Genomic DNA, 57,671 nt, shown 5'->3' with positions numbered 1-57,671 from the left:
ATGATTTTGCAGTGACAAGTGAGGACGTGATTTCGTTATGCAAGCACAATCAACAGCTCGAGCAGACAACTACTCCCGTAAACGTCTAATTTTCTCCAGTATCATCATTTTTGTAGTTATTCCAATCGTCATGCTTATTGGAGTGACTATCTTAAATGATCGTAAATACAATCTTATATCTATGATTATCGTATTATTAGCATGTGTGCCATTCTTTGTTTCATTTGAAAGAAGAAAACCACAAGCACGAGAAATTTTAACGATAGCTGTTATGTCGGCTATTTCCGTTGCAGGTCGTGCAGCATTCATTTGGATTCCAGCTTTCAAGCCAGTGACGGCCATTACAGCCATTACCGGATTTGCTTTCGGAGCGGAAGCAGGTTTTCTTACAGGAGCGACATCTGCCATAGCATCGAACATCTTTTTCGGACAAGGTCCTTGGACGCCATTTCAAATGTTTACATGGGGAATCCTTGGTTTTATCGCTGGTCTATTAGGACAAAAAGGTTGGATGAAAAGTAAAATAGCACTTATTATTTATGGGGTTTTTGCTGGAATAATGTATTCCTTCTGTATGGACATTTGGACGGTCATTTCTTATGATGGATTGTTTTCTTGGAAAAGGTATTTAATTGCAATGTCAACAGCTATTCCGTTTACGATTGTCTATGTAGTATCAAATGTCGTTTTTTTACTCGTTTTAGCCAAACCGATTGGTGAAAAATTAGAACGAATAAAAGTGAAATACGGGATGTTGAACAACTAGAAAAGAACAAGAACTGTTTCGAAAGTCGTAAATCTAGACTTTTAAAACAGTTCTTTTTTTGATACAGCTTGCTTTCAATTTCAATCAGCATTCTTCGTTTTCTATGTCTGTTTCGATATCAATGACAGACTTAATGAACAATCGAACATCCGGACTCGAAGATCTTTTTTGCTTATAAAAAGGATAAGATAAACATTGCCGGAATTATGTTGAAATTGCAATTCTTCCAGTAAGGAGGGTTACACGTATTCTTTACTTATGAAACACGTAATCTTCATAGAGCTAAAAATATATTAAATTTGTGAAAGTCTATTAAGTAGAATAAAATATACATAATATTAGACTTTATGCTAAAAAAATGAAGAAAGGGGGTCTCATAACAGTGAAGAAGAAATTATGGAAAAATATTAGTATTTCATGTCTTGCTTTAACAGCTTTATGGACCTTATCCGATAACCATCAATCCGCTTACGCTGAAGAAGATACAATCAATGCGTTGATCTCATATAAGAATGAAGAAGGTAAGCAGAAGGTGTTAGGTGACGTGGAAGATGTCAATGAAGTACTGCATAACGTGGAAATGGTTGAGGTAACTTTAACTGAACAGCAATTATCTGAACTAAAAAAAGATCCGAACATTGAATTTGTTGATACAAAAGAAGCACCTATGACTTTAGCTGATTTGGATACACCGGTTCAACCTTTGTTAGTACCTACTTGGAATCTAAGTTTAATTAATACACCTGTAGCATGGGATAGCGGTATTTTTGGCAATAAAGTAAAAGTAGCAATTATTGATACAGGGATTAACCTCATTGATGATTTGCCAAATGTTGCGAGAAGAGTATCCTTTGTAAGGGATCTGCCAGAAACAACCATTAAAGAATCAGACAATGTGGATCGTGGAGGTATAAGAAATAATGGTCACGGTACATCAGTAGCTGCAGTCATTGGAGCGAGAGTTGGTGGCTATTTAAAAGACCAAAAAACAAGTGATGTTATTGGGGTTGCACCAAATGTTCAATTGTATTCCTTGAAATATGCGGATGGCACAACGAGTGGGACTACAACAGAAATCGTCAAATCAATTGACTGGGCAATTGCAAACAAAATGGACATTATTAATATTTCATCTGGATTATATATTGATGTACCTGCACTACGAAATGCTATTCAAAAAGCTTATAACGCCGGTATTTTAATTGTTGCATCAGCTGGAAATGATGGCAATGACAGAAATGTTACGTATCCTGCAAGATATAGTCAAGTTATTGCCGTTTCATCTGTTAGTGCTAAACAAAAGATTAGTTCGTTCTCAAATACAGGGTCATCAATGAATCTTACTGCTCCAGGTGAAGCTGTACCAACGATAAATAAGGATGGCAAATTGATTTATGCTAGCGGTACTTCCTATGCAGCTCCTCATGTTACAGGGATTCTCGCACTATTAAAACAACAATATCCATTTTTATCAGCGAAAGAATTACGTGCAAAATTAGATGAACAGGCAATTGACCTTGGTATAACAGGTATTGACAATTTATATGGGCATGGTCTAGTTCAATACCCACAAGCCGAAGACTCAGTCATTGAAGATTTGGTTGATCCTCAAATTGAAAAAGTAACCGATCATACAGCGACTGTTAGTTTTTCATTACCAAATGATACGAACGTTAAAAAAGTAGCCATTTTTTTAGATGATAAACTAGTAACAACCACTACTTCAAATAAATATACAATGAAAAAATTACAGGCTTCAAAAGACTATAAGATTACTTTGAAAGTTGTAAGTCGAGACGGAAGATCATCCAATGGTACAGACCTGCAATTGCATACGTTAAAGGACATCAGCCCCCCTGCTGAGGTGACAAAATTAATAGCTTCATCAATTAAAATTAATGCTGCAACGATTAATTGGAGAAAGCCGTCAAGCGAAGACTTTAAACAGTCTAAAATATACGTAAATAATAAAAAAGTGGCTACGACGAAAGAATCTACATATACAATACGTAATCTGAACCCTAGTCAAACGTATAAAATCGAAGTGAAAACAGAAGACGAATCTAAAAATATATCGAAAGGTGTAGCAATCATCATTCAAACACCTCTGAAGAAAGTTTTACATTCACCTTCAGTAAAAAAGGTATCTGATCGGAGTATAAATGTAAGCGGTACTGCCGAAGCAAATACGACTTTTTTAATTTATAAAGGCAATAAAAAAATAGCTCAAGCTACTGTCCAATCAAATGGTAGCTATATTGCTGCTATTAAAAAACAAGAGGCTAATAGTCAATTAACCGTCTATATTACAGATAAACAAGGCAATTCGAGCCCAGTAAAAAGATTGACAGTTATAGATAAAACGGCACCAGCTAAGCCAAAAGTAAATAAGGTAACAAGTCACTCAACAATCATAACGGGTACTGCTGAACCGTTTTCAATAATTGAAATGAAAAAAGGGAAAACGATATTGGCTAAAACCGAAGTGAAATCTTCAGGTAAATTCACTTTGAAAATTAAAAAGTTAAAGAGAAATTCAACTGTTTCTTTTTATGCTATTGATCAAGCACATAATCGTAGTAAAAGTACTTTAGTTAATGTGCAATCATAGAAAAAGTCGCCTCCATATAGGTCTCTTATCCTCTTAAACCGCTTAATCTAAGTGGTTGATAATAAAAGGGGAGGGGAGTATGTATGGGGGTATATTTTTTGTTGAACATATGGACTAACGAGGTTTATAATAAATGTAAATAAAACTATTAAATGGAAGGTGTTGTATATGAAAGAAAAAACGTTTCAACAAACTGTTGGCTTTAGCATTAGGGACACTGTAGCACTATATTGGCTATTCAAAACACAACAAACGGAATGTTATTCTGTTGAAATACATAAAACCTTTCAAAATAACTTCCCCGGACGCCCAGTTGGCTATGAATATGTTGCACGCATTGCTAAACAACTAGAAGCAGATGGGGCTTTAAAAGTGAGACAAGAACAAAAACGTCTATTTTATCATGCTACTGATCTAGGTATTGAACGACTCCGCAGATATGAAAAACTTTATTTCCAGCAATTCCATGAAATCGTACTCGTATTGGATCGTTTTTATTACGCCTTAACAAAAAATGGGGAAAAACCAGAAGCACCTAACCATCCGCTTCCTGAAGAATTTCGTGCTTATTTCTCAAAACTTATATCAGTAAAGGATATCGTACGCTATTTGGCACTTAAACTAAGTCAAACAAGATCATCCTTTTATATGGCAGAAGTAGGTCAACAACTAGAAGATGTGTTTGGGTGGACTCCTTCAAACGGTTATTTATATCAAATCGCACGTGAAATGGAAGAAACGAATTTACTCGTAGGTTACTGGCCTGATGAAAGACGTACTATACGGAAATTAAAAGGAACAGACGCTGGGACGGCATTTTATGATGTCATTGCTAAATCATTAGAAGATAGAATAACAACGACTCGACATTACTTACGATATATGCTTGCATTTTTTCAAAACAAATCGGAATAGATAATGTTTATATATCTCCTTATAGGGAAATATACACTAGAACGTATAATATATAAGGAGTTGTTTTCTTTATGAATGATTTAAACGATAATATTCTGTCTATTTTAAAAGATAGTAAAGTTGGGACAATGGCTACAGTGCATAATAACAAACCGTATTCATGCTACATGACCTTTTTTAATGATGATTTGACTCTCTACACAGCAACAAGTAAAGAGACAACTAAATATGATACTCTGCACGAAAATCCTTTTACACACATATTACTTGGCTATGACGGTAACGGTTTTGGCGATGCCTATGTAGAGTATGAAGGAAAAGTCACTCAATTTGATGATGAAAGTAAGAAAACGAAGATTCTAAGTAAGCTATCAGGATTAATATTTGATAAACCTGAAGAAATGGTCATTTTGAAAATTGATCCTGAACGAATTACACTTCTAAATAAAAAAGGTGAGCCTCCGCAAGAGTTAGAAATTAAATAAAAAGATATAACCGCGCTTTTTGGCTATAACCATATTTCCTTAATATGGTAATTTCCATATGATGTGCGATTTTATGAGTTTATGCTTATACAATCAAGTTACTCATTTTATAATAAATTCAACAATTTAAAAAGATCTGGGAGCACCTACTCCCAGATCAATGTTTCTCTATATTAATCAATATATTTATTCACAAATCCCCAGACTGTATTCCAATACTTCTCAGGATCTACTTTTTCAGCTTCTCCATGACCTGCCCCTGGAATAATTAATTTTCCTTTTTCAACATTAGCTGCGTTATATACTTCATCTAGCATTTCGTAAGGGACAAATGTATCTTTATCGCCATGGATAAATAGCATAGGTGTTTTACTCTTCGCCACTTGTTTGACTGCAGAGGCTTCAGTTAAATCATACCCTGCACGAATTTTCGTTATAGTGTTAGCCGCGTTCATAACAGGGAACTTAGGTAAATTAAACAAGTCATCAAGCTGGTATGTAAATACATCTATAACAGATGAATAACCACAATCTTCAACAATTACTTTGACATTTGAAGGTAATTTTTCGCCAGAGGTCATCATGACAGTGGCCCCTCCCATGGAAATTCCGAATAAGACAATTTCAGCTTTTGGATCTTTATCAGTAATTGTCTTGATCCATAAAAGCATGTCTTTTCGATCATCCCATCCCATGCCGATGTAATCTCCATCGCTTTCTCCGTGTCCACGAAGATCTGGTGCTATCACATTGTATCCTTTTTCATAAAAATTACGTATCCATCGAACCATCAGCGTGTTATTCGAAGTATATCCATGATCGATAATGACCCATTTATGATCTGTATTGTTGTTTTCATATAAATGACCTTTTAATGTTAATTTATCTGAAGAAACAATACTTGTTGTAATAGGTGGATGTTCTTTGGAAAAGGCAACATCCGCTAATTCACTTGTTTTTGCTACTTCTGCTGAAACAGCTTTTGATTTAGCTAAATGTGGATTACCTGTTAAAAATTCTTTTTCCGTATTAGCATTTAAAGCAAAATTGTAAAAATAATTTCCTACTAAGCCATAAGCAATGACTAATATAACGATAATTACTGAAGAAATAATACTGAATTTTTTCATAAGACACTTCCTTTATACTGAACTATTAATATTTTAATAGTTCAAAGTATAGCATATGTAGTAATTTGAAATAGTTTTGTTACCATAGCATTTTATAAGTTGCCTAAGTGTTGTTTTACTTCAATAAGAAGTCTCCATAAATTAATGATTGAATTTTAAGACACTTCTCTTTATAATAAATGCAAGTAACATTTTACCACAATTGTATAACAGAACTCGTAGATAAGGATTAGTACTTAAGGAATGCGCGGATAGAGAGTCGGGTTAGGTGGAAACCGATACGTAGCAACTGATGGAATGGACCTTTGAGTGACTGCTTGAAAGTTGAGTATGGCAGTTCGATTGGCGAATCGTTATATCGCTTATAGTGGTAGCGTTTTTTGCTGCAATTGAGGTGGTACCGCGGAATTTCCGCCCTCCATAGAGAATAGTCTCTATGGGGGGCTTTTTGTGTTACTTGAGATGAGCTGAGAAAAGGAGTTTGAGCAAATGACAGTTAAGACGAGAGAGTATGAGATGGTAACACTTCAAGGGGATATGATGACACCGATATCCATTTATCAAGCAGTAAGAGGTCGAAAGAAAATGCTTTTTGAATCGTCTGCTAAGCACCAAGAAAGTGGTCGATATTCATTTATCGCCTTGAATCCAATTGCAGAGTTAAAAAGTACGGAAAATGGTACGATAATTTTGAAAAAAGGGCAGCAGAGTGAATTACAACGTTCTCCAATTGATGTTTTAAAAGAAATGCTACCATTAAATCAGGAAGACTATCCGTTTGCCTTCTTTGGTGGAGCAATAGGCTATATCGGTTATGAAACTGCCTTTTATTTTGAAAAAATCGGTAATTCTTTGCCAGATGAGCTAGACATGCCGAATATGCATATGCTTTTTTACGATTCATTTATTATTTATGATCATTTACAACAAACTGTATCAATTGTTGCGATTGATTTGTTTAATAGTGGTCGTAGTCCTGAAGAAATGAAGGCAAGTATTCAAGAGATTGTGACAAGCCTACAAATGACAACTGTGTCACAACCTGAAGTGGAAGGAGATACTTTAGAATTTAAATCATCAATGGATGAAGTGTCGTTTTGTGATATGGTCAAAACCGCTCAGGAACATATAAAGCAAGGTGATATATTCCAAGTCGTACTTTCACAACGTTTTTCATCGCCATTTTCAGGAAATCCATTTTCTTTATATAGAAAATTACGTACATCTAACCCTTCACCTTATATGTTTTATATGGATTTTGAAGACTATATCATTTTAGGTACTTCACCTGAAAGTCTAGTAAAGGTTAAAAATAGACTTGTTACCACAAATCCGATTGCCGGAACGCGTCCTCGTGGTAAAACGGCTATAGAAGACACTGAACTTGCCAAAAGTTTACTTGAAGATGAAAAGGAAATTGCTGAACATCGTATGTTAGTCGATCTCGGACGCAATGATATCGGTAAACTATCCAAAATTGGCTCAGTGAAGCTACCAAAATATATGGATATTGAATACTACAAATATGTCATGCACATTGTTTCTGAAGTGACTGGCGAGTTAAAAGACGATATTCATGTGTTAGATGTACTAGCAACCTGCTTGCCCGCAGGCACTGTGTCAGGTGCACCTAAAATTCGTGCAATGCAAATTATCAATGAGTTAGAAACGACAAAACGTGGTGTATATGCCGGGGCAGTAGGCTATATCTCAATTTCCGGTGATATGGATATGGCCCTAGCTATTCGTACAATGGTTGTTCGAAACGGTCAAGCACATGTGCAAGCAGGTGCTGGTATTGTCTATAACTCAATTGCAGATAGCGAATACGAGGAGACACTTAATAAAGCAAAAGCGCTTTTGGAGGTGCGAAAATGATCCTATTAATCGATAATTATGACTCATTCACATACAATCTTTATCAACAAGTGAGTGCATTAGGGAAAGATGTTCAAGTCGTGCGAAATGATGCGCTGACTATAGACGATATCCGTCATATGCGACCAGAGGCTATTATCATTTCACCTGGACCTGGTACGCCATCTGAAGCGGGTATTTCTGTACAGATTGTACAAGAGCTTTATAAAGAGTTTCCCATTCTCGGTATTTGCCTAGGTCACCAATCGATTGCAGAAGCCTTTGGTGCAAAGATCGTGCAGGCACAAAATATCATGCATGGTAAATTATCTTTAGTTGATTACGAGCAAGCTGGCCTATTCTCAGCGCTTAATGGTCCGCTCTCTGTTATGAGGTATCATTCACTAGTGATCGAGCCTAAAACGTTATCACAAGCCTTTAAAGTAACTGCGACAGCTACTGATGATAACGAGATAATGGCTATTCAACACAAAATATATCCAGTCTTTGGCCTGCAATTTCATCCCGAATCCATCGGTACGCCTGAAGGGGATAGTATGATCCATTCGTTTATTGAATCCTATTGTACCGTTTATTATGATTAACTAATCATAAAATAAGCCCAATTCTCTTATTAATAATACTGAGAGGATTGGGCTTTCATTTCTTTCTTTTTGTATTCTTTGAATCGAAACCTTCAATTTTTATTTCACCAAATGACATAAAAAATTTATAAATACCTAAAAGTTGGAATAAAGTGATGAGATGGGGGGATTTGATGAAAGGAAATAAGAGCGTTTTTGTTATATCTCTAGTTATTATTATTGGATTCGTTTTTTGTTATATCTTCTTTAGTGGAGTAGGTAAAGCTTCTTTCAAAAATGAATTTTGGGAAGAAGCAGATGTTGGAGTTATAAGTCAAATAGAACTTATTAGAGGATCGGATAGTAAGCAAATACTCTATACTAAAGAACAAGACATAAATGTATTTGTATCTACCATTTCCGAAGCAGAAATAAAAAAAGTAAAAGAAAGTTCTATCAAAATAGATGAATCTTACTGGATTACTATATGGATAGCTGGGGATAGAAAATTTGGATTACGAATTGAAAATAATCAGGTTTTTTCTGTTTTTAATTATGAGGGTAGTGAAAATAATGCTAACCTTTACGAATTTAAAGATAAATCTATTTATAAATACATTGAAAATCTATTTTAAACAGACAAAAATCCCTAGAAAGTTGGTAATAAAAAAATATTATATTTGTTATTATTCAACCTTCAGCAGTGCGATATCGATTAAGCTATCCTTTTTACTGGATAATTCTTTTTTTAAAATAATGCTATATCCAATAAAAAGTAATTAGTTGTTTGTATTTTCAATATTATTGCGTATAATAATTGGAAAAGGAGGGCTGGAGTTGGAAATCTCAGAATATATTGAAAATGTTGATGAAAACAGGCGTGAGGCGTTTCGAAAACTCTTCGAAACGGTGCAAGAAAATTTACCACCAGGTTTTGAATTGGTCATGCAGTATTCGATGCCGAACTTCGTAGTACCGAAGTCAATATATCCGAATGGCTATCACTGCAGTCCTGATGAACCGCTACCATTCATAGGTGTAGCAGCTCAAAAGCAACACCTTTCTCTGTATCATATGGGGATCTATTCTAAACCGGAGTTACTTGACTGGTTTGTTACTGAATACCCGAAACATATGACTACTAAGCTCAATATGGGTAAGAGTTGCATACGGTTTTCGAATGCCAAGAATATACCATATGCGTTAATTGCTGAGCTCGTCAGTAAAATGACAGTAGATGAATGGATAGAATTGTACGAGAAGCAACTTAAAAAAGCATAGAAGGGGTGTTTTGAATGCAGACACGTATCGAAGAAATTGATGGGCTTGTTGTGAAAGGTTTGAGTATTCATCAAGGAAAAACGTCAGATATTCCCGAGAAGTGGGAGGAACTTGCGAATGTCCTTGAAGGCTATAGCGTATCGCAGGACGTATCATATGGTGTTTGTATTCAAATGAATGAAGACGGTTTAGATTACGTCGCTGGTATTGACGATCATCTTCTACCAGATGAAATTACAGCAGTGACTGTTAAGATTCCTGAAGGTCGATACTTAGTCGGTAAAGTTGCTGGTGGAATCGGCCAGATTCAAGATACATTCCGAAAATTATTCAGTAATCAGGAAGTTACACATCGTCCATCTATGAGTTTTGAGAAATATATCGGCCAAGATTTACACGATATAGAAGTTTGGGTGCCAATCGTTTAAAAGTCCGGCGTAGAGTATTATACTCTACGCTTTTTTAATTGATTTCGTATATATATCAAAAGCTTTATTTATAAAATTAATGTACAATAAGCTCGAGGTGAAGAGTTTGTATTATTTAAGGTTAGTTTTACTGTATTTGTTTTTAGCGGTAATTGGTTTCGTACTTGCATGGTTTAATGCTCCTACATGGGTCATAGTTGTCGTCTTTATAATTGCTGTGGCTGCCGTGATTTATAATAATGTACTTGTTATGTACTTATCTAAAGATGCGAAGAAAATTGAACGAGCGATGCGTAATCAACGTAGAAATCCACTTTTCGCACATGTTCTTGCAGTAAAAGAAGGCACGTTAGAGGATGAAATGAAAGAGATAGATCGTATCATTGCGAAATATAAGCAGCCAGATCTCCGTAATAGCTTTGAATTTTTACGTAGCTATCGACTAGGGCAATATGAAAATGCGATTAAGTTTGCTAAGGAAATTAAAAGAGAACCTAATAGAAGCTACCATTTAGCACTTGCTGACGTTTTACAAAAAAATTATAAGAAAGCACGCACTTATAGTTTTGACCAAGCATGGATGACACATGCTGTAGAAGCAGAAATTGCACTGCAATTGAAAAATCTAGAAAATTATAAAAAGCATATGCAATTAGCAATAGATGAATCAAAGGGAATGCAGCTTGTATTAAATCAAGCAACATTTGAAAAAGAGCTAAAAGCATTTAATGTCGGCGGAAAAAAATAATATTTGTACAATTGAATTTTAATGAAGCAGGGGTAGCCGCCCTGCTTTTTTATTTTTCTTAAATGGATTAATCTATTTATATTTTAATAGTTTTAATTTTCTGATAAAGTATAAGGGATAGTACATAAAGGAGAGAATATGATGGTGAAACTAGAACAATCGATAGATGTTTCAAAACATAATGATGTACAACTAGCGAATAGTACAATTGCACTTGGACCGGTGAAGATGAATGTGTTTAGTTTTGCAGTAGATGGCATATTGATTGATACAGGAGCACAATCTTTGCTTCCATCATTTCGTTCTTTTTTCGAGCAAGCTGATTTTGAACAAGTGATGCTTACGCATTTCCATGAGGATCATATTGGTTGTGCAGCTTGGATAAAAGAACAGAGAGATATCCCTTTCTATATTCATAAAGACTCTGTCGAGCGCTGTAGTAAAGAATATATCTATCCAAAGTATCGTCAGTACTTTTGGGGACAAAGCGAGCCATTTCAAGCCCAAGCAATCGGAGAGACGTTCCAATCAAAAAATGCGACTTGGGATGTAATTAATACACCTGGTCATACTCAAGATCATTTAGCGTTCCTAAACAAGGAAACTGGTGCATTGTTTACTGGTGATTTGTTTATTCAGGAAAAAACGAAAGTAATTTTAGCAGAAGAAAATATCGTCGATACTCTACAATCCTTACGGAAATTATTAACCTATGATTTTAAAGATATGTATTGCTGCCACGCAGGATATATAGAAGATGGCCATAAGGAAATAAAAAACAAGATTGACCATTTAGAAGTGTTACAGTCGCAAATTATTAATTTGCATAAGAAAGGTATGTCTGTAGAGGAAATAACTGCTCAACTATTCCCAAGAGTTTATCCAATAGTTGAAACATCTGAAGGTGAATGGTCTGCCATTCATATTGTTAAGGGTTTTGTGGAAGGAAGTAGGTAAAGTTAAGAAAATAAGAAGCACAGATTAATGTGCTTCTTATTTTTAATTATACTATTTTTCAGCATGAATAGGGGATACTCCTTCTTCTTCGGGTGTTAAACCAGTAGTAGAAATCTAGGATCCAGTTTGTTTTATTTGATTTTTAGTAATTTGATATTTATAAGTTACGAAGCGCTCATTATCAAATCTAACATGTAGATACGCATCTGGTTTTATGCGGTACGCATCGGTATCAGTAATTTCCCAAGACTCTCCTACATATTTTACTTTTAAATATATGTTTAAATTCTCAATAGCTTTTTCTGTTTGATGTTGAACAATAAAAGGTCGCGATACATAAAAACCAATTGTAATTATAAGAATCAAACAAGCTAAACCCCAAGTAAATCTCCTCCACCACTTAGGTAATAAAAGAGCTAATAATCCAATAACTGAAATAATTACAAAGATAAAAGTCAATTCAATAATTGTTACCGGCATCATATGAATCCACCACCTTTAGTGACTAATACTTTATTAATAATTCAATAGATATAGCTACATTCCCTTCAAGTACTTATAATACAAAAAACCACAATTTTCTATTTGCATTAGAAAATTGCGGTTTATATTTTCATAGGAATGTATTAAGAACTATTATTTTTACTTTTTTTCTAGTCAACTTATATAACAATTCTTTTACTCAAAAAATGCCTCACTAAATGAACTGATTGAGGGAATGATAATCCTAGTTGCCAGATGCCTATACCTTTAATTTTGTAATCTACAACCATTTGAAGTTTACGTGCACGAGATCTTGAATCCTCAAACCAAACAATATGTCGATTACCTAATGCGTCCCAATACTCAAAGTGAGCTTGCTGATATTGAGTGGAGTATTGAATCGGTACTTGATAAGACATTGCGGTATTTACAGCATCACCTACTGCAATGGCTCGAGCACTTATGACAGAACCATCTTCAGCCATTGTCCAATCATATCCGTAATTTGGAACACCTAAAATGATTCTATTGGCATTCATATGATTTTTAGCATATTGAATTGTTTGTCGTACCTCATTTACTGGTGCCACCGGTCCTGGTTCACCACCTCCATGATGAAAATCATAGGCCATCAGAAAGACGAAATCAGCTGCAGCACCAATCCCTTTATAGTCATAACCTTTTGTCCATGGCGTAGTATCATCTGTCTTAGCAGGTAATGCAACAGACGTAGTATAACCTTCTGGACTTAAACGATTTCTCACCATGCGGATAAAAATCACATAATCAGCTGCATCGTAATCTTTAAGCAATTCAAAATCAATATTGACCCCAGCAAAATTATTGTCTTTTACTACGTTATAAATATTATTTACTGCTTGCTGTCTTATAGTCGGATTACTAATAATACTTCTTGCTACTTCTGAACTAAAACCTGTTTCAGTTAAATTTGATATGACAGCAATTGGCGCTACTTGTTTTTGCCGACTTAATGTATTAATGCTGTGTAGATACAATGGACTTAGTGTACCGTCATTTGAAATATGATATTCAAAAACACCATAATAAGAATTGCTATCTGCAAATTGATTTATCAACTCTATATCTCTTGCTGGTGTAGTAGGAGTTAAATAGCTGAAATTGGCTGCTCTATATTTGGTTCTAGGTGGCAAATATAAACGCATTCCCAATGATAAATTATTCGTGTGTAAACCATTATATAGCTTAATCGTTTCAACTGGCACTAAAGCCATTTGACCAATTTTATATAAGGAATCTCCAGGCTGAACAATATACACATTTGTAGGAATTAGCAAATCTTGCCCCGGGACTATATTTGGTATTTGCAAACCATTTGTAATTCTTATACTATCCATATTTACTTGATATTTTGATGCAATGGAAAATAAAGAATCTCCCGCTTTCACAACATATATAAACAATGTGTCACCTCTGTTTAACTATATTTAACCCTTTATAATATGCGTGTACTCAATAATGTGTTATGTAAATAATCGGCTTGTTTAATTTTGGTAATAAATTGTGTAGAATAATTAATAATATAAAAATTAATGGGGAACTTTAAAAGACAGGGGAATGTGATATTAAAAAAATATTTAAAAATTACTGGAGCTCATTTGTACTGAGTATTTTCTGTGTAGTAGCGATAGGGGTATTACTGATTGTTGGTAATGAACGTCAGCAGCAAAAAACAATTGCTTTAGAAGAGTATCATGGGCAAAAGATTACCGAAGCATGGAACTTGAGGGAAAGTAGCTTAAAGCCAGAACGCTATTATAATATTTCATCAATGGTATTTGTTGAACGTACGAAAATTAAAGATACTGAAAAACTCCAAAAAGTTCTTAGCAAAATTTCAAAAACAAAACCTATTGACTATATAGAACCATTGGCAGGTATAAGGGTTATTGATATACAGCTATCGAATGGTGAAAATATATATTTAAACGTTAACTATGGTGGCTATATGACTGCACTTTATGATCCAAAGTCAGGAAATACATATGATATAGATTTAGATTCCTTTGAAAAATTAAATACTCTATTTATTGATATGAATAATGAATTTAATATTTGGCGTTTTATCATTTTTCCGACTATATTTTTGTCAGCTACTCTTGCTATTTATTATCTAGTACGTAAATTTACTAAAAGGGAGGAAACTAAGTCAAAAGACAAGAATACACTTGTAGACATATTGATGAATGTTGCTGCAGTTTCATCTATCGCTTTTGCACCAGCCGTATATGGTGCATATAATATTGGTTGGTTAACAGCTATATTACTCCTAATTCTTTGCATAGGTGATTTTATAAAGAAAGAAGCAAATATTATTCTGAATTTTTCTCTCGTTTTGATGATTATCATTTTTCTTTACGGAGATAAATGGATTCAGACGTTATAGGATGAGCAAATTTCATTTTAATAATCCTTTGTATTCACTAAAATAGAATAAAAAATTACCAATTAACGATACGTATTATTATTAGTAAGTAAGCTATACTATTTACGATTTCACTTATAAATCCACCATGACTAGGAGGCGGAACACGATGAGTAGGCCGGAACACTTAGATCCAAAATCTCAACAAATCCACCACAACTGGGCAAGGGATAAGCGTCAAAAATCTCAAGTGAATGGACAAACAGAGGTAACTCTGCATAACAAACTTTTGAGAACTTCAGCGAAATCACGACAGTCACAGTTATAACGATCATGAAGGTATAAGTGCAATCAAACCCGGAATTTAATTTCCGGGTTTTTTGTGTTTATATGTGATTTATTCTTTTCCAGCGGTTTAATCAAGCTAATAGCAACTAGGCGTTATTCCTTTTCTTATAGGCCAGTGACACACTTCGAGGGCAAAGTACATATCATTTGTATGAAGAGGTGGTGAAGAATGAGGGACGATAAAATGAATAAAAATCACAATCCTGTCGAAGTCGAACAACAGGAATGGAAGAAAAGACAATTGAAAGAACGTATGAAGCAGATGCTTACAATCGCTTCACCTATTTTTCTCTTGCTGTTATGGGAGTTCCTTTCCCAAACCAACTTGCTTGATGCACGTTTCTTTCCACCGCCATCTGAAATCGTAAGTACATTTTATTCCATGGCAATGAGTGGTGAGCTAGCTAACCATATTGGCATATCCCTTTACCGCATTATTGTGGGTTTCCTACTTGGGGTTATACCAGGCGTTGTCATTGGTCTATTGATGGGTCTGTATTCACCAATTAGGCACTTCATCTCACCTATTGTAATGGCGCTTATGCCAATTCCTACTCTCGCCTTGTTACCCATTATCATTATCCTATTTGGAATCGGAGACTTCTCTAAAGTTGTAACGATTGCTGGTAGTGTATTTTTCCCAGTTGTCATCAATACAACGGCAGGAGTCATTAATATTGACTCCATCTATTTAGATGTCGCCAAAAATTACGGAGCTAGCTCTAAGGACTTTTTCTTGAAAATTGCATTCCCTGGGGCGCTACCGGTCATGATGGAAGGGATTCAAATGGGTCAGGCAATTGCTCTCTTAACGATCGTGGCAGCTGAAATGATGGGCGCTACATCAGGTATAGGCTATTTAATTTGGACCTCTTATAAAGCCTTTATGCTAAAAGAGATGTTCGTTGGGCTTATACTCATTTCATTTTTCGGCTACTTATTTTCACTTTTGCTAAGGGCGATACAGAATAAGATTTTATCTTGGAGGTGAAGCAGTGGAAGACAACACTAAAATTTCAATTCAAGATATGACGAAAGTATTTTACAAGAAAAATAGTAGTGTCACTGCTTTGGATCATATTTCTCTCAATATTTCAGAAGGTGAATTTGTATGTCTCGTTGGTCCAAGTGGTTGCGGTAAAACAACGTTGCTACGTATTTTAGCCGGTCTCGAAACAACGAGTGTTGGTGAATTTAAGATTGTGGAGAGTGAAGAAAATCGACCTCTGCAATCGATGGTTTTCCAAGAAAGAGGCGTTATTCCTTGGCTCTCCGTGGAAGATAATGTTGCATTCGGTCTGAAAATGAGACATCTACCAGCTGAATTGATCAAAGAGCGTACATCTTACTATTTAGAAAAAGTTGGCCTAGAAAAGTTTTCAACACTTTATCCAAAGGAACTTTCTGGAGGTATGAAGCAACGTGTAAGTATTGCACGTGCATTTGCCAATGATCCTGAAATCTTACTGATGGATGAACCATTTGCAGCACTTGATGAGCAAAATAAATTTATATTACAAGAAGAACTCTTATCTATTTGGGAAGAAACAAAGAAAACAGTGCTATTTATAACGCATAGTATTGATGAAGCGTTGCTACTAAGCGATCGAATTCTTTTAATGAGTTCGCAACCTGGTAGAATTGTGAAAGAGATTAAAAATGATTTACCAAGGCCTAGAAATATAGAGCAAATAAGAGCGGACCAACGTACAGCAGGTCATTTTTTAGACATTTGGAAGCATCTGCAAGATGAAGTGCAAAAATCAAGAAAGTAGTTAGTAAAAGGGGGCATGACATGCGAAAATGGTTAAAGTTAGGTTTATTTATACCATTCCTAATCCTTGCAATGTTCGTTGCGGGGTGTTCGGATAAACAAACAGGAAATAAGGGAACTACAGGAACGAAAGACAATAACGAAATAAGTAAAGACAATCCGTCAGGCGATTTGGCTGCTTTAAGTAAAAAAACGAAAGTTGTTATTGCCGAGGACGGAGCGGCATCAGGGGCAGGTTTTTATATCGCTAAAGAGAAAGGTTACTTCGAGGATTATAATATTGAGGTAGAATTTGCTCAATTTGCAAATAGTGATGACATGTTACCTGCACTTGCAGCGGGTGAAGTAGATATTGCAGGAGGAATATCAACAGCCTCTTTCTTTAATGCAATTGCACAGGGAATTGACGTTAAAATTATTGCAGATAAAGGGCATAACGTACAAGGGAAATCCTATTTCTCATTTGTAATTGGTAACCATATGAAAGGTAAAATTAATGACTACTCAGATTTCAAAGGAAAAAAGATTGCCGTCTCTGCAAAGAACGCGATTGATGGCTATATCTATCAAAGAATGCTAGAACATGCAGGATTGACTGATAAGGATGTTAAATTCACACTAATGAATGACTTCGGTAGCATGCTTGGTGCCCTCGACAACGGCTCAATTGATGCTGCACTTAGTATTGAACCATTAATCGCTCAAGGCATCGAAAAAGGCATACTAACACGTTTTGGAGATACAACAGATTTTGCGCCAGATTCTCAAATCGCATTAGTATTAGCATCTCCTAAATTTATGACAGAAGAGCAAGACGTTTCGCTTCGCTTTATGTTGGCTTATTTAAAAGGGGTACGTGACTATAATGATGCGTTCATCAAAGGTGAGGGCAAAGAGCAAATCATCGACATCATGACAAAACATACAGCATTAAAAGATGCGAAGCTATGGGAAAAAGTATTTGTAACTGGCCTTGATCCAGATGGTAAAATGCGTATTGATGACATTCATGCGCAATATGATATGTATAAAGCAAATGGTGCAACACAAGGGGAGTTCGACTTCGACAAAGCAATTGACACTTCACTCACAGAAAAAGCCGTCAAAATCCTTGGCGAATACTGATTTACTCGTGCCTGATTTGTTTTAATTGCAACGATTCCCGCCTATAATACGAATTTAACGTTCTATGGGCGTCTATATAAATTAAAGTCGCTTTCACCGCAACAAGGGGAAAGCGACTTTTTATCTTAGACGGCCATTTATATCATTGTCTAACTGTTTTTCACCAATAAAGTCACTTAAACAGCTATTAACTTTTTAGCTAACTTTATGTTTTCCTTTAGATAAATTGGTATTTCTGAGTTATGTAAAATCTCCTCTGTCGACATCCAATAAACATCGTCTACCTCATCTATACACTTAGCATATGCTTCTCCAGACTCGTGATCGCATTGAAAAACAATGTCTATTACGTTTAATCCTGATTCCGTAACAAAAAAAGAACTATTCACATATCTAAGATTTGAAACCTCAATACCAACTTCTTCAAAGATTTCTCTTTTTAATGTTTTCTCTAATACATCAGTTGATGTATTATCTAGTTCAACTTTACCACCAACTAGAGAAAGTAAGCCGCCAGCATGTTCTTCCTTTTTGCTGCGTCTTATTAAAAGCCATTTTTCATTTTTGTAAATTGCACCTTCAACATTTACGATAAACATAAACTTCCCTCCAAATTAAGCGTTATTTTAATATTCTCTCTCACTAAAAGCTTTTCCTTTAAAGTTTATGAATACATAAGTTAAACCCTTGTTAATCTATGAATCTTGCGGTTAACTCAAAATAAATACTTTTTCTCTCCGCACATATGTAACGTCGTCATAAGTGTTAGAAAACAGAGGTAACGAATTAGTACCAATAATTTATAGATAAAAAGAAACCATCTAATCTCTTTGGTGTATATTTAGGGCAGGGACTCACTTGGTAATATATAATTTCTAGACGCTTTTTTGTAATGAATTTATCTTTCAGCATTTATTTCTTTCAGAAAAAATGCCCTTTTTGGCTACTAAGAACAAATGTTCTACACACGTAAAAAGGGCATTTTTCTCATTAAAACAATGTAATTTAACCTTATATAGTGTAAAAATACATTATCTATACAGAGTATCATCCATTTTTTTGAATAAATCTCCGTGTAGTAATAAGAACCTGACTATTGCATATAAGAACACTCGTTTGTATACTAGGGGAAAGGGCACTTTTTATTAAAAATAAGCTAGGAGTTGGTGTTTTTTATGTGGAAAATATCAAATGGGAAATTGATTCAAGCAACAGATATAGCCCGAGTTAAATTTCGCACGAATATAAGTGCTGCGGTTTTGGAAAAACTAAAAGTAATGGCTGATGATTATGATACTCATATCAATTACTTGTTGGAATCAGGTGTACAAGCAGTATTAAATCAAAATACAATCGTCTATGATAAAGCAACCCGTCCGACAGATCGAGTACAGTATAAGACAACATACGATGCTGATCTTTTAGAAGCTTTGAAGGTTTTTGCGAAACAACATCAAGTATATATAAACGATGTCATTGAATATAGCGTACAATACATAGATCTAAAAGATGTGAAAAACACGAGTTACAAACATAGAGTAGAGTGATGAAAATCCACTTTTACTCTTAATCACAGAACGCCCCGAACATAATATACATTATAGGAAGTTGCGTTTCAGTTCATAAGTATACTTGAAACAGTGAGATATTTTTGAAATTTATGGTGAAATGGCGTTTTGTTGATGTTCATTAAATTCATACATAGATCCATTTAAACTATCCAGTTATACATTTTACGCATTCGGTTGATCAAGTAACTCATTCACAAGCATTTAACATACTGAGGCATTCTGGATCACTTTAGTTCTATCAGCAAGAATATCCAGAACATCATTAGATTTCCAATATGCTCCTTTCTAATCTACTTAAGATTTTTCAGAAAGTTTTATCCAACTAATACTTTTAAAATATTCTATAAGTACACCACAAGGTAAAGTTATTTCTAATAAAGATTAACAACACCTAACAATAATATTATTTATTTTAAATAGGATAAAACATCTCATTATCTATATCTCTGTACTTTTAAGGCCCGCTAGGACATTCATAACCATGTTAAATTTTAAAACACAGCACTTCCCTACCCTTTTAATTAAACCCCTTTAAAAACGCTCATAAAGCCTTTTTTGGCATTTGATAAATTAATCTGGTCTTTTTGCGACTCAATGGATAGTAAAGTCACTAACTTTTCTAAATTACAATGTTTTTTTGTCATTGTTTTGGTCTTTCTAAAAAGGCTGTGAATCAGAACCTTTTGACAATATAAGGCGTTGGATAATTAACCTTTTTGGACCTTCAAATGCAAAGTGTTAGTACTAATATAAACTCAAACACAAATAACCCCCGTCCTAATTAAAGTACGGGGTTATTTTAAACTATTTAATTTTTGAGGTAATTACTTCACTGCACTTAAATATAATAATAATTTCGTTAAAATTTCATGCCCATTTGTTAAAAAAGAGTCAGGGGTAACAGTGAAAGCAATCAGAAAATCATGCATTAAGAAAAGTTTTTACCTTAGCTAAGTAGACTGGTAAATTATCATCATGGACAAAGTGACCGGCATCTTCTATCGTCACCAATTCGCAATTCGGGATTAATTTAGAAACTTCGAGTAATTTGTTTTGAGGAATATGGCTGGATCCACCGCCTATTATAAGAGTATGTTGGTTAATATCCGCAAGGCGCGCCCACCATTCGGGGTTTGGTTCATTAAGTTGTTTTAGAATAGAAGGCACAACTAGCCAATCAAACGGTAGGTGCTTAGTTGGGTTAGAGGGAATCTCGATCTGCTTATCCGGAAAAGGAGGAGGAGTATCTTCAACAATCAACTTTTCTATTCTTGTTGGGAAATTCTCTGAGAAAAGATAGGATACTGTTCCCCCCATGGAATGACCTAGTAGCGTAAAACGTTCTAAATTCAAAGCATTCGCAAAATGAAGCAAGTCCTCGCACATCAGTTCAAAAGTGTATGTACTCGTTCTCGCACTCCCACCGTGCCCACGTTGATCTAAAGCTAAAATGCGGTAATTCTCTCCTAATACTGCAGCAACTTGATCCCAAGATTCTGAACTTTTTCCCAGCGCATGAAGTGCTACAAGCGGCGGTGCAGAAGGTTCCCCACTCTCACGATATTGAAAAGTAAGTCCATTTAATTCAATTTGATTCACCTGTATTTCCAATTTCATCATCTCCTAGGGTGTTTTTCGTCTGTTGAAAACAGATATATTTTTTATTATCTATACATCTATATTTCAGAGGTTGTTTGAATATTTCCTTTTGGTTTTGTTTTTTTAAAAAAATGTCGTCCAGCCGAAACTGATAGGTTTTCTATTTAGTTAGCAAGTATAAAACGGATTAATCCTAATATTGCATAGCAAAACAGTACTATACCCGCTCCGATGCCGGTTATAGCGCTATTGGCTACTTTAAGCTTTTTAGAGAGAAATATTGAGATGATTGAGATTGCTATGAGTAAAGTTGCTAAGAGATATAAACTGGCGTCTTCGAAGATACTTTTTAACCCGATAAAATGTATGCCGACGATAAAGGCAACCCAAGGAGCCACGTAGTCTTTTCTTTTATTTTTAATCAATAAGAAAGCGCCGAACCCTGCTACGAAGAATTCGGCATACAAGAAGATTAAGTAACTCTTGTATGCTCCCGCTTCCGACAATGCGCTTGGTTGATGCCAATTTGTCACGCTTAAAAATATGCCTCCTAATCCAACTAAAAGCGAGAATACAGAAGCAATTCCTAAAAACTTTCTCCAGCTTTCTCTCGGTTTTTCCTGTGCCCAGCCAAACCAGCTTGATCCAAACACACCGAAAATCGCCATGTACATTGCGTAGTCTCTAACAAAATCTATGTGATTTCCCCCTCTTTTTTTACAATTTGAGAATCTTCAACGTCTTAAAGAAAAATGTGCTTGTTAATTTATACAGTTTTTTTAATGGCGATATGACCTTTTTCTACAAGTACTTATGTATCTTTAGAATTTATTCGTTATGGAATAAAATATAAAAATCCCGTATTCCACAAAGGATACGGGATTTTAATACATAGGTTCTATTTTAATAAAAGATGACCTTTAAACGTTTGTTTAATTTCGCTTAGCTCATTTGCATCAGGGTAATAGTACCATACCCCTGCTTCTTTTCCTCCACTACCTTTTTCAAATTGAATTTGCTCTATATTTTTATTCAATGATTTATATTGTTTCTGAATATTTAACATTTCTTTCAATGTGAAATTCGTTTTAATATTATCTCCTAAATTACCAAGAATATCATCTATTTTTAATAGCGATGATAGATTTGTTCCTTTATCTAAAACTGCTTGAATAAGTTGTTTTTGTCTAATTTGACGACCAAAGTCTCCACGAGGATCCTCATATCGGATACGAGAGAATATTAGCGCTTCTTTACCATTCAGCTCTATCTCGCCTTTTGGGAAGTGATAGTTTTTGTAGGTCAAATCCATATCATTTACAACTGTGACACCATTCAGCGTATCAATTATATCTTTAAAGCCTTCCATGTTTACTTTCACATAATAATCAATTGGTATATCTAAGAAGTTTTCGACTGTTGCAATGGCCATTTCTGCTCCGCCACGAGCATAAGCATGATTAATTTTTTCTACTGTTCCGTTCCCTACAATTTCAGTCTTTGTATCTCGAGGAATACTTAACATTTTCACAGATTCTTCTTTTGGATTGACTGATAATACGATCATTGTATCTGATCTACCTGAATCGTTAGCTCTCTCATCTACACCTAACAATAATACAGAGAAAGGATCTTGTTTTTTTATAGATATATCATTTTCTCTCTTATCTGTTTTATCTACAGGATGATGCATATTATCAAGAGCGGAATTGAAAGAATTATATAAGCTAAATGCGTAGCCACCTACCCCTAATACTAATAACAGTACAATACCAAGTATAATTTGATATTTCTTCTGTTTATACCACTTTTTCTCTTCCATAATCATTCACCTAATCTTTCTGATATATAGTAACTACTTTATTGTTGGAATCACCGTTAGATTTCATAATTTTTATAAAAAGCGTAAAATCTAATACTTATAACGAAAGAATTGTTTAAATGGTTGCCAAGGAATATTATAAAAATTTTTCTTGAAACGTCAATAAAAAAGAGCTGCTCCAGCAACTCAATATTAAAATCATTAAATAATTACATTTTCAGGAATTCATTTATTTCTTTAATAGCTTTCGAAGTTTGAGCATGAATTAACCAATCAGATTTGACCATCTCTTTGTTTGTCGTAACTATTTCTACAATATCCATATCATTTAGTACTTTATAAACGGGGCGACGCTTACCATTTACTATTGCAGCAGACATACACCTAGCTAATTGTGAATTTAATGAAAAAGCGAAATCAATAATAGTTGAGCCTTTTGGTAAAGAGATCACATCCATTTTTGGTGTATACACTGTAATTACCCTTTGAAGCAATTCGAAAGCTATTAAATCATAAAATTCGATTGGCGAATTTGAGATAGATTTTACTGTGTGTATAGAGTCCCCTAACAAATTTCTACTTAAATTCGTTATTTCACTACTTGATAAACCACTCTTTAATAAGGCAAATACCCCAGTATCATTTAGATTTTTATCATACTCACTCTGAATGATGAAGTTTACTTCGATATTGTCGACAAGTACTTTGGTCTTTAAATGTTTTAAAAATGGACTTTTCACTATTGCAATATTATCCATTAATTGATCCTCTATTGGTGTATATAGATTATGTATTATACCAAGTGCAGTATAACAATGCAGCGGTAAATTTGTAATTACTTTTATGGAGAATAAATCAGATATGGCATGTTCTTCTAGTAAAAGACAATAAGATCTATATAACGGTTCTTTACCCCAATCCAAATCAATAACTAGAGAATTACCTTCCTTTTGTAATTTATCAGAGCATATTAAAAAAATATCATTAAATTTTTTAGCGTAGTTGTTTATTAACTTTTGAACTGTATTAGACTTGGGTGGGTTCAAATAACTGAATGATAATGCCTCTAACTCGTCTTGAATTTTGTATAACCCTAGTCGCTCAGCAAGTGGCGCAAAAAAGATTATTGTTTCATTTGCATAAGGGATTTTCTTTTCAACTTTTTTTATTGAAAGAGTCCTCATGTTATGCAATCGATCTGCAATTTTAATAACTGCTACTCTAATATCAATAATAGAAGCAGTTAGCAGTTTTTCTGTATTGACTGCACTGTACTCTTCTTTTTCAAGTAGACCTTTCTCAACTTTGGTCAATCCTTCTACGATTGTAGAAACTTGTTTACCAAAGTTAAGTTGAATTTCATGAATAGAAATATCCGTATCTTCCACTACATCATGTAGTAATGCTGAAATTAAAGAGGTTATATCCGCCTTATACTCTAACAGTATTTCGCAAACAGCTAAGGGATGAGTGATGTACGGCTCTCCCGTAGCCCTCTTTTGTCCATGATGTGCTTTCTCAGCAAAAATAATAGCTTTTTCTAATAGCTCTATTTCACTTTGTGTAAGATAATTGCTCTTTTGAATTAAACGCGCTTTTAAAGCATTTATCATGAAATCCCCACCGTTTTTTAGATAATTATAACATTTAGGGCTGATTTTCCAATAAAAGTATTGGTAATTAGTTTTATATAGACAACTATTGATGAAGCAATTTCTTATTAATTTCTATGTCAATACATGCTCTATTTCAAAAGATACAAGCCCACTAGTCGTCCACCTTCTATAAAACATTCAATAGCATAAACGTTTCTATTTACTGTAAGCAACCTGAAAGAAGTTAATAATTAAAGAGACGTGTAATACCTTGCGGGTTTTATTTTCGGTAATTTTAAAATAATTTCATAAAACTAAATCAATGAACCCAAACACTCTTTCAATCTTGACATAGAATGAACTATCAGATGTATAGGAGGTGTACAATATGGGAAATGACAATGGCGGGTACGAAGGTGGTCGTAATAATGGATCAGGCTTCGCGTTACTTATCGTTCTATTTATTCTTTTAATTATCATTGGCGCAAGTTTCATGAACTGCGGTGGTTACGGTGGCGGTGGCGGTGGCTACTGTTAAGGTAGCTATTATGGACACTGTTGGATAAAAATCATAATCCACCAGAAAAGACAGGTTTTTTTAACCTGTCTTTTCTAATGTTTACAAAATGAAGGAAGTAGGTACTTAACTGAAGGCTGCACACCTAGAATTCAAACAAAGAATGTACATAAATGACAGTAGTTGGGTTGCGTTTATACTTTTTCCATTAAGGGTAAAGAACTAAGGAGCATAATTATTTAAGGAGGAATTGACATGCAAAACAACTTAAGTCAAAAGATTGTAGTTGTCTATGGTACTCAGGCGGTATTAACTAAAATTGAAGAATTACGCTCAGGAGGTATTATAAGCAACAATATTCACATTTTCACTAAGGATAGTAGTAAATTTGCGAATTTAAAATGGGATTCGGACATTAAAAGACATCCTACAGGCAATTGGGTTGACCAGTTTAAGTCATGGTTTTCTGATGACTCCGCTATTGAAGAAGGTTTAAAGAAATTGAAATTAACGGATGAAGAAAATGCACATTACACACGAATTTTAGAAGCTGGCGGAACCATATTAGTCACTGGTCAAGATCCATTTAATGATTTAGGGCAATCAGATAAAATAATTGATAAGAAAGGTGCAATGATAGACGAGCCCATTCACCATGATGAACAAATGATTGACCGAGAGGACTCTTTAGACAGACGTGAGCGAATTGTGGAGATTGAATCAATGCGTCGATTGTATTAACATTAGTTTAGTAAAAAGTACTGAAATAGATTAGTCAATCTTTTAATTACTACGTAATAATTAAAATACCTTCAAGCTCAGTAAATTTGATGTTTATACTGTGCAAGAAGGTATTTTAATTTGAAAATTTCATTTTAATGAATAATTACTAACCATAAATAAAGACCAAGCAATGTAAGAAATAACGTGGGAATCGTTAATATTATACCTGTCTTAAAATATGTACCCCATGAAATTCTGACTTCATTTAAGGATAAAACATGTAACCAAAGTAACGTGGCTAAAGAGCCAATTGGTGTAATTTTTGGTCCTAAATCAGAACCAATAACATTGGCATAAATCAATGCTTCACGTATAACTCCGTCTGTAGTAGTCTCTGAAATAGCTAGTGCGTCAATCATAACTGTAGGTAAATTATTCATTACCGATGACAGAATAGCAGCTAAGAAACCCATACCCATTGTCGCAGCAAATAATCCTTGGTTTGCTGTCCATTGAATAACATCAGACACAACATTTGTTAAACCAACATTTTTTAAACCGTAAACAACTACGTACATACCAATTGAGAAGAAAACGATGTTCCATGGTGCCCCTTTAATAACTGTTCCGGTATTAACGGCTTTACTTCTTCTAGCCATTATTAGAAAGAACAATGCAACAAGGATTGCAATAAATGATACAGGAATACCAATAGCTTCACTTGAAAAGTAACCAATTAGCAGTATTCCTAATACGTACCACGATAAACGAAACATTGTGACATCACGAATTGCATCAACAGGTTTCTTTAATACTGTTGGGTTATAATTCTTCGGAATAACTTTACGGAATAATAAAATCAATACTATAACACTTGCAATAAGTGCAAAGAAATTGGGGATAATCATTCGTGATGCATACTCAGAGAAACTAATATTGAAAAAGTCCGCCGATACTATATTTACCAAATTACTTACGACTAAGGGCAAAGAGGTCGTATCAGCAATAAATCCACTTGCTATTATAAACGGAAATACTTTTTTACCGTCAAACTGTAGGTTTCGAACCATAGCCAATACAATGGGAGTTAGAATAAGGGCTGCACCATCATTTGCAAAAAATGCTGCTACTAATGCTCCTAGAACAGTGACATAGATAAACATTCTAAGACCATTTCCTTTTGCTGCCCTAGCCATATGAAGTGCAGACCATTCAAAGAAACCTATTTCATCTAATATGAGTGAAATAATGATAATTGCTATAAAAGTTAACGTCGCATTCCAAACGATCGATGTAACATCTAATACATCAGTAAAATCCACTACTCCTAAAATTAATGCAATGATGGCTCCACCACATGCAGACCACCCTATAGACAATCCTTTTGGCTGCCAAATGACTAGTACAAGTGTTACTAAAAAAATCAAAGACGCTAATATTGCCAATTTCTATGTCCAACCTTCCATTTTCAACAAGAAATTCATAAGACCTGTATTTCTAATTGTAATAATTTATTGTCCTGACTATAAATGTTGTCTATCAAGCTCTACTCGAATGGATTACACAAGTTTATGCTTCGTAATCCTCTTCTTACTTCTATAACTATATCAACATATATTAATAAGTGAAAGAGCCTCGTTTTGATAAGACTAACAAAACAGGCTCTTTCTTATTTTTATTTTAATTTGTGCTATTTAATCGGATTTTCGCATTTTTTAGCATCCCGAAAGCTAGCCCCATCATTAAACCAATACCCGTGATAATAAAGAATAATAATCCAATACTCTCTTTTAGAACGACCATTTGTAAAATAACCCCTACTAACGCACCTAATGTTAAACCGATGAACATAAATGCTGCGTAATATAGCCCTATTGCTTCCTCAATATTTGGTTCGAGATATTGCATCCATTTAGCATTTCTATCTAGCATAGGATTGTCTGGATTTTCAACTGCAAACGATGCCTTAGCTTTTTCAAATGCATCTGCTTCAGAAATGCCTTCTTCTATCATTAAATCTTGAATATAATCGTCCATATAACTCATTAACTCTTCTTGTGCTTCATTATTCTTTTGTGAAGACCATTTAAATTTAGCAGCAGTCTTCTTCGCCTCCCCTAATTTTTGATTCGCTTGAATCGCAAGTTCTTCAAAGTATGTAAGCTCTTTACTATCACTTACACTTAGCTTGGTATTCTGCTTCACGAATTGATTGATTTTGTTTTTCGTTTCTTTACTTAGTGTCATGTTACTCGACTCCTTCCAAAAATTGATCCATTAATTGTTTCATGAAAAGCCATTCCGCTTTTTTATGGGTTAAATACTCTTTTCCTGTATTCGAGAGATGATAGTACTTTCTTCTAGCCGCTGCACTTCCTTCTTGCCAATAACTCGTTACATAGCCATTTTTCTCTAAACGTTTAAAAGATAAATACAAAGTTCCTTCTTTTATTTCGAATGAATTCTTGCTTTGTTTTTTAACTTCTTTACTCAGATCATAACCATACATATCGTCATGGTAAAGCAAGCTTAAAATGATTGTGTCTATATAACCTCGTAATATCTCCTTATCAATTTCCACGTAATTCTCTCCTTCAACAATACCTTGCTTTGTTAGGTACAAACAGATTATAAAACATTCATACCTTATAAAGCAATGTATAAATTAAAGTAAGGTATAAAAAGTTCCTTCTTTTAAGATTGAAACAATGCTCCATAATGGTTCAATAGGCAAAAAAAAACGTTTATAAAGCGTTAATCTACGCTGTACAAACGTACAAACGGTTTTTTTATGTGAAATTGAAAAAAATGATAATTTCCAAAACAAAGGGATTATCTGCATTTTTCTAGAAATTAAAAATATACTTGCACTAAAGTGAGGAGTGAAGGTATTATCATTAAACTCAAAAGAAGTTTACCTTATATAGTGAATGTGTTTTTTACGATGATCTATTATTTCTTATTACTGTTATTGTATCTTCAAGATGTGATCAGTGGAGTTTCTTTTGTCGTTATTTTATTGCTTAGCTTAATCATTTTATCGATTGCGCTTATTGTGTATCGGAAAAAATGTGCTATCAAACGAAAAGTCGTGTTAATTACATTGTTGATGGCCCTACTATTTTGTTACGAAATACCTCTGATATTTTATGATGCATACACACACGCTGCATACAGATATACAGATCCTTTAGAAGTATACGAAGGTTCAGGAATCTATTTAATAGGGGTAAATCGAGTTGATTTCCAATTTACTGAAAACAAAAACGCTGTTATAGACCTTTTAAAAGAACAACAAATAGACTATCTGGATATTACTAAAATCACCAATTCGGACCGGTACGGAAGTAAGAACCGACAATTATTGAAGTGGTTCCATCTTGGGAAAGATAGCGTAGAACAAATGAGAGAAAACGTGAATCATTTTTTAGGACAAGAGCATGGAAGGATTAACAAATTTTTAAATAACGATCATATTGATGGAAGTAGCGCTGGGTTAGGTTTAGCGTTAACAGGACTTATTGTGAGGGGCGATTTGCAAAATGACTTAAAGATTGCTGTTACAGGGGCAATTAGCGAAACGGGAGACGTATTAGCCATAGGGATTTTAAAAGAAAAAATGCAAATTGCTGAAAAATCCGGTTTTTCATTGATGATCGTTCCAAGTGCAAATAGAAAAGAAGCTTTGGAAATTCAGCAGAAACAAAATTTAAACATACAAATTCTTGATGTGGCACATGTAGAAGAAGCAGTTCGACTGATTAATGAATTGAACGATACAAGTAATGAACAAAATAAATAAGGAATTCTGTATTGCTGCTTATAAACAATACAGGATGCTTAAGTGTCTATCTACAATAGAGAAGTTGAGAAACATTCGACTTGATTAGCAAGACGAATCTATAAAACTAATTCAAATGATGCACCTTAGTTTCTTTTATGTAAACATGCTACTCATGGTTGAATGTCTAATAAAATCCAGTTTAATAGGGGCAAAACTACTATCAAAATTAATATGATTATTATCCAAATTACTGTATTTCTTTTCATTCCATTATCACCTCTTAAATAATTTGTACCTATCCTCTAATTATTCTATCTATAAACTGCATAGCATTTACATAATAGTCCAATTAATCTATGATAAGTACTATTATGTAATTAGAAAGAAGGTGTAAAATGGGAGTTATTGGGATTATAATTATTTGCGCGATTTTTGCTGTATTTGAAGCTGTACGAAGATTAAATAATAATGTTCTAGAGCAAACAGAAGAAATAAAAAAAATAGGTGACGAACTAAAAGAACTTCGTAAACGGCTGTAGCACAAATTTTAATTACATAAATGCGAAGTTTCCTTCTTTATCTTATTTACTTTGAATACCCAATACTAACTTAAGGGAGTTTCGCTTCTTTTTCAACTTCTTTAAACCTTCCTTTGAATCTAGGATTACTACCGTTTTAAATAACCAAATTCGAAGATAAACCGATTTTAAAATAATCGGTCCTATTATACCTCGTTCCTCAAATTCAGAACCGTCCTCTAATTCTGTCTCTGTCCTAACAATCCACGTGTTGCCAATTCCTATTTCAATAAATTTCATTTTTGATCACCGCTTCACTTTTGTTAATCACTAAATGTAAATAGTATTTGTTGTCTTACCTATCGGAAAAAAATAGATTGGTAAAAATAATAGTAACATATCAAAACTCAAACCTTATTCCAATAAGTGACAAATATTTACAAAAATTATATTAATTTTCCTTTATTCGTCCTAATATGTATAGTTTCTGCAATAAAAATACAGGTGAATAAACCTTCACAAACGCTTATGTATCAATGGTTCAAAAGTATTCATTCGCATATTTTGGTTGCTGTGAGCGTTCATGAAAAATAGATTTGTGTATCTCTGTGTTCTAAAACGTTATAGTGTAACCCACTTTTTCTATTAAATTCGCTATTTTATTTATAGATTCTTTTGAATTTATAATATACTTTTTAGATTACACTATTTTCAGTTATCCCATTTAACAAAACTTTCATTTTTGTATAATTAAATTTCACTATTCTCTATCTACATTATCTAAACTCTAAATATCCAGATTTCTACAACAATAAACTAGTATCATCCCTCCCCTTCTTTCATTTCCTTTAATGTGTAGATACCTTCTTTAATAATTTGACAATTTTTTTCTGTTCTGTTACGATAATTCTCAATAAAAGCATACAAATTCGTTGATGAGAAAGAGTAGCGTTACATCTTATTCCCTAGAGAGCTGACAGATCGGTGCAAGTCAGTGTTTAAGTGTAATGTGAAGATCCTCTCTGAGAAGATAGTCTGAAGATTCAGTAGGTCTATCCGGGTGTCCGCCGTTAAAAGGAACACGTATGATTGTACGTTGCTGAGTGCTATTGAGCGGTTTTCAATAGAATTAGGGTGGTATCGCGGTTAACCCCGTCCCTTACTTGGGACGGGGTTTTTTGTATGTTTTTATATAATTTAGTATTGGAGCGATATCAATGAATTCGATTGAAGGTAAAGAAAATACAGTACAACGTGAACAACGCATTCGTAACCTCTGGACAGAACAAGATACTTTTCAAGCTTCTGTTGATGCAAGAGAAGGAAGCACACCGTTTGTTTTTTATGAAGGTCCACCAACTGCAAACGGTCTACCCCATGTAGGCCATGCATTTGGCAGAACGATTAAAGATGTTGTGGCACGTTATAAAACGATGCAAGGATTCCAAGTAGAAAGAAAAGCAGGCTGGGATACACACGGTCTTCCTGTAGAACTAGGTGTTGAAAAGCAACTAGGTATTTCGGGTAAACAAGAGATTGAACGTTATGGTATAGAGCCATTTATTAAGAAATGTAAGGAAAGTGTCTTCACTTACGAGAAGAAATGGCGTTCATTTACCGAAGAATTAGGTTATTGGGTTGATATGGATGATCCTTATATGACATTAAGCAATGACTATATCGAAAGTGTATGGCACATCTTGAGTAAAGTGCATAAAGACAACTTGTTATATAAAGGGCATCGTGTTTCACCTTACTGCCCTAGCTGCCAAACATCATTAAGTTCACATGAGGTCGCACAAGGCTATAAAGATGTAAAAGATTTATCTGCTACAGTGAAATTCAAATTAGCTGATAAAGAAAATGAATTCTTCTTAGGTTGGACGACAACACCTTGGACTTTACCTGCTAACGTAGCACTTGCTATGAATTCAGAATTAACTTATGTAAGAGTTAAAAAAGAATCAGAGATCTTCATTGTCGCAAAATCATTAGTTGAAAAAGTGCTAGGTGAAGATGTTGAAGTTCTAAGTGAGCATAAAGGACATGAATTTGAAGGGATACGTTATTTGCCTCCATTCAATTATGCAACTGTCGAAAAAGGACATATCGTTGTCTTAGCTGAATACGTAACGGAGAGCAGTGGTACCGGTATCGTTCATATTGCACCGGCCTATGGTGAAGATGACTATAAAACTATTCAACAAAATGGCTTATCTTTTGTGAATATAGTCGACTTGCAAGGTCGTTACACAGCAGAGGTAGTTGATCTTGAGGGCAGATTTGTAAAAGACTGTGATGTAGATATTATTAAAATGCTTTCTGAAAAAGGTCTGCTATTTAGCAAAGAAAAGTATGAGCATAGCTACCCACACTGCTGGCGTTGCGATTCACCGCTTCTTTACTATGCGACAGATAGCTGGTTTATCAATATGTCGTCACTGAAAGAGCAAATGCTTGCGAATAACGAAATAGTCACTTGGTATCCTGAGCATATCAAAAACGGGCGTTTTGGAAACTTCCTTGAAAATCTAGTGGATTGGAATATTAGCCGAAACCGCTACTGGGGTACCCCATTAAATGTATGGATTTGTGATGATTGTGGCTATGAAGTAGCTCCTGGTAGCATTGAAGAATTAAAAGAGATCGCTACAACTAATTTAGATGATGGTATAGAGCTTCATAAGCCTTATATTGATGATGTCCAGTGCGCTTGCCCTAAATGTCATGGACAGATGGAACGAACGCCAGAAGTTATTGACGTTTGGTTTGACAGCGGTTCAATGCCATTTGCGCAACACCACTATCCATTTGATAACAAAGAGAAGTTTAAAAAACAATTCCCTGCAGATGTAATTATAGAAGGTATTGACCAAACACGGGGCTTCTTCTATAGCCTATTAGCAGTTTCTACCCTATTTACTGGGCAGGCACCATATAAAAACGTTTTATCATTAGGTCATGTATTAGATGAGAACGGCCAGAAAATGTCGAAGAGTAAAGGCAACGCCCTAGATCCAGTTGAATTGATTCAAGAATACGGTGCTGATGCTCTACGTTGGGCATTCTTGATCGATAGTTCCCCTTGGAATCCTAAACGATTCTCGAAAAAGACCGTGCAAGATGCAAAATCAAAACTAGTTGATACATTAGATAATACGTATAAATTTTATGCTATGTATGCGAAAATTGATGGTTTTGAATATGATTCAAATCAAACAGGCAAGAAAACAATCTTAGATCAATGGATGCTTTCTCGTTTGCATAATACAGTCAAAGTTGTAGAAGAGTTTATGAATGAGTTCCAATTTACAGCTGCTACAAGAGAGATTGCAGCGTTAGTTGATGAAGTGAGTAATTGGTATGTAAGACGTTCTAGAAATCGTTTCTGGGCTTCAGGTCTATCAGAAGACAAAAAAGCAGCTTACTCTACCCTATTTGAGACATTAAGTACAGTTAGCCGCTTACTAGCACCTTTTGTACCTTATATCGCAGAGGATATTCACTTAAAACTACACAACAGTAGTGTACATCTGCAAGACTACCCAAAAGCGGATAAAACAGTCATTAATCCGGAGCTAGAAAAAGATATGGCAACAATTTTGAAAATAGTGGAATTCGGAAGAAGTATTCGTAATAGTACTTCATTAAAAACCAAGCAACCGCTTCATCAAATCATCGTTTGGCAAAATGGAGACTCTAGTTCATTAGATGCTTATACAAATATCATAAAAGATGAATTAAACGTCAAGACGGTTACATTTGCTAATGATATCACTAAATATGAATCAGCTAGCTTCAAACTGAATTTCAAAACGGCTGGGGCTGCATTTGGTAAAGCGGTCAATTCCGTTAAGCAATATGTAGAAAATATGCCGGAAGAAGAAAAACAAACAATTCTTTCTCAAGGCGAAGTACAAATTAATGTAAATGAAAACAGCTATACTTTAAAATCTGAGCACATTCTTGTAGAATCTGCTGTAACACCTGGTTTTGAGCTAGCTGGTGATCAGCAATTAAAAGTATTGCTAGATGTACAATTAACGCCTTTATTAATAGAAGAAGGACAAATAAGAGAGCTTATTCGTACAATTCAAGACACAAGAAAGAAACTAGATTTACCAGTCGAGATGTATGTATCTCTTAACATTGTTGCAAGTACTGAAGTAAAAGAAATGATCCTTCGTTTTGAAGATTTAATGAGAGAAAATTTACTTGTAAATGACATCACGTTTAATACATTAGCAGAAAATGAGCAACCTATTGATGTACAATTAGGTACCACACTTGTTAAAGTTGCAATGAATTACCAATAATGATGATTTAAATAACAATAGTTTAAGCACACTGAAAAGGGGCTGTCCATTAAGTCGATAACGACTTGTGGACGCCCCTTTTATTTTGAGTGGAGAGGATTCTCTAAAGTTAATTATTCATAAATATTAATAATTGTAACTTTTTCACGAGTCATTGCTTCTATACTCCGTTTTATACCTTGTGTTCCCATACCTGAACCTTTGATTCCTATGAATGGGAAGTGGTCAGGTCCACGTTCTGTTCTTCCGTTTATCTGGACAGAACCTGCTTCAATTTGAGGTGCTATAGTAAATGCCTTATTTATGTCTTTAGTAAAAACACTTGCTTGTAAACCAAATTTCGACGCATTTGCTAGTGTAATGGCTTCTTTATCTGATTTCACTCGAATAATAGGAAGTACTGGGCCAAACGGTTCTTCCCAAGCAACTCTCATATCTGTTGTAATATTGTCTAGTAAGGTCGGGTATATTAGATTTCCTTCACGTTTGTTTCCCACAACTAATGTAGCTTCTTTTTCTAATGCATCATCAATTAAACCTTGTACAAAGTCTGCAGATTTATCATCGATTAGCGGCACAATAATATTATTTTCTTCAGGAGAACCTACTGTTAAGGATTCTATTTCTTCTTTTAATAATGATACTAATTCATCAGCAACAGTTTCGTTTACAAGAACACGTTTAATTGCTGTACAACGTTGGCCTGAATATGAATATGCTCCTGAAATAATTTGTTTCGAAGTAAACACTAAATCAGCGTCTTCCCGAACGATAGCTGGGTCTTTTCCTCCAAGCTCCATTACAAGTGGAATCATGTTCGAAATTTTTGCAATATGTTGTCCAGTTTCTGTTCCGCCTGTGAATGAGATCATATCGATGTCAGGATGCTCAACAAGGTAGTCACCAATAACAGATCCTCGTCCAGTTACAAGATTAAGAACGCCTTTTGGTAAGCCTGTTTTGTGAAGAGCTTCAATCATTTTCACACCACTAATTGCACCTTGAGTTGCTGGTTTGAAAATAACTGCATTTCCCACAATTAGAGATGGCGCAATCTTTGCGGCAGATAAGTTCACGGGATAGTTAAACGGTGAAATGGCAAGAATGACTCCAAGTGGGACACGATGAGTCACCGCAATTTTAGAGCGATTTCCCCCTGGGAAATTTTCGCCCAACATACTTTCCCCTTGCATATGTGTTGCTTCTTCTATTGTGTATTGAATAAAATCTGCAGTACGTTCCACTTCCTTTACCGCATCATTAAATGTTTTACCTACTTCTTCCATGATAGATTGAGCAATTTCGTTTTTCATTGCAAGTAATTCATTAGCCCATCTATATAAATATTCACCACGAGCACGTACAGAAAGTTGAGACCATTCTTTTTGGGCTAGTTTTGCGCCGTTTATTGCTTCATCTACTTCATCCTGAGAAATAGCTTGAACGTGGCCAATTTCCTCACGTAAATAAGGCGATAAAATGCTTATACTTTCTTTTGAGCGACTTTCACGCCATTCTCCATTTATATAAAATTGATAATTTTTAGCCATGATGCCTCCTCCAATAATCCGATGTTTTACTATTATTTACTTGTTTTCAGTTGTCATACTTATAATTCCGTCATTTAACCCTACGACATCATGAGCTTTTTTAAAAATATGTAAAAAACACCGTACCTTGATATTGCTAATATCAGGGTACGGTGTTTTCTTTTTAAAGTTCATTCACATTCACTTCAAACGGTCATGCAATATAAAAGTTTTTAATTTCATAAATTCCATCTATAAATCCAATAAAACCACCAATGGTAAATAAGACAGCTGGAATTACAGATGCACTTGCAGTTATTAAACTATACACCCCAAAAACACATAAAATCAGGCAACTAATTAAACTAATCATTACTCTGACCCTTTTATTGATGAATATCCCCTCCAAAATAATCTATACCTTATATTCTTATAATTCTCGAATTATACATAAATTCCTTTTGATTATTTTTAAATCATTTACACATGCAAGTCTTTATCGAATAATCGAAGCCATTTTCAGAGAAGGACAGGCAGCAGAAGAAAGTATGGGAGATAAACTAAGAAGTCAAATGTCTTTGTCTCCAATGCTGTGAATATCAAAGACGATGACAATTATTATATGCTGGACTACTACCTGTTGATGCGGTTTATTGCCCGTCCATAGTACTAGCTTTACTCATTTAATAAATTTCATCATTTATTTAAAGAGAACTGCTTCAGCACATCAGGTGCTTCCTTAGCAAAGAGAAAAACGATTCCTTCATTTCAAAGTTAGCCTAGTATATGTTATCAATATCCCTAAAGTAATAAATGATACAGGGTGATACATAGGAGTTAAATAAATTATGTATCACTCTTATATTTCTTATTCAATAAACATGCTCGTAATTTTGAAAGGATGTTCTACAATTTACTAGAAGGCGACTGACAACCGTAAGAGTATGCTAGACAAAGAAAACCACTCTTTTCAAGGATTGGTCTACTCATTGGACTGGCATCAACAGTAAGGAAAGGATGCCCTTTTTCAAATGCCTTTTTTGCGCGAACAGCTAGCAAAGATGTATAGTATCCTTTTCCTCTATACATAGGTAGCGTCGAACCTCCCCATAAACTTGCAAACGATGAGTTGGCCTCTATGTACATCCATGCGGCACTTACGAGCTTAGCCTCCTCATATATCCCATAAAGATATAAGGCTTCAGGATTATTTTGTTTATCTCTCCAAAGCCGTTTACCCAGCTCAGCATGTGATTCATTCCAGATTGCATCTTCTAGATCAACAATATCTTGAATGCCTTTTTCATCCGTTAATTCCTTTAAACCGAAATATTGATTGTTTTTTAGCAAGTGATGCTGATCATCTAGCTTCATCACCATAAGAGCTTCTGCTGTATCTACTCTAAAGCCTTCTTGTTCAAGAATATCTTTCAAACTATCAGGCTTATCATAGCTATACACCTTCCACTCAAAATCTTGTCCTAGGTTACTAAAATAGTCTAACTCCTGCTTTATGATTGTTCTTGCATTATCTTCATTTACATTAGATGCGACTATGAATCCTGATTCGCCAAACTGTGAAATGTGTCGTACTACATGCTCTGTTTCCTCTCTTAAATAACTTTGTGTTTGAGCTTCTTGTCTAAGTTCTTTATGGAATAGTGATATTAGTTCATTTTTATTCATGTTGTCGCTCCTTTCTCTTATAGTTTTTATAGCGTTTTTATAATTATAGCAAATTTATCCATATATATTATTGAGTCGTATGATTTATAAGATATTTCCTATAAATAAATTTATGTAAATACATCCAAAAGTTGACTGGTAAATTTGAACAATGATAACATAAAAAAAATAGAAAATGTTTTTTTCTAATCTTAATATCAAACTAACTATTTATTCAAATTACATATTAATTTATTAAAATACTAAGCAAAGGAAGTACACTAAATGATTGATAATAGTGATTTACCTATTCCAAAACTCGATATTAGTCGCAGTGATTTACATGCAGATTGTGAAAACTGCTTTGGTTTATGTTGTGTTGCGCTCCCCTTCGCAGCTTCGGTTGATTTTGCAATTGATAAAGTGGCGGGTAAGCCATGCTCTAATTTGCAATCGGATTTTCGATGTAGCATTCATAATAATCTGAGACAAGAGGGATTTAAAGGTTGTACAGTTTTTGACTGCTTCGGTGCAGGACAAAAAGTTTCTCAAACTACATTTAAAGGAATCGACTGGCGCGAAAATACACAAATAGCGCAGAAAATGTTTGATGTCTTCCCAACTATGCATCAACTTCATGAAATGATCTGGTATCTGACTGAAGCGCTGAATTTGAAGGAAGCAAGTCCAATACATAGAAAACTTAGCACTGCACTTCATGAAACGGAACGACTTAGCCAACTTAGTTCAGATGAACTTTTAAAGCTAGATGTACCATCACACCGAGTAGTAGTTAATGCTTTACTTTTAAACACTAGTGAACTTGTAAGAAGCAAAGTAATCTCTCAGCATATGGACTCTAAAAAAAGAAAAACACTTGACCGTCGAGGAGCAGATTTGATGGGGGCAAAGCTTAGAGGTGCGGACTTTAGAGGAGCTAATTTAAGAGGGGCATATCTTATTGGGGCAGACTTACGAGACGCAGACTTACGCATGGCTGACCTTATTGGAGCTGATTTCCGAGATACCGATCTAAGATGGGCAAATCTAACTGGCAGTATCTTTCTCACACAAGTTCAAGTTAATGCTGCAAAAGGTGATGAACAAACAAAATTACCGCATTTGCTTTCACGTCCAACACACTGGACTGTAAGTGAAAAGAGATATAAAAACAAAGAGGTGTTTTGATTGAGTGAAGAATATTTTGAAGTCCCAATACGATGTACAGGGATTGCGACCGTTTTATTAAAAAAGATAGAAGATGAATATAAAGTGTTGCTCTTAAAAAGAAATACTTCTGTTCTTCGGAATGTTTGGTGTTATATTGGTGGTAGTATTGAAGAAGGTGAAAAGGCTTGGGAAGCTGCTTTCAGAGAAATAAATGAAGAAACAGGGATTACAAATGTATTATTATATGCATCTAACAAATTTGACCAAATATATTCACCTCAAGAAAATTATATATATGTTGCCCCTGTATTTATTGGATTTGTGGAAGACCATCAAGATGTAAAATTAAATGATGAACATAGCGACTATCAATGGTTGTCTTTTGAGGATGCGATAGAAACAGTCTCATTACCCGGAAATGATGAAGTTCTTAAGTCTATTGAAAAACATTTTGTACAGAGAAAACCTCCAAAGTTTTTACGTGTTGGAGATTAAAATTTCTTCTAATAGGGATCGTTAGTTGAAGAAAAGACATTACATATAATATATATAATGTCCTTTAATTTATCTGCCTTTTTTATTGTTGTCTTGATAATATATTCTTTGGGATTATCTGTGCATTATTATCACTCTTCCATATCCATTCCTACCTGTTTCAAAAATATAGATATCTCTTCAATCGGTTGTTTACTAAATGCTCTGATAAGGCTTAACCAAGCAAAGTATCTGTTTTCTTTATGTATTAGTGGATATAGAACAATTAACAATACGCCAAAAGCTAGAGTGATCACTACAGAAAGTTGGCTTGATAATGTTTCAAATACCAATGTTTTCACTCTCTAAGCTAAATAGCATCTATTCCTCTTCTTTCCTTTTTTTCATTAGCTGAATCATTTCATCATTTTGCTCGATAATCCGATCCATTTGATTTCTCATTTTAGTAAAGTCATATGAAAAAACTAGAAGCAGAATAATTATAAAGAATATCATTTAAACTCCCCACCTTATCATACGATCATACGTTGTAACTAATTTTAGCATCGAGCATTCACTTTTATTTGTAAATTCTACAACAGCTTGAACTAATATCGTTCCTATTCCTTGATTTACTAATGAGAATATTTACCCCACTCTAATAGTATTAGTGGAAATAAACAAGTACCCTCAAAAAAATCATGTCTCGCTGAATGTAACTTCAATTGCAATAGAATTCACGGAGCAAACAACTATTGAATCCCTGATGAAGTAGAAAGTCTCCATGTGTCACCCCAATATTCATCGTATTGAATATACCATTTTCCGTTTATTTGTACTTCTAGCCATGAAAAAGGTGGTATAGATACTACTCTAGTTTTATAACCGTTCATATCAAATACAATTTGTTGTGCATGTGCATAAGAGTCTGAATCACCTTTACGTTTGTATAAGATGTGGTATGCAGAATATACATCGTAATCATCTACATAACGACTGTAAAATGGCGCGACACGTAAAAAATCTCTAGCTTCCAGCTCAACCTCAGCGACTTTCACAATCTGGGAGTAAGGTACTTTATTATTTCTTAAATCTTCACCCCAACGCTCAGCGGCATCCAAACCTTCATAATAATCATCTCCACTAATATAATCAAGCGGTACTTTTACCCCGTTTTTAAAGTAATCCACATATTGTTCGTGTTGCCAAAAACCAAAAACAAATCTTCTTTTGTAGTTCTTGAAGTAATTATTAACATAAGCCATTGTTTTATCATACTGGTATTGGTTATCAGCACCATATGTATGGCCTTGATATTTAGTCTTGATACGCGATGGGATTATTGGTGAAGCCTGAGTGATTTCAATTGTCTTTGCACTTGTTGATATAGAAACTTTTGTGCCTGTAGCTTTGGCCACTAGATCATGTGGGATCATGAATACATCATTGATTGCTTGAGCACTTGTCGATAGCGTTATTTTCTTGCCATTTACAGTAGCTACTTTAGATCCTTGTTTGATTGTAGAAGTTGTACCATCACTTTTAATAGTTAACACTTTAGTTTTGCTATTAAAAGTAGTAGTTCCGCCTAAGAGTCTTATAAAGCTTTTTGCAGGTAATATATGATTAGGGCCTATTCTAATAGAGCTATTATGAAGAGATACAGGTTTACCATTGATGGTCACCTTGTACTTAACTGTCGCAGCAACCATCGTGATATTGCTATGATTATCGGCAGCAGCATCTATCTTTTGTTTTGAATCCACTATGTCATTAGGTTCGATTGAGCTTGTTAAACCTAACGTCAGTATCGATCCGCTAAGTAACAATGAGCTAATCAACGTATTTGTTTTATTCAACACTATCACTCCTTATATATCATTAATTATACATGAATTGGAAGTTTAAGTAATTCGATTTTTCAGATTGTCTACTTGTCAAAATAACTAAAATACAGGTTTAGTTTTATCAAATAAAATTTTTAGTCTGTATGTAAGTTACCTTTCAAGTTTTAACTTTTACACACATACAGGTGAATAATAAACTTACATATATAAATTGGAATAAAACATATTAAATTAACAAAAGCAAAAGGTTCAAATCATATGAGATTTGAACCTTAAATTTATAACTTAGTTAGGTTAGTTGCACCTTATATAAAGAAGAAGCGGTTCCTTTGTATTTGTATTAATTGCAGAATGAATATTGCATACTATTTTCCAATCATTCATTGTGTTTGATTGTTTTTCAATGTCACTTCAATAGGTAAATTAAGTTCTGCTTTATTTTTCGAGAAAAAGACGTTAACTCCATTTTCTAATTGAATATAATCTTGAACTTTTACTTTATTATTTATCTCTATAGTATCATCTGTAAGTGATACTCCCCAAATAATACTTTCACCATTTTCTAACTCATGATATATCCATTCTACTGGATCGCCTTCGTGGTCCTTTCTCTTCCACACTTCATAGTTCATTTTGCCGTTATAACTAAGTATTCCATCTTCAAAGTAAAAGATTTGAATTGTTTTACGGTATATATCCGAATAAAAAAAGGTTTTTCCATTTTTGATTGTAAGAGATTCGATTAGCTCATCGCTTTCTATATATGTATCAAGTGCATCTGAAATCTTTTGAGCATAGTAATTATTATCAAAATTAATAGTAGGCTTTATTGAAAAAGTTAGTAACATTAAGATAATCATTATAAAAAAAAGTAAAATAATCGTCTTCTTAATCATGATTTTTAATCACCTTTCTTTACCTTCTCATATTGCTAATCTTTAAGTATGTACTAAAATGAATGCTATTTTATATTTATCGATAATAGATGCAACTTATGCATTGTCATTAATAAATTTTCACTACTAAAACTATTGAAATCATCCAAAATAAAAGATGAGTGACCACAGCCACTCATCTTTCTTGCTTCATATCAAATTTTATGAATCTTATATATAAATTTATAATTACATAACCCAAATTTGCCCTATATCTACTTAGTTTTCTTGTAAATATTTGGCCTTTTAAACTTCTCTATTCAACCGTCCAATTGATAAGTAATCCTGCGTGTGCCAAACCACCGCCAAATCCGTATAATAAGATTTTATCTCCGTTCTTAACTTTGCCTTCACGAACACCTTGATCTAATGATAGTGGTATTGTTGCTGCTGAAGTATTACCATAATCCACTAGGCTATATAATGTTTGCTCAATAGGAAAGTCGCTTTTCTCACATATTGACTCAATCATTCTTAGATTTGCGCTGTGAGGGACGAACCAATCTACATCTTTTAATTCCATTGAAGCATTTTGCAATACCGTTCTCATCCCTTTTGGTACTGTTGTGACAGCCCACTTATATACCGCTCGCCCATTTTGAACAAATTTTCCGTTGTCTAATATTTCTTCACCATTCATCATGTTAGATAAATTTGAACAATATAAACTCTTGCCACCTTCACCTTCAGAACCTATATGTGAAGAAATGAAACTTGGTTGTTGTTCATCATATTCTAAAAGTACTGCTCCAGCTCCGTCTCCAAATAGAATACATGTAGCTCTATCGGTATAATCAGTAATTCTAGATAAAGTCTCAGACCCAACCACCAAGACTTTTTTATTTAATCCTGATGTGATCATCCCATTAGCTACATATAATCCGTAAGTAAAGCCGGAACATGCAGTATTTAAATCAAAAGCGCCTGTATTCTTTATACCTAACTTTGCCTGCAGCGTAGAAGCGACACTTGGCGTTTTGTAATCAGGAGTCATCGTACAAACGATGACTAAATCCACATCTTCAACAGATTTATCGAATCGCTCCATTAAATTAAGAACAGCCTGATAAGCTAAATCACTTGTAAACTCATCTTCTCGCGCCATTCTTCTCTCTTTTATTCCTGTACGTTGCACTATCCATTCATCATTTGTCTCAACAAGTATTTCTAAATCTGTATTAGTTAATGTTCGTTCAGGTACATACGAACCGATAGCTGTTATTCTCGCTTTTGATTGAAACATAAAAAAACCTCCAAGTTATTTATCATAATTATATTAACACTTATTTATAGCACCTGGTACTAAATATTATTAAATAAATACACTTTTTACGTTTTAATTTAATAGTTACCTCGTTTTTATTATTTAATACTAGCTGATAACAGAAGGTTTATAAGTCAGAAGTATGTTTGGATATGCTCTCCACTACAAAAAAGAATTCGTTCTGTATAAACGAATTCTTTTTAATTGCGCTATTTTAGGGATGTACGGATTACTTTTGAACAATCTTTATTTTATATATACAGCAGTTTCAATGATCATCTATTGGTAACGTATTTTTAATCACATCACTATACCGAGTACTTATTTCTTTTAAATCTTCTTTTCCAATTTCTAGTATATATCTAATTTTAATCTTGTCATATTCTGCTTTGGTTTTAGTTTTCTTTAATTTTGTCGTACTACTATCACCCTTTTGAAATGTAAAAACTGTAGCGTTCTCTCTATACATCATGTCTGCTGTTTCAACAATTACTTGATTGCTCTCCATTGCCTTACCTTTATAAAAATCAACATTTTCAACATCAAATGATTCATCTGAAATGATCTCTTCTTTTGCTGCTTCATCATTCACACAACCAGTTAATACAAGTATGAATAAAAACAAAACTAAAATAGATATTTTCTTGACCATTAATATCTCCTTCCCTTTAATATATTTTCACCTGAGTGTATTACACAATTATTGAATAAGTAATATGTACTCCCTTTGCTAAAAAAACCTCATATTTTGCAACAATCGTGTAAAAGTTACAGCTGAATTACTTGGTAATGTGTTAACTTCATATTGGATTTAGATTCATAAATATAATTAATATCATTTTATAAATCAAAAGCGATTTGAAAATATAAAAGGCGTACAATTGATTTTTGCTTACATATATATTGCCCATTATTTGCCTTAAATAAAATGGAAATAAATACTATAATAATCAAACAAATGAACGCGATTACTCTAAAAATAAAAACTTAGATGTTTTTATGGTTTCTTCTTTTTTTCCCCATCTATACTGCTTTTTGAATTCATTGACATGTAAAAGTATTTATTGTTTTTATGGCATAACAAAATCCCCCTTAGGTAGAGTGTATCAGTATCTACTTAAAGAGGATTTTTTCTTTTACAATCATTTTGCTATTAAATTGTTTTCATTCCAAAATATTCAGGAACCAGTACACTAAATGTTAAATTTTGATTTGTCATTTGTAGTTTCTTCACTTCAATACCAAAGTAAGTCAACATGTTCTTTTCATTTAATAACTCATTTACATTTCCTGTGATAACAGGTTTGTTTTTCGCCACTAATAATACTTTATCTCCAAAATAGATTGCGTGATTAGCATAATGCGTATTTATAATGCAAGAAATATTCTTCTCTCGGACAAGATTTTGAATAGTTTCTAATATTATTTTCTGTTTATGAATATCTAAGTGAGATTCTGGTTCATCCAAAACAAGGATTTTCGGATTAGACACGAGAGTACGTGCAATAAGTGCCAGCTGTAATTCTCCACCACTTACTGAGTTACAAGATTGCTCTGCTAAATGAGCTATTCCTACAGATTCGAGTGCCTCAAATGCCAATTTACGATCGATATCAGAAGGTTTTGAAAAAGCCCCGATATAAATCGCCCTACCCATTATAACTAAATCTAAAATTGAATAAGCAAATGTCATTTTGGATGCTTGAGGTATATAACCAATTTGTTGCCAAATGAATTTTTGGGGTAAAGAACTCATTGGTTTACCGTCTAAATAAGATGCCCCTTGTTTCCAAGGCTGCAATCCCATTATACATTTCAACATTGTTGTTTTACCTGCACCATTTGGACCTAAAATTGATAAAATCTCCCCTGGCTTTAACTCAAAGTTGATTGGATCATGATACAAAAAAGGAGTTTTTTCTTTAATTTTCCCTTTACTATAATAAAAATTCCCATCTTTTACTGCTAATATCATTGCCAGCCACCGCCTGTTTTTCTAAGTAATATAGCGAAAAATGGAGCTCCTACAATCGCTGTTAAAATGGATAAAGGAATTTCGGTAGCTGTAATCGAACGAGCTAGTGTATCAATAACTAATAAGTAAATTGCTCCGATTGAAACTGATGCAGGCAAGACATATTGATTATTACTCCCAACAATCATTCGAGCAATATGTGGAATGATTAAGCCTACCCAGCCAATAATGCCGGAGATTGAAACAGCAGAAGCCGTTATCAATGTCGCAGCAAAAATAACCAGCCATTTTAATTTCGTAGTGGATACACCAAGAGAACGTGCCTCTTCATCTGATAAAGATAAGATATTCATACGCCATCTTAGGGCATATAAAATAATAATACCTATTAATATGAGTGGCCCAGCTACCCATAGATCTTTGTAAGAAGCTGTTCCTAAACTCCCCATTAACCAATATGTAATAGACGGTAGTTTTTCTTCTGGATCTGAAACAAATTTCACTAATGAGATGAGTGCTTGGAACAAAGCGCTTGTTACAACACCTGCTAAAACCATCATAAATATCGGCATATTCTTCTTCATACCGCTAATTATGAATGTAAATAGAATAGCTAGAATACCCATTATTAAAGCAAAAATTTGTGTAGTAAAGCCATGACCAATAATCAAAATACCAAGTGAAGCACCAAATCCTGCACCCGCAGAAACTCCAAGAATATCAGGACTAACTAATGGATTCGCAAACATACTTTGAAATGCTGCACCAGCAATAGACAAACCGCCACCAATTAGCATTGCAAGTAGAATACGAGGCAAACGGATTTTCATAACAACTGTTTCTTCCATTTGTGACCACGTTTGCTCGATATCAAACACATGAGATAATAAAATTTTCATTTGTACTACTAAATCTACCTGATAGCGACCTATGCTAAGTGACAAGAAACCAAATAGTATTGGCAGTAGTAATAATATAGCCCATTTCAAAGTATTTTTTCTCATTTCAATTCACCTTCACTTGTTGTTTTCTTAATACTTTGCAGCTTCAGAAGATGGATTTAATATGTCTTTTACTTGGTCTTCTGTTACATCATAGTTATAGAATTTTGAGTAGTATTTTTGAATTTCTTCAGTCATATCATAATCGAATAATTCTGGATGGTTATGCTGTGCCATCCATTTCAGCATAAGAGGTGCATCTCCATTTGGTGGATACCAGCGATAAATGCCCAGAGGTACTTTGAACACTTGTTTATTTTTCACGGCTGTTAACTGACTCCAGTCTTGTCCTTTAATCGTGTTATTGAACAAGTCCTTTGGTTGTGTTTCGGTAAAATTTGTAATGTAGATGATATCTGGATCCCATTTATACACTTGTTCCATATTGACTGCTTTAATTCCTTGAACATCAGCCTCTGCAACATCTTTACCACCAGTTGCTTTAATCCATCGATTGCCATGCATATTAGAGCCTGCTACTGATATTTCTTTATCGCTATGGTATTGAAGAATCATTACCTTTGGCTTATCTTCTTTTTTGACATTTGCAAGCTTATCATTAATCTCTTGTTGATACTTTTTACCTTCATCGATAATTTGCTCTGGTCTATCTGTTGTTCCTGTAATTTCCCCAGTTAATGTTAACCATCGATTTAATATTTCTAATGGATCATCCGAATCTGATGTTGCTTGTAGTGCGACTGTGGGAACACCTGCTTCTTCTAACTTATTTATTGACTTCTCGTCCGATGCGATTTCAAAATAGACTTCTGGATTAACTTTCATCAATTCCTCTATATTCACTTCACCATTTTTAATAAAAGATGTATCCGCTTTTAAAATATCTGGTGAAATGTCTTTTAAGATTGAATGCGAAGCAGCATTAAATGAGTTTGGATGCATACCCACGATCTCTTTTGTAGAATTAGTAGCAACATACCAAGTAGAAAAATAAGGTAGGATGCCACCTACTACAACGCGATCAGGGTTTGTTGGAATTTTTACTTCGCGATTTAATTCGTCCTTTATAATAGTTTCTTCTTTCGATTCTACTGTTTCTTTTGATGATGATTTATTAGCATTGTCCGTCTGATTACAACCTACTAATAACGCAGAAATGGCTAATGCTGATAATGGGTATTTCCAATTCATAAGTTCAACTCTCCTAAATTAATTTGATTCAAATAAACGAATGATAATGATTATCAATATCACTTTATACTTTACAGGATACTAATCCTAAGAGTCAATACTTTTCGACATTTTTCAACAAACCAACTTAGTAACCATTTGTTATTTTTTTCTTATATGTTCTTTTTTAGCATATATTTATTCAAATTCTATTTGATAATGATTATCATTAATGATAAGATGAAATCAATTATAGGCATATACACCATTCACAAGCATTTTGGAGGATTATTATGACAACTAAAGAAGAGATTTTAATTTTAGATCCAGGCAATGCATTTGGACTTGAACGAAGAACTAACCCTTTTATCAATGACAATATGACATTGATTGATCAGTATGATTTAGATAAAACAGATTTATCTTCTATTCAAGCATTGATCATCCCTGAATTCGTTGACCAACGCTTTCTAGCTATACATAAAGGATTAATCGAACAATTTTTAAATGATGAAAAACTAATTGTTTTCTGTGGACATCTGTATATTGATTGGTTACCTGGTGCTAGTCATTTCATCCCGAAAACCATTAATCACCATAGTGATTACGCTCTTACTATCATAAAAGACCAAGGGATATTTGCAGGTGTTGACCCTGACGATATGACATACAACAAAGGTGTATCGGGCTTCTTTGCACGTGGTCACCATCCTATACCAACGGATGCAGAAGTACTGGTCACATTGCCAAACAATGAACCTGTCACGTATATTGACCGCAATACAACTAAAGGCACCATTTTAGCACATGCAGGTAAAGACCTTATTTGGTATTACAAACAAAACAAAACAACAGACCGTATTAGTGAACAATTACTACAATGGATACATTCTGAAATTAATGCTTTACATCAAGGGAGTAAAAACATATGAGAAAAATAGCAGTAATTATGAGTGGCAATGCCCCCCATAACCGAACGTTTAATGAACCTAAATTTAACAAATATATTACCCAACTAATCTATTTTCCAGAATTCGAGCAAACAGTATTAGAGGAATTTGACGTACTCCTCTTCCCTTCTCAATTAAACGAAAAATTATTAATGCGTGCAGCAAACAAAGTACGTTCATTTGCTAATAACGGCGGGATTGTAGTTGCATTTGGTCCACAGCCTTGGGAATGGCTTCCGAACCAAAAATGGGAGGAGCGCGAAACGAATTTCTGGTGGTGGCTTGAAAAAGGAGCGAAAAGTGGTTTAGTATTAGCCGCTCCTCACTATGACTTGTTTAATTATCTTACATTAACCGATGCTACTTGGCATCAGCACGGTGTTTTCTGGCCACCAAACGGAGCTGAAAAGTTAATTACAACCGAAGATGGTGGCGCTGTTATGTATGTTGATAAAGTCAGCACGAAAGGGACATTAATAATCACTACATTAGATCCAGATTATCATTTCGGAGCTTATTTCATGCCAGCTACAGAGAGATTTTTAGACGGCTTTATTCCGTGGCTTGCGGAAGGTAAGATATAAATAAAAACCTAAAATACTTCTGTTGGAATTCACCCTCCCAAGTAGACAAATTATTCGTGTTTACTAATACCGTTTTTTCATATCAACATGATAAAACCAATACCCTCCTATTCATTCATTGTTGGAAGGGTATTGGTTTTAATCATTTCATCAAAATTTTCTTAATCAGTTCATTAATATAGGTACTTAGTCAAATTGGTATGTCTTCACATATATTTGCTTTACTTCTATTCTTTTAATTCTTTTTGTATCTGTGATGTTGTTAATGACATTCAATAGTCTATATTGTCAATATAGTTACAGCATTCTTGAGTGGTTTGAAAGCATTCATGTACCTCATCATTTTGAATTTCGTAAAATTTGTTTGTACGCTCCACCATGTAACTTTGGATCATAACCTGTTCTCCGACCAGCAACTGCTCAATTTTTTTAAATAATGGATCTTCAGATATGCCGTTTAAGGTAAAAATACTAATTTGTTCAGTCATTTATACACCCCTAATGATGAAGAATTTACACTACTCGACTTTTTTGGATAGTCACCAATCCAATGTGTATTTAATAATTGCTTATAAATACTCTCTCTTTATTATAAATCTTTTCGAGTAATAAATTCAAAATATTAGGATAATTAAATAACTTTAGATTAAGAATTGAATACATATGGCAACTTTTAATCTATGGTCCTTTTATTAATTTAAAAAACATTTCTTTATCTCTCATGTCTAATGCAATATCAATCAGCCACTCTAAATTTTTCTTTTCAATTTCAGCAATGAGCTTATCGGTTTCTGGTGATATTTGTGGTTCATTTAACTTTTGTAATTTTGTAACGAAACGATTTGTATATGTTTTAATAACCGCAATAAGGTTGCTTTTTTCAGCAAGGTCTCGAAGGGTAAGTACTGTATTATTAGTGAACCTATAAGTGGAGTTATCATTTACAATACAATTTTTATTTATATCAAATTCTATGCAATGTCCATTGGTTGACTCTAAAAAGTACAATTCACCATTGATTTTAATCACAATATCACCTGCTAAAAAGTCCATTATTAGTGTTTTTCTAGAATTTATCCGTATTTTACTTGGTTCATAACACAATACTTCCATATGATCCTACGCCTCCTCAATCAGTCTTTATATATTAGTTCGCGATAAATACCTGTATAATGTTTTGAATTTTCAGACTTTATATAATGTATTCCAAAAGAGAAACAACAACTGGTTGTTTTTCTTATACAACTTCGATAAATTTAACAATTTCTAAACAACACACAAACATAATCATATGTATTTTGTTTTCAACAATTACACGTTTTTCTAATACCAATAGAGCTTCATTTACATCATTAGCTTTTACAACACCTTTAACTCTATAAAACCTAGCTTTAAAAGTTTCATTTCAACGGCATTAGAAACATAATGCACCAGATAACCTATAGCATAAGCTTAGTTGTCTAAGTTCAGTAGTTAACCGTAATATTATAATGTTGAAAAGATATTGAAGGAAAAAATAAAAGGCCCGAACTCTGTTCAACAACGAGTTCAGACCTTATTAGCCGGGAAATCTTCATTTAAACAACTTCTTTTAATTCGTTTCCATCAACTATTACTAATTGTTTATTACAGCATTTTCAACCTATTCCTTCGAATATTGTAGTAAATTTAAGATGCTATTTATACAGGAATCTTTATAGAATTGATGTAGCTCTTCTTCATTACATGTTAACCATTGAATTAATGAACCATCAATAAGGGCTCTCATCATTTTTGCATTTGTTAATGTGTCACTCTCTTGTCTAAATACACCTTCTTTTTTGCCTAATTCAATTATCTCTTTCCCAATTCCCCAGCAATTCTCATAAAAGTTCATGTTTATTCTTTTATAGTCTTCATTTCCATTTGCTTGAGCTAAAAAATCTAAATAGACACTGTAAAACTTTCTATTCTTTTGCGGTGAAATAAAAACTGCGTCAAGATAAGCTTTAAGTTTTTCAATAGCTGTTTGGTGTTTATCAATCGCTTCTAATTCATATCTATAAATTTGATTTGTGATGGATTCTAGTAACTCTAATAGTATGTTTTGTTTGCTGTTAAAATAATAATGAACAACCCCTTTTGATACGCCAGCATTATCCGCAATATGCTGTAGAGTGACGTTATCATAACCTAATTCCGAAACTGCATTATAGGCTGCTTTCATTATTTGTGTTTTTCGTACTTCTTCTTTCTTTTTCATAGTTACCTCCGTAAAACTTAATAAAACAATTATACATTAATTTAAACTCAACAAAATTATTTTGACCGGTCAGAATAATTTTGTTATTCTAAAGTCGAAGTATAATACAGGGGTGGTTCTAATGATAGATAGATTTAAAGCATTGGTAGTAAATAAAGAGGATGATTTTACGGTTAAAGTTAAAGATCTAACTCTAGAAGATTTACCCGAAGGTGATGTGTTAATCAAAGTATCCTATTCATCGATCAATTATAAAGATAGTTTGGCTACTATTCCAAATGGTAATATCGTTAGCACCTATCCTTTTGTTCCTGGAATTGATTTAGCAGGTATCGTAGTTTCATCTAATGACCTTCGCTTTCATGAAGGTGATGAGGTTATTGCGACTAGCTATGAGATTGGTGTCTCTCATTTCGGTGGCTATAGTGAGTATGCCCGTATTCCAGCTAATTGGATAGTTCCACTTCCAAAAGGCCTTACGATAAAAGAAGCAATGATTATTGGAACAGCTGGTTTTACTGCGGCATTGTCCGTTCTGCGATTAGAAGAAAATAGTGTTTCTCCAGAAAAGGGTAAGATACTTGTAACAGGTGCAACTGGAGGTGTTGGTAGCTTTGCAGTTTCTATTCTCTCAACTCTTGGTTATCAAGTTGAGGCAAGTACAGGTAAAGAATCTGAACAAGAATTTTTGAAAAGCCTTGGGGCCACTACAATTGTTTCTCGTGAAGAGGTATTTGATGGGAAAATTAGAGCGTTAGGCAAACAAAAATGGGCTGCAGCCGTCGATTCAGTTGGGGGCGAACCACTAGCATCTTTATTAAGCCAAATTCAATACGGCGGTTCAGTTGCAGTAAGTGGATTAACAGCAGGGACTAAACTTCCGACAAACGTCTTCCCATTTATTTTAAGAGGAATAAATTTACTTGGAATTGATTCTGTGTATTGTCCTATGGAAACACGTATGAAAGTTTGGGACCGTTTAGCGACAGATTTCAAGCCAAAAAACATAGAAAAATTCATACAGCAAGAAGTAACACTACAACAACTTCCAGATGTTCTCCCTACCCTTCTTAAGGGGCAAGCAAAAGGTAGAACACTTGTAAAATTATAATAAAAAAGTGACGAGATATATAAATTCTCGTCACTTTTTTTACTTTAATTCTACTTAAAACTATTAAATACAATGAATATTCAAAAATAAAACTTCACATTTAAAAGCAAGAAAACATATTAAATTTTATCAAAATAACTACCATTTAATAGTGCCACTATATCGCCAATTGCGCCTAAACATGCGAATATGAAATAGTAGCTGGCCGTAGAAATTTCCTTGTTAAAAAGTTCTTTAAATGCTTGAATAAAAATCTGCTCAAACTTAAACCAACTAAGTATCCAAGCAATTATTATAAAACTAACAATTATCATTCGATTTAATCCTCCACCTTATTCTCTGAACTATTAAACTATAAAAACCAACAATCAGGTACGTTCAGCTATTAACATAAACCGGAAATAAGATAAACTAATGCTAAATTTATCAGTTGCAACTTGAGTGTATCATAATTCTTCTTTATCTTTTTGCCAAATCTTTTTCCAAAAATCTTAATGCAATCAAACACCACAAGCTTAGTAATAGTTCTCAATTTAAATGAGACATATATTCAAATGCGGTTGTTCCATATACGCTTTTAAAGTGTTTATTTAAATGTGTTAAATCAACAAAACCACATTCTGCTACTGCTGAATAAATATCTCTATTCATTTCTATTAACTGCTTTGCTCGTTCTATCTTACAGTTAAGAAAGTATTGATATGGTGTAATCCCAGTATGTGCTTTGAACAATCTAATAAATTGAAATTTCGATAAATTAAGCTGATTACATATCTCGTCTAATTTAAGTACATTTTCTAAGTTCGAATGGAGCATAACCTTTGCTTTTCTAATTAAAGTATTATCTTTCTTATGATCTGTAGAAAGGTTACTTTGAATAAGGCTATCTGTGAGGGATATGAGTAATTCACTACACAAAGCATCTTCTTTTTCATTTAATATTGCATTAGAAAGACTTAATATTCTTTGTTCAAGTTGATAATCATACACAATAGGAGAAGAAAAACGTACTATATCCTTTTTCTCAATAACTTCTAAAAGCAATTGTGGCTCAATATATAACATTACGTAATCAAGACCTGCCTTATCATGCGCCATTCCGTCATGTGCTTGTTCTGGGTTAAATAGCATTACACCATTTTTATATGATAATTGTAAACTACCGTCCAAATTGTAATGTTGAATTCCTCGCAATGTTACACCTATTGCATACTCCTCGTGACAATGCTTTTTATACTTAAAATCCGTAAGACTTGCTGATAACGCCGTAATACCTGCCGTTTTTTTATAAATAAATTTATCCATCTTATTCACCTCTAATCACCCTACTACATCCAAATCATAATGGCAGCATACACTAAAAATAGTGTCATTATTACATTAACCATCTTTTCATGTTTCTGCAAAAAACTTTTAAAGATTGCACCGAAAAGTACCCAAGTAATAAATGCTAAAAATCCAATGATAGTTATAACTAAAGCACTGATTGTCAACACAGACATTGAGGTATAATAGGGCAAAATAAAGTTAGGAAAAACAGTCATTGTAAATAGTACAACTTTAGGATTTAAAAACTGCATAGTGAAACCTGACATAAAGGTACCATCTTTAGTTCCATTTGAGTCTGATGAATCCATTTTATAAATTTGATAAGCGAGATAAAGCATATAAATACTTCCGATCGTCTGCATAACAATTAATATTTTCGGTATAACCGTTATCAGTGCTGTATTTAGCATTGCAGATATAATAAGCAAGGCACCAAAAGCAATAGTTGCACCATATGTATATTCCAAGGCTTTTTTTACCCCGAAGTTATGTACTGTAGATAGTATAACGATATTAGTAGGTCCTGGTGTAAAAGTAACAATAAAACAGTATATTATAACAGATGCAATATTCATATTAAAACTCCTTTTAAGGTATTTTCATATAATTATTACACCTTAAAACTAATGACATATAGTATATTATTGCAGGAATAAATACAGCTTTTCTTCGAATTAATAAAAAAACATTGGATAAATTCTACCCAATGCATTTTTGAAATCTATATAATTGAACTCAAAGCCTTTGTTTGTTGAAGATAGTTTATAGAGCTTCAAGTATTACACCTGAGAAATCCCCTTTTAATACTTCTTTTTCGTTTTGGTTTTCACATATAAAAGATGCGATAATAGCTGTTCTATTATTTGCTTGCGCTTCGTATTTTTCAATTTTCACTTCACAAATAATTGTATCCCCCGTATACACAGGTCTTAAAAATTCGAAATTCATATTACGAGCCAATACGTTATGATTTCCACCTACTTTTGTTGGTAGAGATGCCGTTAATAACCCTTGAATTACAAGTCTTCCCTGTTCATCTGGTGTTCTATGATGAATCCCTTCATCACCTGAAATTTCTGTGAATAATTCAACATCTCTTACTGTAAAAGTCCGTTCAAATGTAATGATATCTCCTACTTTTAATGGCATATAAATCTCCCCTTTTAATTAATTGAGAAAATCTTGAAGTTTCCATTCTTTCGGTTTGATGTTCTTGTCCATCCATTTCTTTTGTGGTGCTTGGAATGGAGTGTTGGCGATTAAATGATTATTATGCCAGCTTGCTGCTCCGGAACGAATCATTTCATCTAGCAGGATTTGGATAAATTCTTCTGGTTGAAGCTGGAAAGAGTAGCGTGCAAAATCTTGGAACCAACCACACTTTAGTAGGTAGTTTCCAACTTCTTCTTTTGCCAAACCGTTTTTTATAATTAATGTGAATGAAAATATCCTTTTGCAGGCATGCCATGCAATTTTTTCTGGCATCTTGAGCCACTTTTCGAACCGTTCCCTTGCAGCATCTATGGAAGCTTTAGTATTTTCTATTTCAGATCCATGTCCTGAATATGCATGTTGAATCCGGATTTTGGACAACTGATCCAAACTTTCAAGTGATCGTTGGATAGACGAGACACCCTCTCGAAAAACATTTAACCAACCAATGTCATTTTTATGAAAGAGATCCCCGCATATTAATATCTCTTCTTCAGGTTCATATAAAGAAATATGCCCTAACGTATGTCCCGGTGTGTGCAAGACTCTCAAGATTCTACTTCCTGTATGAATCTCATCATTATCCGAGAGCTTCGTATCAACTCGATAAGGTTCTACAGGTTGATCTAACCATTCTGCACTACAAGATTCAGGGTCACAAGAATTAATTAAATCGGCGTCCCATTTATGAGCAGCAATCGTAACACCATACTTTTTTTGGAAATGAAAATTACCTCCAACATGATCACTATGATAGTGCGTATTCACAATAAGGTGTAATTCTTCTGGTGATACACCTACTTCTTTTATTAATTTCTCAGTCTCCTTTACATCACTCCCAAAACCAGTATCAATTAGGATCGGTAACTGATCCTTAATAAGAATCATGTTTGCACTCGGAAATTTTCTTTCAAAAAAAATAATACTAGATTGCCCCATTAGTTATTCCTCCTAAATCTTGTGAACTAAAACGAAGCTAATTGAGCGTTCGTTCAATTGAATTTTTTGCATGTGCAGTTAAAAATAATAATAAAAATCTTCTCATTTGAATCAACCTTTTCAAACAGTTGTTAATAAATACTTCTATATACATTTAATAATACCTTTTTAATACAGATACAACTTCAACATTGAAATCATCTATTCTTCTTGAATCAACGCTTTCCCCATTAATTTAAGGAGATTATTTATCTAAAAAGAGATAATCTATAAAGAATTGCCAATGAATATCCTCCTTTTTGGTATAGGCAATGAACTTAAACATATACATTACATAATATAGATATAGGTATGAAATATTAAAAAAAGGATGATGTATAAAATGACATTGTTGATATTGTGAGTATTTCAGTTATAGGAACTGGAACCCCTCCAGGTGGCGGAGGAATACCTGAAGGCTGGGAAGATGATTACTTGGACATTGATCGCTGGGAGAATGACGGCGGTAGCAGTCTTCGGACAAGAACTGGCTGTGGTGGTGATAGGAAAACCAGTCTCCCTTTATAACATTGCACCCACAAATTTATAATAGAAGCGTATCTCCCGCTATTTAAGATTTCTCGCCTTAAGTATAAAACTCTTTTTCTTAATGCACTAAAATGTCTCGTTAGTGTGATTACATTTCTTTATAAATTTTATAACTTTTTTAACATAAATTTCCGACTAAAATCATGCAACCTCTATGGAAAACTAAACATCGTTTATGAGTGCTGCTTATAAAATTGTCTCTTATTACAAAGACTTACCACTTAATAATTTCGATAAGACTGGGAATAATACAGTCAACGTAATTATGAGGTGGTGAAATATGAAAAAAATTTTTTCCCTGCTTTTGTTTTTATCTTTTTCACTGTTCTTTTTAACTGTATTTGCAATAGCAAATGATAAACCTAGTCCATATGAAAAGATATATCCTGAGATTGGTTACAAAACCGTAGTAGCCGCTTCAAACGAATTCGCACAACATTATAATGAAAAACTGGAGTTACCACTTAGAGTTCCACCAATAAGTTTTACTCATTATTTTGGACGATTTAGTGAGTATGATCACTCATTCGAAGTGGTTTTTATAAATGATCAGGCTTCTGAAAATCATTATAAAATCGATATTCGACCTATCGAAGCGAAAGTTCCTATAAGAAAGAAATATATATTGGACACTTTAAAACTAAAGAATGGAAATGAAGCAACATTGATGAGAGTTTCAGATTTTAATGTACTTGTTTTCGAAAGAGGTAAGTGGCAGTATATGCTAATCATAGATAAAAGGGTTTCTCATAAGGTGACAACTGAAATTTTAGTTGAAATAGCTAATTCTATTGACTATCCAAATGAAAAAGAAGAATCGTAATTCAAGCAACTGGAGTCTTAATAAAAAAAACTAAGTTAGACTTAGTCAACAAGTCTAACTTAGTTTTTTGTTATACATCTGGTTTTCTTAAATTTTTTTTGTCATTTTAAACGATTTTTACTGTTATCAGCTTATTAACAATCATACTAATCTTTATTTTTACTAATAAAATAACTAATAATATTTAAAAAACTAACGCCAACAATCGCTATAAATACATAGAACCTAATCGTACCTTCGCCTAAATTGAGTTCATCCACAAGAATTCCATCCATAAATAATAATTGAGTTCCTAATAGAACGAAAATAGAGGCGTATCCTATATTACATCTACAGAATACGCCCATTATTTACTTGTATTTTTCAATGAACCCTATATCATCAATTGGCCAAATCGTTATATTAGCGTTCCCTACTATATTATTCATTGGAACTAAACCAATGATTCGGCTATCAGTACTATTTCTTCGATTGTCCCCCATTACAAAGACATAACCTTCTGGGATAACAGACATTTGAGTGTAATCTTCAAGTGTAAAGTCTTCAGTTAGTGTCCCTCCA

62 protein-coding genes and 2 other annotated features (2 of these 64 running past the window's edge) are annotated in these 57,671 nt (G+C 33.9%); of the genes, 30 read left to right on the top strand and 32 right to left on the bottom strand.

Annotation, left to right across the window (positions count from 1 at the left end; translation table 11 throughout):
• The 5 genes from BK137_RS07750 to BK137_RS07730 all read left to right on the top strand — a co-directional run.
• Positions 1-89: the end of an ABC transporter ATP-binding protein gene (locus tag BK137_RS07750; RefSeq protein WP_038181641.1), read on the top strand. 1,618 nt of this gene lie to the left of the window's left edge; the window shows 89 of its 1,707 coding nt (coding positions 1,619-1,707); the start codon falls outside the window, past its left edge; it ends in the stop codon at positions 87-89.
• The gene (locus tag BK137_RS07745; RefSeq protein WP_051448622.1) at positions 38-766 is read left to right on the top strand and encodes an ECF transporter S component; all 729 of its coding nucleotides are present in this window, start codon (positions 38-40) and stop codon (positions 764-766) included. The genes BK137_RS07750 and BK137_RS07745 overlap by 52 nt, the downstream gene beginning before the upstream one ends.
• Positions 767-1,148: 382 nt before the next feature.
• A complete protein-coding gene (locus BK137_RS07740; protein WP_051448623.1) occupies positions 1,149-3,377 on the top strand; it encodes a S8 family peptidase in 2,229 nt (742 codons plus the stop codon).
• Positions 3,378-3,545: 168 nt separating this feature from the next.
• Complete coding sequence (locus BK137_RS07735) at positions 3,546-4,292, top strand: helix-turn-helix transcriptional regulator (protein WP_038181644.1); 747 nt, start codon at positions 3,546-3,548, stop codon at positions 4,290-4,292.
• Positions 4,293-4,363: 71 nt separating this feature from the next.
• A complete protein-coding gene (locus tag BK137_RS07730; RefSeq protein ID WP_038181647.1) occupies positions 4,364-4,777 on the top strand; it encodes a pyridoxamine 5'-phosphate oxidase family protein in 414 nt (137 codons plus the stop codon).
• Positions 4,778-4,950: 173 nt separating this feature from the next.
• On the opposite strand, the gene BK137_RS07725 is transcribed toward BK137_RS07730, so the two are convergent.
• A complete protein-coding gene (locus BK137_RS07725) occupies positions 4,951-5,907 on the bottom strand; it encodes an alpha/beta hydrolase (RefSeq protein WP_038181650.1) in 957 nt (318 codons plus the stop codon).
• Between the two features lie 210 nt (positions 5,908-6,117).
• Positions 6,118-6,329 (top strand) — a binding site (T-box leader).
• 67 nt (positions 6,330-6,396) lie between these two features.
• Between BK137_RS07725 and trpE the strand changes: the two genes are divergently transcribed.
• The 7 genes from trpE to BK137_RS07690 all read left to right on the top strand — a co-directional run bounded on the left by trpE (position 6,397) and on the right by BK137_RS07690 (position 11,762).
• Complete coding sequence (gene trpE / locus BK137_RS07720; protein ID WP_038181653.1) at positions 6,397-7,785, top strand: anthranilate synthase component I; 1,389 nt, start codon at positions 6,397-6,399, stop codon at positions 7,783-7,785.
• Positions 7,782-8,369: an anthranilate synthase component II gene (locus BK137_RS07715; RefSeq protein WP_038181656.1), complete on the top strand. Its 588-nt coding sequence runs from the start codon at positions 7,782-7,784 to the stop codon at positions 8,367-8,369. Before trpE ends, BK137_RS07715 begins: the two co-directional genes overlap by 4 nt.
• A gap of 173 nt (positions 8,370-8,542) precedes the next feature.
• A complete protein-coding gene (locus tag BK137_RS07710; protein WP_051448624.1) occupies positions 8,543-8,983 on the top strand; it encodes a hypothetical protein in 441 nt (146 codons plus the stop codon).
• 202 nt (positions 8,984-9,185) lie between these two features.
• Positions 9,186-9,629 carry a DUF1801 domain-containing protein gene (locus BK137_RS07705; RefSeq protein WP_235175690.1) on the top strand — a complete coding sequence of 148 codons (444 nt, stop codon included), beginning with the start codon at positions 9,186-9,188 and terminating at the stop codon, positions 9,627-9,629.
• Positions 9,630-9,643: 14 nt separating this feature from the next.
• A complete protein-coding gene (locus tag BK137_RS07700) occupies positions 9,644-10,057 on the top strand; it encodes a GyrI-like domain-containing protein (RefSeq protein WP_038181659.1) in 414 nt (137 codons plus the stop codon).
• Positions 10,058-10,163: 106 nt separating this feature from the next.
• Positions 10,164-10,805, top strand: coding sequence for a hypothetical protein (locus BK137_RS07695; protein WP_038181661.1), 642 nt, complete (start codon positions 10,164-10,166; stop codon positions 10,803-10,805).
• Between the two features lie 141 nt (positions 10,806-10,946).
• Entirely contained in the window at positions 10,947-11,762 is an 816-nt protein-coding gene (locus tag BK137_RS07690) for an MBL fold metallo-hydrolase (protein ID WP_038181664.1), read from the top strand.
• 114 nt (positions 11,763-11,876) lie between these two features.
• Here BK137_RS07690 and BK137_RS07685 read toward each other — a convergent pair whose 3' ends face one another.
• Together BK137_RS07685 and BK137_RS07680 are read right to left on the bottom strand one after the other, a co-directional pair.
• Positions 11,877-12,245, bottom strand: a complete 369-nt coding sequence (locus BK137_RS07685) for a hypothetical protein (RefSeq protein ID WP_038181666.1) — start codon at positions 12,243-12,245, stop codon at positions 11,877-11,879.
• 179 nt (positions 12,246-12,424) lie between these two features.
• A complete protein-coding gene (locus tag BK137_RS07680; protein WP_038181669.1) occupies positions 12,425-13,687 on the bottom strand; it encodes a glycosyl hydrolase family 18 protein in 1,263 nt (420 codons plus the stop codon).
• A gap of 320 nt (positions 13,688-14,007) precedes the next feature.
• Here BK137_RS07680 and BK137_RS07675 point away from each other — a divergent pair, with 320 nt between their 5' ends.
• From BK137_RS07675 to BK137_RS07655, 5 genes are all read left to right on the top strand, one after another.
• Positions 14,008-14,670, top strand: coding sequence for a hypothetical protein (locus tag BK137_RS07675; protein ID WP_038181672.1), 663 nt, complete (start codon positions 14,008-14,010; stop codon positions 14,668-14,670).
• A gap of 148 nt (positions 14,671-14,818) precedes the next feature.
• Positions 14,819-14,977, top strand: a complete 159-nt coding sequence (locus tag BK137_RS07670; protein WP_076035312.1) for a YpzG family protein — start codon at positions 14,819-14,821, stop codon at positions 14,975-14,977.
• 189 nt (positions 14,978-15,166) lie between these two features.
• On the top strand, positions 15,167-15,988 hold the full coding sequence (locus BK137_RS07665) for an ABC transporter permease (protein ID WP_235175691.1): 822 nt from the start codon (positions 15,167-15,169) through the stop codon (positions 15,986-15,988).
• A 4-nt stretch (positions 15,989-15,992) separates the two neighbouring features.
• Positions 15,993-16,772, top strand: coding sequence for an ABC transporter ATP-binding protein (locus BK137_RS07660; RefSeq protein ID WP_143691025.1), 780 nt, complete (start codon positions 15,993-15,995; stop codon positions 16,770-16,772).
• Between the two features lie 20 nt (positions 16,773-16,792).
• Positions 16,793-17,896, top strand: a complete 1,104-nt coding sequence (locus tag BK137_RS07655; RefSeq protein WP_038181675.1) for an ABC transporter substrate-binding protein — start codon at positions 16,793-16,795, stop codon at positions 17,894-17,896.
• 176 nt (positions 17,897-18,072) lie between these two features.
• On the opposite strand, the gene BK137_RS07650 is transcribed toward BK137_RS07655, so the two are convergent.
• A complete protein-coding gene (locus BK137_RS07650; RefSeq protein ID WP_038181678.1) occupies positions 18,073-18,495 on the bottom strand; it encodes an NUDIX hydrolase in 423 nt (140 codons plus the stop codon).
• Positions 18,496-19,071: 576 nt separating this feature from the next.
• On the opposite strand from BK137_RS07650, the gene BK137_RS07645 reads away from it, so the two are divergent.
• Positions 19,072-19,443: a hypothetical protein gene (locus tag BK137_RS07645; protein ID WP_038181682.1), complete on the top strand. Its 372-nt coding sequence runs from the start codon at positions 19,072-19,074 to the stop codon at positions 19,441-19,443.
• Positions 19,444-20,388: 945 nt separating this feature from the next.
• On the opposite strand, the gene BK137_RS07640 is transcribed toward BK137_RS07645, so the two are convergent.
• The 4 genes from BK137_RS07640 to BK137_RS07625 form a co-directional block, all read right to left on the bottom strand.
• Positions 20,389-21,078, bottom strand: a complete 690-nt coding sequence (locus BK137_RS07640) for an alpha/beta fold hydrolase (protein ID WP_081730044.1) — start codon at positions 21,076-21,078, stop codon at positions 20,389-20,391.
• Positions 21,079-21,230: 152 nt separating this feature from the next.
• Positions 21,231-21,740: a hypothetical protein gene (locus BK137_RS07635; protein WP_235175692.1), complete on the bottom strand. Its 510-nt coding sequence runs from the start codon at positions 21,738-21,740 to the stop codon at positions 21,231-21,233.
• Positions 21,741-21,964: 224 nt separating this feature from the next.
• Positions 21,965-22,888, bottom strand: coding sequence for an LCP family glycopolymer transferase (locus BK137_RS07630; protein WP_143691024.1), 924 nt, complete (start codon positions 22,886-22,888; stop codon positions 21,965-21,967).
• A gap of 209 nt (positions 22,889-23,097) precedes the next feature.
• Complete coding sequence (locus tag BK137_RS07625) at positions 23,098-24,501, bottom strand: HD domain-containing protein (protein ID WP_038181691.1); 1,404 nt, start codon at positions 24,499-24,501, stop codon at positions 23,098-23,100.
• A 370-nt stretch (positions 24,502-24,871) separates the two neighbouring features.
• On the opposite strand from BK137_RS07625, the gene BK137_RS07620 reads away from it, so the two are divergent.
• Together BK137_RS07620 and BK137_RS07615 are read left to right on the top strand one after the other, a co-directional pair.
• The gene (locus tag BK137_RS07620; protein ID WP_076035318.1) at positions 24,872-25,021 is read left to right on the top strand and encodes a YjcZ family sporulation protein; all 150 of its coding nucleotides are present in this window, start codon (positions 24,872-24,874) and stop codon (positions 25,019-25,021) included.
• 234 nt (positions 25,022-25,255) lie between these two features.
• Positions 25,256-25,741, top strand: a complete 486-nt coding sequence (locus tag BK137_RS07615) for a general stress protein (protein WP_038181693.1) — start codon at positions 25,256-25,258, stop codon at positions 25,739-25,741.
• A gap of 134 nt (positions 25,742-25,875) precedes the next feature.
• Here BK137_RS07615 and BK137_RS07610 read toward each other — a convergent pair whose 3' ends face one another.
• The 3 genes from BK137_RS07610 to BK137_RS07600 form a co-directional block, all read right to left on the bottom strand.
• Complete coding sequence (locus BK137_RS07610) at positions 25,876-27,168, bottom strand: arsenic transporter (protein ID WP_038181695.1); 1,293 nt, start codon at positions 27,166-27,168, stop codon at positions 25,876-25,878.
• 235 nt (positions 27,169-27,403) lie between these two features.
• Complete coding sequence (locus tag BK137_RS07605) at positions 27,404-27,970, bottom strand: hypothetical protein (protein ID WP_038181699.1); 567 nt, start codon at positions 27,968-27,970, stop codon at positions 27,404-27,406.
• Between the two features lies 1 nt (position 27,971).
• The gene (locus BK137_RS07600) at positions 27,972-28,304 is read right to left on the bottom strand and encodes a PadR family transcriptional regulator (protein WP_038181702.1); all 333 of its coding nucleotides are present in this window, start codon (positions 28,302-28,304) and stop codon (positions 27,972-27,974) included.
• Positions 28,305-28,667: 363 nt separating this feature from the next.
• On the opposite strand from BK137_RS07600, the gene BK137_RS07595 reads away from it, so the two are divergent.
• Both BK137_RS07595 and BK137_RS22260 read left to right on the top strand, forming a co-directional pair.
• Complete coding sequence (locus tag BK137_RS07595; RefSeq protein ID WP_038181705.1) at positions 28,668-29,525, top strand: S16 family serine protease; 858 nt, start codon at positions 28,668-28,670, stop codon at positions 29,523-29,525.
• Positions 29,526-29,902: 377 nt separating this feature from the next.
• Entirely contained in the window at positions 29,903-30,046 is a 144-nt protein-coding gene (locus tag BK137_RS22260) for a hypothetical protein (RefSeq protein ID WP_164491921.1), read from the top strand.
• 42 nt (positions 30,047-30,088) lie between these two features.
• On the opposite strand, the gene BK137_RS07590 is transcribed toward BK137_RS22260, so the two are convergent.
• Positions 30,089-30,325: a DUF3977 family protein gene (locus BK137_RS07590; RefSeq protein WP_038181706.1), complete on the bottom strand. Its 237-nt coding sequence runs from the start codon at positions 30,323-30,325 to the stop codon at positions 30,089-30,091.
• 623 nt (positions 30,326-30,948) lie between these two features.
• Positions 30,949-31,188: a binding site (T-box leader), on the top strand.
• A gap of 54 nt (positions 31,189-31,242) precedes the next feature.
• Here BK137_RS07590 and ileS point away from each other — a divergent pair.
• The gene (gene ileS / locus BK137_RS07585) at positions 31,243-34,341 is read left to right on the top strand and encodes an isoleucine--tRNA ligase (RefSeq protein WP_038181707.1); all 3,099 of its coding nucleotides are present in this window, start codon (positions 31,243-31,245) and stop codon (positions 34,339-34,341) included.
• A 113-nt stretch (positions 34,342-34,454) separates the two neighbouring features.
• Here the strand turns inward: ileS and BK137_RS07580 are convergent, their stop codons facing one another.
• Both BK137_RS07580 and BK137_RS07570 read right to left on the bottom strand, forming a co-directional pair.
• Positions 34,455-35,891: an NADP-dependent glyceraldehyde-3-phosphate dehydrogenase gene (locus BK137_RS07580; protein WP_038181710.1), complete on the bottom strand. Its 1,437-nt coding sequence runs from the start codon at positions 35,889-35,891 to the stop codon at positions 34,455-34,457.
• 885 nt (positions 35,892-36,776) lie between these two features.
• Positions 36,777-37,556 (bottom strand): GNAT family N-acetyltransferase, encoded by a 780-nt coding sequence (locus BK137_RS07570; protein WP_038181713.1) that lies wholly within the window; start codon positions 37,554-37,556, stop codon positions 36,777-36,779.
• 264 nt (positions 37,557-37,820) lie between these two features.
• Between BK137_RS07570 and BK137_RS07565 the strand changes: the two genes are divergently transcribed.
• Positions 37,821-38,723: a pentapeptide repeat-containing protein gene (locus BK137_RS07565; RefSeq protein WP_051448625.1), complete on the top strand. Its 903-nt coding sequence runs from the start codon at positions 37,821-37,823 to the stop codon at positions 38,721-38,723.
• On the top strand, positions 38,724-39,200 hold the full coding sequence (locus BK137_RS07560; RefSeq protein ID WP_038181717.1) for an NUDIX hydrolase: 477 nt from the start codon (positions 38,724-38,726) through the stop codon (positions 39,198-39,200). It abuts the gene before it with no gap.
• A gap of 131 nt (positions 39,201-39,331) precedes the next feature.
• On the opposite strand, the gene BK137_RS07555 is transcribed toward BK137_RS07560, so the two are convergent.
• The 9 genes from BK137_RS07555 to BK137_RS07520 form a co-directional block, all read right to left on the bottom strand.
• Positions 39,332-39,532, bottom strand: coding sequence for a hypothetical protein (locus BK137_RS07555; RefSeq protein ID WP_038181719.1), 201 nt, complete (start codon positions 39,530-39,532; stop codon positions 39,332-39,334).
• A 28-nt stretch (positions 39,533-39,560) separates the two neighbouring features.
• The gene (locus BK137_RS22795) at positions 39,561-39,695 is read right to left on the bottom strand and encodes a hypothetical protein (protein WP_268746460.1); all 135 of its coding nucleotides are present in this window, start codon (positions 39,693-39,695) and stop codon (positions 39,561-39,563) included.
• 236 nt (positions 39,696-39,931) lie between these two features.
• On the bottom strand, positions 39,932-41,038 hold the full coding sequence (locus tag BK137_RS07550) for a copper amine oxidase N-terminal domain-containing protein (RefSeq protein ID WP_038181724.1): 1,107 nt from the start codon (positions 41,036-41,038) through the stop codon (positions 39,932-39,934).
• A gap of 368 nt (positions 41,039-41,406) precedes the next feature.
• Positions 41,407-41,922 carry a hypothetical protein gene (locus tag BK137_RS07545; protein WP_038181727.1) on the bottom strand — a complete coding sequence of 172 codons (516 nt, stop codon included), beginning with the start codon at positions 41,920-41,922 and terminating at the stop codon, positions 41,407-41,409.
• A 295-nt stretch (positions 41,923-42,217) separates the two neighbouring features.
• A complete protein-coding gene (locus BK137_RS07540; RefSeq protein WP_038181731.1) occupies positions 42,218-43,204 on the bottom strand; it encodes a ketoacyl-ACP synthase III in 987 nt (328 codons plus the stop codon).
• 289 nt (positions 43,205-43,493) lie between these two features.
• Positions 43,494-43,877, bottom strand: coding sequence for a hypothetical protein (locus BK137_RS07535; RefSeq protein WP_038181734.1), 384 nt, complete (start codon positions 43,875-43,877; stop codon positions 43,494-43,496).
• Positions 43,878-44,378: 501 nt separating this feature from the next.
• Positions 44,379-45,200 (bottom strand): ABC transporter ATP-binding protein, encoded by an 822-nt coding sequence (locus BK137_RS07530; RefSeq protein WP_038181737.1) that lies wholly within the window; start codon positions 45,198-45,200, stop codon positions 44,379-44,381.
• On the bottom strand, positions 45,197-46,204 hold the full coding sequence (locus BK137_RS07525; RefSeq protein WP_038181740.1) for a FecCD family ABC transporter permease: 1,008 nt from the start codon (positions 46,202-46,204) through the stop codon (positions 45,197-45,199). The genes BK137_RS07530 and BK137_RS07525 overlap by 4 nt, the downstream gene beginning before the upstream one ends.
• A 27-nt stretch (positions 46,205-46,231) precedes the next feature.
• Positions 46,232-47,353, bottom strand: a complete 1,122-nt coding sequence (locus tag BK137_RS07520) for an ABC transporter substrate-binding protein (protein ID WP_038181744.1) — start codon at positions 47,351-47,353, stop codon at positions 46,232-46,234.
• Between the two features lie 272 nt (positions 47,354-47,625).
• Here BK137_RS07520 and BK137_RS07515 point away from each other — a divergent pair, with 272 nt between their 5' ends.
• Both BK137_RS07515 and BK137_RS07510 read left to right on the top strand, forming a co-directional pair.
• The gene (locus BK137_RS07515; protein WP_038181748.1) at positions 47,626-48,264 is read left to right on the top strand and encodes a hypothetical protein; all 639 of its coding nucleotides are present in this window, start codon (positions 47,626-47,628) and stop codon (positions 48,262-48,264) included.
• Positions 48,261-48,866 (top strand): hypothetical protein, encoded by a 606-nt coding sequence (locus BK137_RS07510; protein ID WP_038181751.1) that lies wholly within the window; start codon positions 48,261-48,263, stop codon positions 48,864-48,866. Before BK137_RS07515 ends, BK137_RS07510 begins: the two co-directional genes overlap by 4 nt.
• Positions 48,867-49,138: 272 nt before the next feature.
• On the opposite strand, the gene BK137_RS07505 is transcribed toward BK137_RS07510, so the two are convergent.
• From BK137_RS07505 to BK137_RS07495, 3 genes are all read right to left on the bottom strand, one after another.
• On the bottom strand, positions 49,139-49,354 hold the full coding sequence (locus tag BK137_RS07505; protein WP_038181755.1) for a hypothetical protein: 216 nt from the start codon (positions 49,352-49,354) through the stop codon (positions 49,139-49,141).
• Positions 49,355-49,544: 190 nt separating this feature from the next.
• Positions 49,545-49,979 carry an IDEAL domain-containing protein gene (locus BK137_RS07500; RefSeq protein ID WP_038181758.1) on the bottom strand — a complete coding sequence of 145 codons (435 nt, stop codon included), beginning with the start codon at positions 49,977-49,979 and terminating at the stop codon, positions 49,545-49,547.
• Between the two features lie 529 nt (positions 49,980-50,508).
• The gene (locus BK137_RS07495) at positions 50,509-51,108 is read right to left on the bottom strand and encodes a TetR/AcrR family transcriptional regulator (protein WP_038181762.1); all 600 of its coding nucleotides are present in this window, start codon (positions 51,106-51,108) and stop codon (positions 50,509-50,511) included.
• 121 nt (positions 51,109-51,229) lie between these two features.
• On the opposite strand from BK137_RS07495, the gene BK137_RS07490 reads away from it, so the two are divergent.
• Positions 51,230-52,219 carry an NADPH:quinone oxidoreductase family protein gene (locus BK137_RS07490; RefSeq protein WP_038181764.1) on the top strand — a complete coding sequence of 330 codons (990 nt, stop codon included), beginning with the start codon at positions 51,230-51,232 and terminating at the stop codon, positions 52,217-52,219.
• Between the two features lie 119 nt (positions 52,220-52,338).
• On the opposite strand, the gene BK137_RS07485 is transcribed toward BK137_RS07490, so the two are convergent.
• The 5 genes from BK137_RS07485 to BK137_RS07465 all read right to left on the bottom strand — a co-directional run bounded on the left by BK137_RS07485 (position 52,339) and on the right by BK137_RS07465 (position 55,699).
• Positions 52,339-52,533 (bottom strand): hypothetical protein, encoded by a 195-nt coding sequence (locus tag BK137_RS07485; protein ID WP_038181765.1) that lies wholly within the window; start codon positions 52,531-52,533, stop codon positions 52,339-52,341.
• 214 nt (positions 52,534-52,747) lie between these two features.
• A complete protein-coding gene (locus BK137_RS07480) occupies positions 52,748-53,524 on the bottom strand; it encodes an AraC family transcriptional regulator (protein ID WP_038181768.1) in 777 nt (258 codons plus the stop codon).
• A 23-nt stretch (positions 53,525-53,547) separates the two neighbouring features.
• Entirely contained in the window at positions 53,548-54,123 is a 576-nt protein-coding gene (locus BK137_RS07475) for a LysE family translocator (protein ID WP_038181771.1), read from the bottom strand.
• 187 nt (positions 54,124-54,310) lie between these two features.
• On the bottom strand, positions 54,311-54,697 hold the full coding sequence (locus tag BK137_RS07470) for a hotdog domain-containing protein (protein WP_038181775.1): 387 nt from the start codon (positions 54,695-54,697) through the stop codon (positions 54,311-54,313).
• Positions 54,698-54,715: 18 nt separating this feature from the next.
• Positions 54,716-55,699 carry an MBL fold metallo-hydrolase gene (locus tag BK137_RS07465; RefSeq protein WP_038181777.1) on the bottom strand — a complete coding sequence of 328 codons (984 nt, stop codon included), beginning with the start codon at positions 55,697-55,699 and terminating at the stop codon, positions 54,716-54,718.
• A gap of 399 nt (positions 55,700-56,098) precedes the next feature.
• Between BK137_RS07465 and BK137_RS22255 the strand changes: the two genes are divergently transcribed.
• Together BK137_RS22255 and BK137_RS07460 are read left to right on the top strand one after the other, a co-directional pair.
• Positions 56,099-56,266, top strand: a complete 168-nt coding sequence (locus tag BK137_RS22255; RefSeq protein ID WP_155981165.1) for a hypothetical protein — start codon at positions 56,099-56,101, stop codon at positions 56,264-56,266.
• A gap of 301 nt (positions 56,267-56,567) precedes the next feature.
• Positions 56,568-57,110, top strand: coding sequence for a hypothetical protein (locus BK137_RS07460; protein WP_038181782.1), 543 nt, complete (start codon positions 56,568-56,570; stop codon positions 57,108-57,110).
• A 350-nt stretch (positions 57,111-57,460) separates the two neighbouring features.
• Here BK137_RS07460 and lepB read toward each other — a convergent pair whose 3' ends face one another.
• Positions 57,461-57,671 carry the end of a signal peptidase I gene (lepB, locus tag BK137_RS07455; protein ID WP_038181785.1) on the bottom strand. Its footprint extends 350 nt past the window's final position, so only the last 211 of its 561 coding nucleotides appear in the window; the start codon falls outside the window, past its right edge; its stop codon occupies positions 57,461-57,463.

The organism is Viridibacillus arenosi, assembly GCF_001955655.1.
Classification (GTDB): Bacteria; Bacillota; Bacilli; order Bacillales_A; family Planococcaceae; genus Viridibacillus; species Viridibacillus arenosi.
The sequence above is the reverse complement of the archived record's forward strand: the minus strand, read 5'-3'. Positions and strand labels throughout refer to the sequence as shown.

Excerpts from the sequence above, each read along its gene's own strand:
- BK137_RS07745 (WP_051448622.1), top strand. The coding sequence starts at position 38 with ATGCAAGCACAATCAACAGCTCGAGCAGACAACTACTCCCGTAAACGT.
- BK137_RS07690 (WP_038181664.1), top strand. The coding sequence starts at position 10,947 with ATGGTGAAACTAGAACAATCGATAGATGTTTCAAAACATAATGATGTA.
- BK137_RS22795 (WP_268746460.1), bottom strand. The coding sequence starts at position 39,695 with ATGATATTCTTTATAATTATTCTGCTTCTAGTTTTTTCATATGACTTT.
- BK137_RS07460 (WP_038181782.1), top strand. The coding sequence starts at position 56,568 with ATGAAAAAAATTTTTTCCCTGCTTTTGTTTTTATCTTTTTCACTGTTC.
- BK137_RS07520 (WP_038181744.1), bottom strand. The coding sequence starts at position 47,353 with ATGAATTGGAAATACCCATTATCAGCATTAGCCATTTCTGCGTTATTA.
- BK137_RS07465 (WP_038181777.1), bottom strand. The coding sequence starts at position 55,699 with ATGGGGCAATCTAGTATTATTTTTTTTGAAAGAAAATTTCCGAGTGCA.
- trpE (WP_038181653.1), top strand. The coding sequence starts at position 6,397 with ATGACAGTTAAGACGAGAGAGTATGAGATGGTAACACTTCAAGGGGAT.
- BK137_RS07535 (WP_038181734.1), bottom strand. The coding sequence starts at position 43,877 with ATGGTCAAGAAAATATCTATTTTAGTTTTGTTTTTATTCATACTTGTA.
- BK137_RS07525 (WP_038181740.1), bottom strand. The coding sequence starts at position 46,204 with ATGAGAAAAAATACTTTGAAATGGGCTATATTATTACTACTGCCAATA.
- BK137_RS07505 (WP_038181755.1), bottom strand. The coding sequence starts at position 49,354 with ATGACTGAACAAATTAGTATTTTTACCTTAAACGGCATATCTGAAGAT.
- BK137_RS07480 (WP_038181768.1), bottom strand. The coding sequence starts at position 53,524 with ATGGATAAATTTATTTATAAAAAAACGGCAGGTATTACGGCGTTATCA.
- BK137_RS07625 (WP_038181691.1), bottom strand. The coding sequence starts at position 24,501 with ATGATAAATGCTTTAAAAGCGCGTTTAATTCAAAAGAGCAATTATCTT.
- BK137_RS07630 (WP_143691024.1), bottom strand. The coding sequence starts at position 22,888 with ATGGAAGAGAAAAAGTGGTATAAACAGAAGAAATATCAAATTATACTT.
- BK137_RS07510 (WP_038181751.1), top strand. The coding sequence starts at position 48,261 with ATGAGAAAAATAGCAGTAATTATGAGTGGCAATGCCCCCCATAACCGA.
- BK137_RS07490 (WP_038181764.1), top strand. The coding sequence starts at position 51,230 with ATGATAGATAGATTTAAAGCATTGGTAGTAAATAAAGAGGATGATTTT.
- BK137_RS07565 (WP_051448625.1), top strand. The coding sequence starts at position 37,821 with ATGATTGATAATAGTGATTTACCTATTCCAAAACTCGATATTAGTCGC.
- BK137_RS07515 (WP_038181748.1), top strand. The coding sequence starts at position 47,626 with ATGACAACTAAAGAAGAGATTTTAATTTTAGATCCAGGCAATGCATTT.
- BK137_RS07500 (WP_038181758.1), bottom strand. The coding sequence starts at position 49,979 with ATGGAAGTATTGTGTTATGAACCAAGTAAAATACGGATAAATTCTAGA.
- BK137_RS07725 (WP_038181650.1), bottom strand. The coding sequence starts at position 5,907 with ATGAAAAAATTCAGTATTATTTCTTCAGTAATTATCGTTATATTAGTC.
- BK137_RS07615 (WP_038181693.1), top strand. The coding sequence starts at position 25,256 with ATGCAAAACAACTTAAGTCAAAAGATTGTAGTTGTCTATGGTACTCAG.
- BK137_RS07495 (WP_038181762.1), bottom strand. The coding sequence starts at position 51,108 with ATGAAAAAGAAAGAAGAAGTACGAAAAACACAAATAATGAAAGCAGCC.
- BK137_RS07485 (WP_038181765.1), bottom strand. The coding sequence starts at position 52,533 with ATGATAATTGTTAGTTTTATAATAATTGCTTGGATACTTAGTTGGTTT.
- BK137_RS07670 (WP_076035312.1), top strand. The coding sequence starts at position 14,819 with ATGAGTAGGCCGGAACACTTAGATCCAAAATCTCAACAAATCCACCAC.
- ileS (WP_038181707.1), top strand. The coding sequence starts at position 31,243 with ATGAATTCGATTGAAGGTAAAGAAAATACAGTACAACGTGAACAACGC.
- BK137_RS22260 (WP_164491921.1), top strand. The coding sequence starts at position 29,903 with ATGGGAGTTATTGGGATTATAATTATTTGCGCGATTTTTGCTGTATTT.
- BK137_RS07655 (WP_038181675.1), top strand. The coding sequence starts at position 16,793 with ATGCGAAAATGGTTAAAGTTAGGTTTATTTATACCATTCCTAATCCTT.
- BK137_RS07735 (WP_038181644.1), top strand. The coding sequence starts at position 3,546 with ATGAAAGAAAAAACGTTTCAACAAACTGTTGGCTTTAGCATTAGGGAC.
- BK137_RS07540 (WP_038181731.1), bottom strand. The coding sequence starts at position 43,204 with ATGTTTCAATCAAAAGCGAGAATAACAGCTATCGGTTCGTATGTACCT.
- BK137_RS07595 (WP_038181705.1), top strand. The coding sequence starts at position 28,668 with ATGATCTATTATTTCTTATTACTGTTATTGTATCTTCAAGATGTGATC.
- BK137_RS07475 (WP_038181771.1), bottom strand. The coding sequence starts at position 54,123 with ATGAATATTGCATCTGTTATAATATACTGTTTTATTGTTACTTTTACA.
- BK137_RS07730 (WP_038181647.1), top strand. The coding sequence starts at position 4,364 with ATGAATGATTTAAACGATAATATTCTGTCTATTTTAAAAGATAGTAAA.
- BK137_RS07580 (WP_038181710.1), bottom strand. The coding sequence starts at position 35,891 with ATGGCTAAAAATTATCAATTTTATATAAATGGAGAATGGCGTGAAAGT.
- BK137_RS07530 (WP_038181737.1), bottom strand. The coding sequence starts at position 45,200 with ATGATATTAGCAGTAAAAGATGGGAATTTTTATTATAGTAAAGGGAAA.
- BK137_RS07700 (WP_038181659.1), top strand. The coding sequence starts at position 9,644 with ATGCAGACACGTATCGAAGAAATTGATGGGCTTGTTGTGAAAGGTTTG.
- BK137_RS07635 (WP_235175692.1), bottom strand. The coding sequence starts at position 21,740 with ATGTACATGGCGATTTTCGGTGTGTTTGGATCAAGCTGGTTTGGCTGG.
- BK137_RS07545 (WP_038181727.1), bottom strand. The coding sequence starts at position 41,922 with ATGATTAAGAAGACGATTATTTTACTTTTTTTTATAATGATTATCTTA.
- BK137_RS07570 (WP_038181713.1), bottom strand. The coding sequence starts at position 37,556 with ATGAATAAAAATGAACTAATATCACTATTCCATAAAGAACTTAGACAA.
- BK137_RS07620 (WP_076035318.1), top strand. The coding sequence starts at position 24,872 with ATGGGAAATGACAATGGCGGGTACGAAGGTGGTCGTAATAATGGATCA.
- BK137_RS07685 (WP_038181666.1), bottom strand. The coding sequence starts at position 12,245 with ATGATGCCGGTAACAATTATTGAATTGACTTTTATCTTTGTAATTATT.
- BK137_RS07710 (WP_051448624.1), top strand. The coding sequence starts at position 8,543 with ATGAAAGGAAATAAGAGCGTTTTTGTTATATCTCTAGTTATTATTATT.
- BK137_RS07605 (WP_038181699.1), bottom strand. The coding sequence starts at position 27,970 with ATGACACTAAGTAAAGAAACGAAAAACAAAATCAATCAATTCGTGAAG.
- BK137_RS07470 (WP_038181775.1), bottom strand. The coding sequence starts at position 54,697 with ATGCCATTAAAAGTAGGAGATATCATTACATTTGAACGGACTTTTACA.
- BK137_RS07715 (WP_038181656.1), top strand. The coding sequence starts at position 7,782 with ATGATCCTATTAATCGATAATTATGACTCATTCACATACAATCTTTAT.
- BK137_RS07665 (WP_235175691.1), top strand. The coding sequence starts at position 15,167 with ATGAGGGACGATAAAATGAATAAAAATCACAATCCTGTCGAAGTCGAA.
- BK137_RS07645 (WP_038181682.1), top strand. The coding sequence starts at position 19,072 with ATGTGGAAAATATCAAATGGGAAATTGATTCAAGCAACAGATATAGCC.
- BK137_RS07650 (WP_038181678.1), bottom strand. The coding sequence starts at position 18,495 with ATGTTTATCGTAAATGTTGAAGGTGCAATTTACAAAAATGAAAAATGG.
- BK137_RS07590 (WP_038181706.1), bottom strand. The coding sequence starts at position 30,325 with ATGAAATTTATTGAAATAGGAATTGGCAACACGTGGATTGTTAGGACA.